This is a genomic window from Xanthomonas codiaei (genome assembly GCF_002939785.1).
GTDB classification, from domain to species: Bacteria; Pseudomonadota; Gammaproteobacteria; order Xanthomonadales; family Xanthomonadaceae; genus Xanthomonas; species Xanthomonas codiaei.
The window spans coordinates 1-56,375 of the sequence record NZ_MDEC01000015.1; the positions used below are offsets into that span (position 1 = coordinate 1).

Here is a 56,375-nt window from a genome sequence, read left to right on the forward strand (position 1 = left end):
GCGCAAGCTGCTGGTCATCCTCAACGCCAAGATGCGAGATCAACTGGCGGCTGACGCCGCCGGTTGATCAAGACAGTTGCTCTCCCGCCCGCGCGCTCGAGCTCCTCTCCCGCTCGCGCGCTTGAGCCCCTATCCCGCTCGCGTGCTTGAGCCCCTCCCCCGCCCGCGTGCTTGAGCCCCTCTCCCGCTCGCGGGAGAGGGGTTGGGGTGAGGGACGCTTGCGCGGATGTCCAGCGGACTGAGTGGACGTCTCGATCTCCGAACCAGGCACGCCACATCACGCAGGCTGCATGACCCCCAACCCCGCCATCTCCCACCCGAACAACGCACACGCCTTGGAAAATTCCACATCCAGCGGTGCGGTGACGCTGATACGCCTGCCGTCGGCCGGGTGCGGAAATTCCAGGCGTTCGGCATGCAGCAGCATGCGGTGGATGCCGAGCATGCGGAAGCTGCGGTTGTGGCGGCCATCGCCATGGCTGGTGTCGCCGATCATGTGATGCGACAGGTGCTTCATGTGGCGGCGGATCTGCCGGAAGCGGCCGGTCTGTGGCTGGCAGCGCAGCAACGCATAGCGCGAAGTGGCAAACCCGGTGGACGGGATGTCCAGCTCACCGGTGGCAAGACGTTGGAAATGGGTCACCGCCGGCTTTTTCACCGGTTTGCCCGGGCCGCCATCCAGGTCGTGGTCGACGACGAACTGCGCCTCGGCCGGCCAGCCGCGGCATACGGTCAGGTAGTACTTGTCCACCTCGCCGGCCATCAGCGCCTTGCCCAGCGCACTGGCGCTGTCGCGGTCGAAGGCCAGCAGCAGGCAGCCGCTGGTAGCGCGGTCGAGCCGGTGCACCAGGAAGATCGGCCGGCCCAGCTGTTCGCGCAGGCGGTCGGCCAGGAAGTCGTCCTCCCCGCGCGCCAGTTTGCTGTCGTGGACCATCAGGCCCGCGGGTTTGTCGACGACGGCCAGGACCTCGTCCTGGTAGAGAATCTGCAGGTGCTTGGGGGATGTGCTCACCGGCGGATTATCCGCATCGCTGACACCGCGTGCCACTGCGTCGGCACTGCCCCGCGCTTGCGCATGCCGCTCTCCGGCAGCGCACTGGCGCCGCACACCGCATGGGCAGCAATGCGCCGCCTAGCGGCGCAGCCAGGCCACCAGCAATGCGGCCGAGCCGGCGCCGCCGCTGATCCAGCTCCACACCGGCACCGTGCCCAGGTACCAGCCGTCCGGATGCAGGCCGTACAGCACCGCGGCGACCACCAACAGCCCGCTGCCGGTGATGGCGGTGACCACGCGGGTCTGCAGCTTGCGCAGACTCAGTTCCAGCGCGCGCAGTTCGGTGGAGCGGATCTCCAGCTGATGGCGGCCTTCCACCTGCTGTTTCAGCCAGCTGTGCACCAGGCGCGGCATGTCCGGCGCATGGGTCATGATCTCCGGTAGCCGTTTGCCCAGCTCGCCGAGCACGCGGCGCGGGCTGTAGCGCTCGCGCAGGATGCGTTCGAGCACCGGACGCGCCACCGCCCAGATGTCCAGCTTGGGGTCGAGCTGGCGGCCCACCCCTTCGATGTTGAGCAAGGTCTTCTGCAGCAGGATCAGCTGCGGCTGCAAGGTCAGCTCGTAGCGCTGCGCCACGCGGAACAGCTTGATCAATACCTGCGCCAGCGAGATTTCCGACAGCGGCCGAGTGAAGTACGGCTCGCACACCGAGCGCGCGGCCGCTTCCAGCTCGTCGATGCGCACGTTCGAGGGCATCCAGCCCGCTTCCACGTGCAGCTCGGCCATGCGGCGGTAATCCTTGTGGAAGATCGCCATGAAGTTCTCGGCCAGGTAGTACTGATCTTCCTGCGAGAGCTGGCCCATGATGCCGAAATCCAGCGCGATGAAGCGCGGATTGAGGCGGCGCTCCGGGTCCGCATCGACCCAGATGTTGCCGGCGTGCGCATCGGCGTGGAAGAAGTTGTCGCGGAACACCTGGGTGTAGAACACGCGCACGCCCTTGGCCGCCAGCGCCTTGCGATCGATGCCGGCCGCATCGAGCTTGGCGATGTCGTCGGAGGGAATGCCGTACACGCGCTCCAGCGTGAGCGCGCGCTCGGCGGTGTGCGACCAGATCACTTCCGGCACGTACAGATCGTCCGAGCCTTCCCAGAACCGGCGCAGCACGCTGGCGTTGGCGCCTTCGCGCTGCAGGTCCAGTTCAGCGGCCAGGGTGCCTTCGATCTCGGCCACCACTTCACGCGGGCGGATCTTCTCGGCGCGCGGGTGGGTGCGTTCGACCAGCGTGGCCAGCGAGTGCAGCAGCGCGATATCGGCATCGATCTGGCGCTCGATGTCCGGGCGCAGCACCTTGACCACCACCGCGCGGCGCACGCCGTTGGCGTCGGGCGGCAGCGTGGCCGCATGCACCTGCGCGATGGAGGCAGATGCCAGCGGCACGGTGTCGAAGGAAGCGAACGCCACGCTGACCGGCAGGCCCAGCGCAGCTTCGACGATCAGTCGGGCGGCCTCGCCGTCGAACGGCTTGACCCGGTCCTGCAGCAAGGTGAGTTCTTCGGCCACGTCGGCCGGAATCAGGTCGCGCCGGGTCGACAGGATCTGCCCGAACTTGACGAAGATCGGCCCAAGCTCCTGCAAGGCCAGCCGCAGCCGCGCACCGCGCGATTGCGCGGCGATTTCGGCGCTGGCACGCGGCACGAACGGTTTGGCCAGGCGCAACCAGCGCTCGGCCGGGGTGCCTTCGAGCAAGGCATCCAACCGGTAGCGCAGGATCACCCGGCCGATGCGGCTGGCCCGCAGGATCGCCTTCATGCCGCGCCTCCGGCGGCGCGCAGGCGGGCGACGCGTGCAGCCAGGCGTTCGACAGCGTCGCGCAACTCGTCCACGTCATCGTGGAAGGCCTCAAGCTCGGCACGCGGCACCACATCGCGCGATTCTTCGGTGACGAATTCGGCCGCGCTGTGCGCCAGATCCACCGCGCTGCGCCGTACCTGCTGCAAGGCGGCACGCACCGCGCCGGCGATCTGCACGCCCAGGATTTCGCCGAACACCGCCACGAACGGCAGCTGCCAATCCGGATCGAAGCGCCCGGCCAGCTGCTGCAGCTGACGCGCCAGCTCCGCATCGCCGGAGACCTTGAGCCGCCCCGCCGGCGCACCGCTGCGGCGCGCATTGGCCAGCAACGGCAATTGCCCAAGCAGGCCGGCCAGGCTGCTGCGCACCGCCAGGTCCGGTTCCTGCGCCGGGTCCACCGGCCCCACCAGCAGCCGACGTTCGTGCACGCGGATCTGCAGCGCCAGGGCGGGCACGTCCAGGGTCAGCGCGATGCGCTGGCCTTCCAGCGGCAGCAGGGCGTCGCGGGTATCCGGGTCCAGTGCCAGCGCGCGGTTGAGCGCTGCCTGCAGGGCCTGGCCGGCGAGGGGCTTGAATGAGTCGAAGAATGATCCGGGCATGGCGGCATTCTACCGCCACCGCATGTCGCAGCCGCTTGACGGCGGTCTGCCTGCCGCTGCCGCAGCGTGCCAGGTACGAAGGCACGACCATGGTATCGACGTCTCAAGCCTGCTGTGGCCGGTGCCAACTTCGGCTGGCTGGCCGAACGCTTGCGCACTTGGTCCATGTCGACCGGATCGTGAGGCACGCGCATGCGCAGCGGCGCCTGGCGATCCGGCCGTAGGACGCTCTCATCCGTGACGTGCGCCAAGCAGCAACCGCGCGCAGTGTGCGAGGTGAAGCGTGTGCGGCCCAATCCCACATCGCTCGCTCTGATCGGCAGCTTGGACGTATCGCCATCGGCGAGGCATCGCTGGCGGGCGGCGAAGCGGGCGCGCTCTGTGGAAAACGCCTGTAGCGCGCATCCAGGCTTGGCGGAGCGCCATAACGCAGATGGCCCGCCTCCTTGCGGAAGCGGGCCATCGCGCGCCGATCGGCAGCGCCGCTGCCGGGACGTAGCGTGCGTGAGGCGTTATACCTTGCCGCGACGGAACATCGAGATCACTGCCAGGATCAGGAACACCACGAACAGGATCCAGGCGATGTTGGTCGCCGCACCGGCGATGCCGCTGAAGCCCAGCACAGCGGCGATGATGGCGATGACGAAGAAGATGATGGCGTAATGCAGCATGGCAATGATTCCAAAAGTTGTCGTGCCGAATCGGCGCAGACGTATCTTGTGGATGCAGCGGTCTTTATCGGGTGATGGCAATGTCGTTGGAAGATGAGGATCGCAAGCGGTTGAGTCCCTCTTCGATGCTGATGCGCGGTACATAACCGAAGTCGCGGCGCGCCGGCTCCATGCTGTACCAGTGCGGCGTGCACAGTTGCTCTACCAGAAATCGTGTCAGCGGCACTTCGCCTGGCAGACGCAACAATGGCCACAAGGTCTCGCATACCGCGCCGATCCGGTAGGCGGTCTTGAACGACAGCGAACGCGTCACCGCCGGCGCGTCCACCGCAGCCAGCAGGCGGTTGAGCAACTCGCGCATCGGCAGCGGCTCGCCGTTGGAAATGAAGTACGCCTTGCCGGCGCAAGCCGCGCCCGGCGCAAGATGTTCGAACGCATCGAAGTGGGCCTGCGCAGCGTTGTCGATGTAGGTGCTGTCCACCAGATTGCTGCCATCACCCACCATGCGTAACCGCCCGGCACGTGCGCGCGCCGCCAGACGCGGCAGCAGATGATTGTCGCCCGGCCCCCAGATCAGGCGCGGGCGCAATGCCACCGTCGCCAGCTGCGCGTCGTTGGCCGCCAGCACCGCGCGTTCGGCGATCGCCTTGGTGGCGGCATACGCGGCGCGCAGGTCTTGCCCATACGGCACTTCGTCGGCGCCCAGTCCTTCCACCGGGTTGGTGGCGCGATGGGTGACGCTGGGCGTGGAGGTGTAGATCAACCGCGGCACGCCGTTGGCGCGGCAGGCATCGAGCACGTTCTGCGTGCCCACTACGTTGGCCTGGTGGTAGCTGTCGTAGCTGCCCCACGCACCGGCCTTGGCCGCGTTGTGGAACACCGCATCGATACCGGCGAATGCATGCCGCACTGCCTGTGGGTCGGCCAGATCGCCGCGGATCTGGCCCACGCCCAGCGTCTGCAATACCGGGTAATCGCCACGCTGGAAGCTCACCACCTCATGCCCGCGCGCACGCAGGCCGCGGCACAGCGCCTGGCCCAGGAAGCCGCCACCGCCAGTCACCAATACCTTCATCGCGCCATACCGTTCATTGGAGGGAGCACACCATAGCCGGCCGCCATCGCCTTGGCGAATGGCCCGCCGACACGCCGCCAGTGGGTTTGCTGCAGACCGTTATCCACGCTGTTGCGCCGCCCACACCGCCAAGGTCTCGCGGCCGATCTTGGCGTTGTGGCGGATATCCACCGGAAAGCCCGGATGGCGCAGGAAGCGCGTGATGCCGGCGGTGTGCGCCTGCGCCGCGCCCAGCGAGCGCAAGGCGGTTTCCACCTGCGCAAATGCCGAGGCCGGCACGCCCGGCTGCAACTCCACGCACAGCACCGGCTGCTGTTGTCCAACCGCACCGACGCCGACCAAGGCGGTGCGACGCACCTGTGGGTGCACGTTGAACACCGGCTCCACCTGTTCGGTGTACAGCGGACCGGTGGCGGTTTCCACGCGGTGGGTCTTGCGGCCGCAGAACCACAATTGGCCTTGCGCATCGAAATAGCCGACATCGCCCATGCGATGCACGACCCGCTCGCTGCCGTCGCTGCAGCGCTCGCGAATCTTGGCGATACGGGTGGCCGCATCGCGGTTGAAATAGGTATCGGTGGCAGTGGGCCCGGCGACGGTGATCTCGCCCACCTCGCCCGCCGCCAGGACGCGTGCGCGGCTCCACTCGGCGATCGGCGCATCGTCGATGGCGATGATGCGCACCTGGTTGGGCGCGACCACCTGGCCGACACAGGTGCCGGCACCGGCCTCGGTGGCCGCACGCGTGGCATCCAGGGTGCGGCCCTCGATCGCCGCCACCGGCAGGCATTCGGTCGCACCGTATGGCGTCCAGAATTGCGCATCGGCAGGCAGCAGCGCGCGGATCTTCGCCACCACATCCGGCGGCACGGGCGCACCAGCGGAGGTGGCCAGGCGCACGTTGGGCAGCGGCTGTCCGTAGTCCGCGAGTACGCGCATCAGCGCCGGCGAGCCGAACAGCTGGGTCACACCGAAGCGTGCGATTGCGTCGTGCAACTTGCGCGGGTCGGCCGTGGCCGGGCGGGTCGGATCCATGTCCGGAATCACCGAGGTCAGCCCCAGCGCCGGGTCGAACAAGGCGAACGGCGGAAAGGTCGGCAGATCCACGCCGCCAGGCTGCATGCCGAAGGCGTTGCGCAGCAATTCGATCTGTCCGACGAAATGCCGGTGCCGGTACACCACGCCCTTGGGCACGCCGGTCGAGCCGCTGGTGAACAGGATCGCCGCCACATCATCGGCCGCGGTCTCGGCCAGCTGCGCCGCGGCGCCAGCCCCATCGCGCTCCACCCGCGCCAGGGTCACCCCGCCCCAGCCGTAACGGCCGCCGACGGTGACGATCCGCTGCGCGGACCGCGCCCAGCGCAACAATCGCCGCGCCAGCTGCGCCAGCGCAATGCCGATGAAGGCCTGCGGCTGCGCTTCATCCAGGCATTGCTTGAGCGCGCGCTTGTCGATACCCGGGTCCACCAGCACCGGTACCGCACCGGCCTTGAACAACGCGAACATCAGCAGGAAGAACTCCGGCGACGGCCGCACCATCACCACCGTGCGCATGCCGCGGCCGATGCCGTGCACCGCCAGCCCGGCCGCAATCGCATCGCTGCGCGCGTCCAGTTCGGCATAGCTCAAGGTCACATCGTAGGCCGCAAACCCGTTGGCGCCGCGGCGCCCCGGGCAACGGATGGCGATCTGGTCGGGGCGCTCGCGCGCCAGCTGCGGCAGCGTGGCCGCGATATTGCAGGGACTGGTCATCACGTGATTATCGCGGATAACGCGGCAGTTACGGGCCTGCGTACGAAGAACTTGCACAGCCTTTTCTGCCTGCGCTTGGGCGATCGCCCTGTGCGACGGGCAAGCCGCACCACAGGTAGGGACGTCGCTGGCATGCCAGGAGCGTGGCGGTACTCATGCACGAGGCCTGGATGTAGACGCGTCGCACGGCTCTCGGCTACCCCAACACGTGACCGCAGCTGCGCAAGCAGGGCGTGTCGTTGGACATCGGTAATTCATTTGCACGCTCTCCATGCGCACCCATGGGAGCAGGCGCTCGGCGCACGGCGTGTGCGTCGCTCCGGGCTGGCCACGTGCTGCAATCAGCGATGCTGCAACGACGATGGCACCATTGCAGAGCATGTCGCCGTCCACACTGCTGGCGAACGCGGCAAGGCGGCGCGGTGTCGCAGGGCAAGCGGCAGATCGGCGCTGCCCGACCGCCGCCGCGGATGGCGGCCCAGCCGAACCCCGTTCTGGTCCTGCCCTCGGCAGGCAGGCCCTTGCCACGCCGCCGCCCAATGAACCGCTAATGGGGCCACGCAGGCGCCCCTTGTGTCAGCGCGCAATTCGGTCAGAATGCCGCGCTCTCCACGTTTGTTTTGCCGCGCAAGGCCCGGCATGCCATGGCACATCCCTGCCTTACCTGCGGCGCCTGCTGCGCCTATTTCCGCGTCAGTTTCCACTGGAGCGAAGCCGATCCCGCGCTGGGCGGCAGGGTGCCGATCGAATTGACCGATGCGCTACGCACCCACGAACGGGTGATGCGCGGCACCTCGCAGTCGCAGCCGCGCTGTATCGCGCTGGATGCCGACATCGGCCGCTACAGCCGCTGCAGCATCCACGACCGCCGCCCGTCCTCCTGCGCAGCCGTGCCGGCCTCGCTGGAATTCGGCCAGCGCAGCGCGCAGTGCGACAAATCGCGCCTGGCGCATGGCCTGCATGCGTTGACCGAAGCCGACTGGGTCGGTGTGGACGACGCGCAGCGCAACGCATTACCGGAGGCGTAGCGGCTAAGGTTTAAGCTACTAAGCTGCCAAGCCTATCTATTGTTCGTGAAAGGCTCGGAGACACTTTTGCAGCCTCTAGTGGTCGCCAATGCTGAGCTGCGAAGTCGCAGAGATGCATGTTATACCCCACCCCGGGTTTGGAACTGTCTCGATTGGAAACCATTTCTTGCCGAAGTAAGCGCTTGGATGATCGTGATGCCAGATTTATGATTATTTGCTTTGGATTATCTACCTCATCGGGCAATCTCGGTATCTGCGATTGAGGAACGCGAAGGAACTCCGCAAACGCTTCAGCATCTGCTAATAACCAGCTTTCTGCCTCCCTGACAGCAAACCTCAATAAAAATCCGGAAGGAATTCCACGAGGAGTCCAGCGCCGGATTATATCAACTACGCACCTTCCATCTGTGTCAGCGATACACAAAACCGGAGATATATTTGTAAGTCCTAAGTATCTCTTTAATGCAGCTTGCAACTTTGTAACGCCATGCGTGTTTATAACAGGCACCGTGGGAACCCGCTTAGCAACGTCCGTGACTAGCTTGACACCCAATGCGCAAGCAAGAGCGTCTTCGCCTATTATGTACATTCCTCCCATCAGAACAGGCCCATCTGCTCAATGCGTTCCGGCCTTGTCTTAGGTAATAACACCTCGGCTGGGTTCAATCCATTTTCCATAGCCACAAATTCTTCGGCATTAGGCTCTCGTATAGTAGTGCCATTCTCGCCGAGTTCAAGGAGAAGTACCCAGCCGGGATCACTGACTGCTGCTATTAAGTTATCGCTATGGGTAGTTACAATTACTTGGCGAGCAGCTTTTTTTCGACTACGCAGAACTCTGTCGATCATCAGCGGGATATATTCAACAATCGCATCATTCAGTGATAGCTCTGGCTCTTCTAGAAGAAGCATGCCGTCGCCCTCTTGCAATGCCCAAAGTAACCCAATTAGACGTAGCGTCCCATCAGAAAACTGTTCTTCGCGCTGCCAAGCGCCATTGACACGCCAATGATCGAAGCGCGCTTCCAAATGCGGGGCACCCGTAACCTCATCTTTTCTGAATTGCAGTTGCGAGAACTGAGGAACTGCCACCTTCAACGCCTCAGCAATACGCTTCAAACGAGCAGTTTGCGTTTTTTGAGGGGTTCTGGCTATCCGTTGCAGCAGTCCTTGGCCGAAAGGATCACTTTCTACCATTCTGCCACTTATTTCCTCCCCAAATTTCAAAAGTTGAGGAACCAGATGAAGATATGTAGTAGATCCAAAGAATTCGGCAAGTTCGCGAAACTTTGCGTTGTTGTTGATTTGTTCCATGTGCGTTTGCGTTAAACGCACCTCATCGGATAGATCGTTAGAATCTGGGCGTAGAATTATTTCCCGATCATTACACGTGACCACTTCTTTTGTAATGAATACTCTCTGTGCTCCTTTGCCCTCCGCCTTGAATGCAAGCACGTAGGTCCAACGCTTCGCTTCAGGATCAAGTGACTCCAGCAATTCGACTTCGATACTAACTTCCGGGTCCCGTCTTGCATGGAGACTGCGCAGCTTAGACATAAAACCGCGCTCCTTGAGTGCTTTTTGCAGTCCGCCACCTTCAACTTGCGCAATCGTTCTTAAAAATCGGAAAACGTCTAAGAGATTAGATTTTCCCGAAGCGTTTGCACCAATTAAAAATGCGCGCGAAGAAAGGCCAACGTCCGCCTCACGGAAGTTTCGCCAATTCTTTAGCTTAAGTCTCGAAATAAGCACTATTCTCTCCAGGTGTGCTCGATCAGAGCAGTCGGCCTATGACTGTCATCTTGTATCCACTTAGATAAAACTTTCAATCACTTTGATAAATTACAACGAATTGCGCTCAAGGAACGCCCGGATCGCCGGCACCAGCACCTCGTGCTTGTCTTCCAGCACGTAGTGATTGGCATCGTCGAACGCGGTGACCTCGGCCTGCGGCAGCGCACGGCGGAAACCGTCCAGAAAGTGCTTGTCGAAGCAGATGTCGCGCAGGCCCCAGGCAATGAACGCAGGGCGGTCGGCGAACGAGGGCAATGCCTGCGCCGAGCGTTCCAGCAACGACCAGCCCTTGTCGGCCGGCGACAGCGGGATGTCCTGCATGAAGCGGATGGTGGAAATGCGATTGCGCCAGCTGTTGTACGGCGCCACGTAGGCGCGGCGCACGGCCGATGGCATGCGTCGCGACACGCCCAGCCAGGAGGCGCCGGACGAGAACGCGTTGAAGGTGCGGATGAACCATTCGCCCGGCCGCCAATGGCGTCCCATCGCGATCTGCCAGGGCATCGGCTTTTCCGGCGGCAGCGGAAAGGCCGCCGTGTTGGTGATCACCAGCCGCTTGACCTGCGCATGGTGCGACAACGCCCAACCGAAGCCGATCATGCCGCCCCAGTCGTGCACCGCCAACGTGATCGGGCCGGTGATGCCCAGGTGCCGCAACAGCGTGTCCAGGTCGTCCACGCGCGATTGCAGGGTGTAGTCGTAACGCGGCTGCGCGTCAGGCGCATCGTCGGGCTTGTCGGACAGGCCCATGCCGATGTGGTCGGGCACGATGCAGCGGTAGCGATCGGACAAGCCGCTCACCAGATGTCGCCACAGATAGCTCCACGACGGATTGCCGTGCAGCATGACAATCACCTCTGCAGACGCCACCTCGCCATCGCGCGGGCCTTCGTCCAGGTACGACATCGCAATGCCGGGACGCACCTCAAGGCGCTTGGGGGTGAAGGGATAGCCGGGGTAGTTCATGCCAAAAGGATCCGATTTATTTCGAGAAGAGCCAGATCGCGCTGGCGTTGGCCCGGGCGATGCGGATAAAGACTCCTGCAGCGATCACGTGTCCCTCCACATCAAACGGCAGCGATTGGCATACATCTGCAGGAATCGTAGAGATCATTGTGCTTCTTGCGGGCTTGCTCGGTAAGGCGGCAGTTGATGACTGTCGGCAGAGAGTAATTGCAGGAAGGCAGGATGCAGGAACAACTTCTCCTTGCCCAAGCGCTGCTCCTTGAGCACGCCGATATCCACCAACTCCTTGAGATGACGCGCTGCTGTCTGACGCGTCACCCTGAGCGCATCCACCACGTTCTGAATGCGGCAATAGGGTTGATTGAAAATCACATCGACAAGCTCGCGGCTATATGCCCTGGGTGCAAGAAGGCGAACGTGATCGCGCGCCTGTGCCTCCAGGCCGCGGATCGCCTGAATTTTCGCAGTTGTCCAGGCAGCGGTCTCCGCGACGGCAGCAAGCATGTAATCAATCCACTCGGCCCAGTGCCCATGCCGCGTCACGTCCAGCAGCAGGCGGTAGTAATCGCTGCGGTGGCGGAGGATGTAGCGCGACAGATACAGCACCGGAACATCGAGCAACCCCTGTTCGATCAGCATCAGCAGATTCAATACTCGCCCGGTGCGACCGTTGCCATCGGTAAATGGGTGGATTGCTTCGAATTGGTAATGCGCCACTGCCATCCGGATCAGGGGATCAACCTCGGTGTGGTCGTGGATGAAGCGCTCCCAGTTCGCGAGTTTGTCGCGCAGCAGCGTTTCGCCCACCGGCGGGGTATAGATGATCTGCTGAATCTGGTCGTTGGCCAGCGCAGTACCCGGTACCCGACGAATCTGCATTTGCACCGCCTTGATGCGGCTGCATACCACTACTGCAGTGTCAGTACATAGCGGCCGCTGCTGAAGCGATTGAAATCCTTCGTGCAGCGCACTGCGGTAACGCAGTGCTTCTTTGGTCGCGGGATTTTGGGCGCGCTCCTGATCGTCTGCGTACCGAAATAAATCGTCAGTGGTCGTGACGATGTTTTCGATCTCCGAACTTGCTTGCGCTTCCAGGACCGGAATCGTGTTGATCAACACCGCTGGGTTAGGCAACAACGCCGTGGCTTGTTTCAACTCGGCCAGGGCGGTGCGGGCAACAATGCAAGCCTTGAGCAGGCTGCGGGTTTCGATGTCTCCCGCCGGCGGCAGCGGCGGAAGCGCATTGTGGGGCTTGGTCGGATCGAAAGCGGATGTGTCGTCCATGTCACCTGCTCATGTTGCGGGAACGAACATGATGCAGAGACGAGTTCTAAAAATCCATTTTTTTTAACACGTCCCCACAGCATTTACCAAACCACTTCCGCCATCGAGCAGTTCAGTCCAGAACCAATCCCCATCAGGGCGATACGGTCGCCCTTCTTCAGGCGGCCCAGCTCCTTGAGCTTGCTCAACACGATCGGCACCGAGGCCGGCCCGATGTTGCCGTGCTCGCCGAAGATGGTCATGACCTTGGCCGGGTCGATGCCGAACGACTTCACGAACGAGGCGGTGTGCGGGCGGCTGACCTGGTGGATGACGAACTGGTCCACCTCGTCCACCGCCCAGCCCAGCACCTGCTTGGCGGCCAGGAAGGTCTTCTGCGCCAGCTTGATGCCTTCGATCAGCAGCAGGCGGGTGTCGGTGACCATGCGGTCCAGGTTGCCCCGGCACAGCTTGTTCCACTCGGTGGCCGAGCGGGTCACCCCGCCCTTGTAGCGCGGTGCGTCCGGCACCAGCTCCGAGCGCGCCATCACCATGGCGGCGGCGCCGCAGCCCAGGGTCAACGCGGCCAGCTCGTTGCGGAACTCCTCTTCGGTGACGTCCGGCGAAGTCATGCGCTCCAGGGTCTTTTCATAGACCAGGTTGGCGGTCTCGCCATCGACGACCAGCGCGTAGTCGATCTCCCCGCGCTCGAGCATGCGCGCGGCGATGTCCATGCCGTTGATAAAGGCCAGGCAGGCGTTGGCGACATCGAACGTCATGCAGTGGTCGCCCACGCCCAGGTTGCCGGACACGATGGAGGCCGTGGACGGCTCCAGGTAGTCGCGGCTGACCGAGGTGTTGACCAGCAGGCCGATCTTCTCGATCCCGATCCCGGCATCGACCAGCGCCTTGCGCGCGGCCTGGGTGGCGGCGTCGGAGGCCTGGACATCCTGATCCCACAGCCGCCGTGCATGGATGCCGGCAACGTCGCCCAACACGTCGGTCTTGATCCCGAGACGGTCGTAGGTCGGTTGCAGGCGCTCGTTGATTTCCTTGGAAGTCAGCGTGTGCGGCGCATCAATGTGCGCCAGTCCCGCGATGGAGACATTCTGGAAGAGCATCGAAGTAGCGCCATGGCGTCAGGCGAGGGGGCGCTAGTCTAGCTGCTGGCCGGTTTTACCGCATCTTTACAATTGAATCGCCCCCGCCCCAGCCCAACGGTTCAGCGCGGCGGGCAGCGGAAAGCGGTGAAGCGCTGGCTTCCGTCGGCCGGCTGACCCTGCGCCTGGACCGCATTGGCATTGGCGCCCGGGGCCTCGTTGCGCGCCAGCGTTTCCAGTTCTTCCTGCACGCGCAGGGGGTTGCGGTTGTAGAAGCCGACCTTGCTCTTGACCGACACCACCACCTCGCCCTGCTGCTGGCAGCCTGCCGGGACCGGCCCTGCGGGCAGCACCTGCACGCCTTTGCCGCTCTGCTCGATCGGCACCCAGGTGCATGCCGCAGCGGTGGTGGCAAGCAGAACAGACAGCATCAGCACGCGCATAAGTCGTCACACCTGAGGGCAAAACCGGATTGTGCCGCAGTTGCCCGGTCGCCAAGCGCGCGGCCGGGCGCAGGCCGTAAGCCGCATTCAGCACGTTCGAACACGCCGGCCTGCTTCGCGCGCCACCACCGTGGCGCCATCGGTTGCCGGACGCCGCGTCCGGGTGTCCGGACACGGACACCATCGCCTCTCAAGAAACTCATTGAAAACAAATACATAAAGCTGGCACGCCGTTTGCTTCGGTTATCGGGCAACCGCGCCATCGGCTGAAAAATGAATTTCTACTGAATGTCGGGAAAAGAAACGCGAAAGTTCTTGCGCCTACCGAAACGGTGTACTACCTTACTACCACACCACTGATCACCCACACCAAGAGACCCCGCCATGAACGCTCAGACCCTGCGCATCGCCCTCTCCGCCGCCCTGCTTGCCGGTACCTCCCTGGCCGGTTTCGCCCAGGCCGCCACCGTCACCACGCTGGACACCGTGCAGGTGCGCCCGGCTGCCGACCAGATCGCCCAGCAGACGCTGGAACGCAACAGCGACATCCGCACCCTGGCCGCCGTGCAGGTGCGCCCCTCGGCCGAACAGCGTGCCGAACTGGTCGTGCGCAGCAGCGCAGCGACCGCCCAGGCCGCCTCCAGCCAGGCTGCTGCCGCGATCGGCGCGCTGATGGGCCAGGTCATCGTCAACCTGCCGGTGCCGCAGCTGCAGCCCTCGCCGGCCGAACTGGAAGCACTGGTCGGCGCCGCCATCAGCCTCTGAGCACGCGCGCGGCTACACTTGCGCGCATGCCAACACCTGTCCTCGATGTCATCCTGTTTCAACCGGAAATTCCGCCCAACACGGGCAATGTGATCCGCTTGTGCGCCAATACCGGCGCGCGCCTGCACCTGATCGAGCCGTTGGGCTTCGACCTCAGCGACAAGCAGCTCAAGCGCGCCGGCCTGGACTATCACGAATATGCGCCGCTCAAGGTGCATGCCGATCTGCCGACGGCCCTGGCGGCCATCGCGCCCCGGCGCGTCTTTGCGCTGAGCACGCGCAGCACCGTGCGTTACGACACCCCGCAATTTGCCGATGGCGATGCGTTCCTGTTCGGCCCGGAAACCCGCGGCCTGCCGGCCGAGGTGCTGGAGTCGATCCCGCCGCAGCAGCGGCTACGGCTGCCGATGCGCCCGGACAACCGCAGTTTGAACCTGTCCAACACCGTGGCGGTGATGGTGTTCGAAGCCTGGCGGCAATGGAACTTTGCCGGCGGTCAGTAACCACACGCGGCAACAGCGACCAGCACGCAGCGGCTGGCATCGGCATCCATTACGCCCCCGCGCCGTTTCCAATGTACCGCGCATGCTGCGCCGACCATTGCAGACCACGCGTGCAAGGGCACCCGCAATGTTGCCCCTGCATGTCTCAGCATTTCCTGGCCCTTCGCGAGTTTCCTGCGCGAATGCATGCTTGTTGTCTGTCGCCGCCAGCACCGGATCGACGCTGGCCAGCGTTGGCGTCGCATCGCCTTGAACAAGCGCTGGCCGCCGCGCACCTTCCTCCAGCGTTGCGCCCTGCGTGAGCGCACGCGCGCATCACGCTGCCGGCTGCAGACCGGTGGCCGCCTGCACCATGCCGCGGCAGCCGGCCCATAGCGCCACCGCCAGCAACGCGATCGCGCCCAGGGTCAGGAACGCGATGCGATACCCGAAGGCATGCGCCAGCCAGCCACCGAACGCTGGGCTCAGTGCTGCGCCAATCCCCTGCACCGTCATCACCGCACCCTGGCCGACATTGACCCTGCCGGTGCCTTGCAGCAGGCGCGCCACCAGGGCCGGCACCACCACGCTCTGCAGCCCGGCGCCCAGACCATCGAGCACCTGTACCGGGAACACGCCCAAGCCATGGATCACCGAGGCGGCCACCAGCGCGCGCAGCGGCAAGGCCAGGAAGGCAACCAACAGCACCCACCAGTGCCCGTGCACCCGGATCCAGCGCATCGCCAGCAAGGCCACTACCACCATCGTGGCCTGCGCCACCACAATCGTGGTGGCGGTCAGCGCGCTCGGGTCGCCGGCGTGCGCCGCCACGATCGCCATGCCGTACAGCGGCAGCATCGCGGCGTTGCCGAGATGGAACAGCCCCAGCGTGACGGCCAGCAGCGCCAACGGGCGGCAGGTCAGCAAGACCCGCCAGCCGCCCAGCGTGTCTGCGCCGTCGGCATGGCGCAGGCCACGTGCGGCACGGTGATCGATGGCATCGGCCGGAATCGCCAGCACTGCCGCCAGTGCCAGCACACCGAACACCGCGGTCAGCGCAAACACCGCGCCAAACCCGTAGCGCCACCCCAACCATCCGGCCAGCACCGCGGCCAGCATGTTGCCGGTATGGTTGGCGACCTGGTTGCGTGCCAGCTGATGGTCGAAGCCGCGCGCGTGCACCAACCCCAGGGTGATCCCGGTCAATGCCGGGCCGATGCCGGCCGCCGCAAGCGCCGAGGCGATCTGTGCGGCGACCACACCGGATGAGGTGGGCCGCAGCCAGATCAGCGCGGTGGCCAGCAGGATCGCCACGCAGCCGATCACCACCACCGCGCGCTTGCGCCGGGTGGCATCGACCAGCGCGCCGGCCGGCGTGGTGGCGAGCATGCCGGCGATGCCACCCACGCTCATCACCGTGCCGATCGCCGCCACCGACCATCCCCTGGACTGCAAAAACACGCTGAGAAACGGCCCCAGCCCGTCCTGCACATCGGCCACGCTGAAATGCAGCGCTTCCAGTGCGCGCGTACCGCGCGGCCTGGCCTTGGTCATCGGCATGGCAGTGCTCGGCCATGCGATGCAACGCCGGCACACAGGCCGGCGTGCGTGACAGACCGGAGGGCAACCCTCTCGACGGAACACGGTGGCTGCATGTCCGGCTCCTAATGCTTGGGCTTGGGTTTGTGTGCAGGGCCGTGCGGCGGATGCGCGATTTGCTTCAGCGTCGCCGCCTTGCCGCCCAAGGCATGGGCATGGATCAGCAGGCCGTGCGGGGTTGCCTTGGTATCGCCTTCGGCAACCAACGGTTTGCCGACCACCAATTGCCTGGCGAACTGCGCGCCGGCGTGCGGCGGAAACCGCACCGTCACCTCGTCGTCGAGCAACACGCCATGCACCTGCCCGTGCGAGCCGTGCAACAGCCGCGCGATGGTGCCGGCGTGCTGGGTGAGCTGCGGCTTGGGCGGCTTGCCGGCCGGCGGCTTGGGCGTGGGTTTGGCATGCGGCCCGTGCGGGCCCTCATCGACGATACGCTTGCCACCCTGCGGGTCGATCGCCAGCGCCACCAGCATGTCGACATCGCGCGGCTTGAGGCCACGCACGGTCAATGCGCTGCCCGGCTTGAGCGCCTTGAGCAGGGCCGCCGACAGGTGCGGCGGGGTGTGTACCTCGGTGCCGTCGGTCAGCAGCAGGCCATCGATATCGGCCTTGGGATTGAGCAGGAAACGCGCCAGGGTGCCGCGGGTTTCGGGAAGGAAATCAAGATCGACCCAATGCATGGAGGACTCCGAAAAAAGCGACCGGCACGGCCGGTCGAACCGCTGGCCGCGCAGGTGCGTAGCCAGCGGAGTTACGAACGAGGAACCTGCCGGCTCAGCGACCGGCCGGCGGCACCGGAGCGCCAGGCGGCGGCAGCGGGCCGTCCGGACGCGGCGTGGTGAACAACGCGCGCAGCGAGGCGCGGTCACGCCCCAGCTGGGTGGCCTCGATGGCGCGGCCGTCCGCGGTGGCCACACCGAAACCGTTGGCGCTCAGCGGCGCGCCCACGCGCAGCAGGTCGGTGAACTGCAGCGCCAGGTGCGGCGGCATCCGGACCACGGTGCCATCGCTGACCAGCGCGCCATGGACCTCGCCGGCAGGCCCGTACACCAGGCGCTGGATGGTGCCGTCGGACCGCAGCGGCGTCAGTTGGCCGGGAGTCGGCGGCGGCGGTGGCGGCGCGCCGAAGGTAGGCGGGCGATCGACCACTTCGCGGCCGCTGCGGCTGGAGCGGATCGAGCTGGCCTGCAGCACTGGCAAGTTACCCAGCCGGAAGCCCTGCACCACGACGCTGTCGCCGGCACGTACGGCAGTCTTCACCTCGCTGGACAGGTGCGGCGGAAAACCCACCTGGGTGCCATCGCGCAGCCACAGGCCGTCGATATCGCCATTGGGATTGAGCATGAAGCGCTCGACGCTGCCGCTCACGCTTACCGGCGCGGCGGCGACGGGGGGCGGCGGGGCTGGTGGGGCTGGCGGGCCACCAATCGGGTCGTTGGGAGCCGGCGGCGGCGGGGGTGGCGCACCAACCTGGGCGGCAGCGGCGCCGATGGTGCAGGCCAGGGCGAGTGCAAGAACGGTCTGACGCATCATGGGATGTCTCCGGCGCGGCGGAAAGGGGCCGCGTGCCAATACCAAAGCAGCAATCGTGCCAACCGGTAATTGACTGTTTTATAAGGAAATTTCCGCACAAGTCAGCGAACGCAGACGTCTTGATTTCATCCACCTTGTCCGTTTTGGGGACACCCCTGGACCGATGGAGGAGCGTGCGCAGGCGTCACAACCCGTATTCCTCCAGCTTGCGATACAACAGCTGCCGGTGGATGCCCAGCCGCCGCGCCGCCTCGGCCCGGTTGCCCAGGCTCTGTGCCAGCGCCGCCTGGATCATCTCCCGCTCCAGGCGCGCCACCGCCTCGGGCAGGCTCCCGACCGGCGCCGGGGTCGACGGTGGCGATGGTTCGCCGGCGTCGGCCAGCGCCTCGTCCAGGTCGGGCGCATCGATGCTGGTACCGCGCACCAGCACCTGGCTGCGCTGCATGACATTGCGCAACTCGCGCACGTTGCCCGGCCAGCGGTGCGCCAGCAGCCGTTCCTGCGCCGCCGACGACATCCCCTGCCCCCGCCTCGTGCCGCCGCGCAGGAAGTGCCGCGCCAGCAGCAGGATGTCCTGGCCCCGCTCGCGCAACGGCGGCAGTTCGATCGGCACCACGTTCAGGCGATAGCGCAGGTCGCTGCGAAACCGCCCGTAGGCCACGCAGGCCGCCAGATCGCGGTGGGTGGCGGCCAACACCCGCACGTCCACCTTCTGCGGGCCACTGCCCCCCAACGGCGTCACCTCGCCCTCCTGCAGGAAGCGCAGCAGCTTGGCCTGCATCGGCAGCGGCATGTCGCCGATTTCATCGAGGAATAACGTGCCACCGTCGGCTTCGCGAATCAGCCCGCGCCGGTCGCTGCCGGCGCCGGAGAACGCGCCCTTGCGGTGGCCGAACAACTCGCTTTCCATCAACTCCAGCGGGATGGCCGCGCAATTGACCGCAACGAACGGCGCATTGGCACGCGCACTGGCGCGATGCAGCGCACGCGCGGCCAACTCCTTGCCGGTACCGGTTTCGCCGGTGATCAGTACCGGCAGGTCGGAGGCGGCCGCCAGCCCGATGCGCTTGTGCACGGTGCGCATCGCCGGGCTGTGCCCGACCAGGGCATCGTCTTCCTCGGCCGGCTCGCGCGTCTCATCGATCTCGGCTGCCGTGTCGTGCGCACGGCTCAGCAGCGCGCGCTGTACCACCTCGACGATGTCCGCGCGCCCCACCGGCTTGACCAGATGGTCGAAGGCGCCCAGCGTCATCGCCTCGATGGTGTTGCCGCTGGACGCATGCGCGGTGAGCATCACCAGCGGCACCTGGCGCGCCTGTGCATCGCCCAGGCGCGCACGCAGGACCTCGATGCCATCCATGCCGGGCATGCGGAAATCCACGAACGCCATGTCGATACCGCCTTCGCTCAGTCGCGCCAGCCCGTCCGGCCCATTGTCGGCGGCGACCACGGTGTGGCCGAGCGAGCGCAAGGTGGCCTGCAAGGTCGTGCGGAACGCCGCATCGTCGTCGATGATCAGGATGCGCGCCATGGCAGCTCCACGATGAAATCGGTCAGCCCGTCGGTGTGTGCGTAGCGCACCTGCCCGCCGTGCGCGCGCACGATCTCGCGCACCAGCGCCAGCCCGAGCCCGTTGCCGTCGCTGCGCCCGCTGACGAACGGCTCGAACAGCTGCGCGGCGATCGGCTCGGCGATCGCCGCGCCACGGTTGGAGACCCGCAGCTGCAGCACGCCATCGGCTTCTGCCGCCTGCAGCGTCACCTCGCTGCCCGGCTCGGCGTGCTGTACGGCATTGCGCAACAGGTTGTGCACCGCGCGCCCGAGTTGCTGCCGATCCAGTGTCCAGCGCAGCGGCGCCGCCGGCACCTGCAGGCGGGGCGGTGGCATGTCCGGTGGCAACAGGTCCGGGGCCAGCAGCGCACCCAACCAGGCCTGCACGTCCACCGTCTCCAGTTGCAGACGGATCGGCTGCACCATGCCGAGCAGGCTCTCGACCACTCCATCCAGGCGTTGGATCTGCGCCAGCATGATCTCGGCGTGGGCGGCCGCGTCGGGCGTGGCATCGCGCTGGGCGATCTCGTTCTCCACCGCCAGCCGCATCGTGGCGATCGGGTTGCGGATCTCGTGCGCCACCGTGGCCGTCATCCGGCCAAGCGCGGCCAGGCGTTCATGCCGCGATAGCTCGTCGGCCAGGCGGCGCGTCTGTGCCAGCGCCTGTGCGTTGCGTTGTGCGTACTGGTTGACCGCCGCGCCCAGCCGATCCAGCTCCGGCGCGCCGGTCGGCGGTATGTGCGGCGTCTGCGCATCGGCCGCCAGTGCCTGCTCGATACGCTGCAAGCGCTGGCTCCAGCGCCGCACCACCACCCCCAGCGCAATCGCCGAGACCGCCACCATCGCGAAGATCAACAGCATGCCGACGACCAACGGGCGCCAGGCATCGGCCTTGCTGGCCGGTACCCGCGTCATCGTCCATGCCGCACTGCCCGACACCAGCGGACAGGCGCTGATCAGCAGCACTTCGCGGCGACCAGCCCGACGGTACTGAACGGCAGTCCTGTCCTTCACCGCCTGCTGCGCGGTGCCCACGATGGTGGTCCATTCGGCCGCGGGAATATCGGTCTTGTGGTCGCTCCCATCGTAGGTGGGGTACGCGTAGGCGATGAAGCCCCGGTGCAGGTCCCACACGCCACCTTCGACACCCGGCGCGTCGGCCAACACCAGCTGCACCACCACGGCGGCCAGGCCGATTCCATCGTCGCCGGTGCGCGCCGCCTCGCTCGCCCCGGCATACCGTTGCACGATGCGCGCGCATTGCGCGCTCACTTGCTGGCGCGCTTCCTCCAGCCGCACGCCCTCGGTCTGCCGGTACAAGCCGTACAACATCGTGGCCACGCCCACACAGGCGGCCACGATGACCGCCCAGATCAACAGCAATTGCCGCAGCAGCGAACGAGGCATCGAACGACCCCAGGAAGATCAGGCAGTAATGTGCAGGGCGGCCGCTATCTCAACGCAGATTGGTCTTGACCAGCTGCAACACCTCGTCACCACGCCCGCTCATCACCGCCTTGAGCATGTACAGGCCCATGCCCTTGGCCTGTTCGAGCTTGATAGCCGGCGGCACCGCCAGCTCCTGGCTGGCGATACGCACATCCACCAGCGCCGGCCCGGAATGCGCAAATGCCTGCCGCAACGCGCGCTCCAGCTGCGAGGACTCATCGACACGAATGCCCAGGATGCCCATCGCATTGCTCATTGCGGCAAAGTCCGGATTACGCAACTCGGTGCCGGTATCCAGATAACCGGCCGCCTTCATCTCCATCGCCACGAAGCCCAGCGAGGCATTGTTGAACACCACCACCTTCACCGGCAGATTCAGTTGCGCCAGCGAGATGAAGTCGCCCATCAGCATCGCAAAGCCACCATCGCCAGACAGCGAAATCACCTGACGCCCGGGAAACGCCGCCTGTGCGCCCAGCGCCTGCGGCATCGCATTGGCCATCGAGCCATGATTGAAGGACCCGAGCAGCCGGCGCTTGCCATTCATGCGCAGATAACGCGCTGCCCACACGGTGGGCGTACCGACATCGCAGGTGAACACCGCGTCCTGATCTGCGATCTGGCTGATCAGCCGGGTGACGAACTGCGGATGCAGCGGTTCGCCCGGGTCGGCGGGCACTGCCAGGTCATCCAGTCCGTCGCGCGCGCTGCGATAGTGCTTCAGCGATTTTTCAAGAAAGCGACGATCGTCCCGGCGCTGCAACTGCGGCAACAAGGCCGCGATGGTTTCGCCCACATCCGCCGCAATGCCTAATTGAAGCGGCGTGCGCCGCCCCAGCGCGCCCGGGTCGCGGTCCACTTGCACGACGGTGGCATCCTTGGGATAGAACTGCCGATACGGAAAATCCGTGCCCAACATGAGCAAGGTGTCGCAGTTGAGCATGGCGTGATAGCCGGAGCTGAAACCGATCAAGCCGGTCATGCCCACATCGAATGGATTTTCCCACTCCACATGTTCCTTGCCGCGCAGCGCATGCACGATCGGCGCGCCCAGCGTATCGGCCAGCGCCACGACCGCGTCGTGCGCACCGGCACACCCGCTGCCGCACAACAGGGTGACCGCCTTGCTCTGCTGCAGCAGCTCGGCCAGCTGCTGTACATCCTCGGCAGCCGGCAGCACGCGCGGCGCACGCAGCGCCGGCCACGTGCTGGACACGTGCTTGTCCACCTCCAGCAACGCGATATCGCCGGGAATCACCACCACCGCCACACCCTGCTTCAGAATGGCCGTACGCATCGCCCGGTGCAGCACTTCCGGCAGCTGCGCCGGGTTGGTGACCAGCTCGACGAAGTGGCTGCACTCGCCGAACAATTCCTGCGGATGGGTTTCCTGAAAGTAACTCAGGCCGATTTCGGACGAGGGGATATGCGCGGCGATCGCCAGCACCGGCTGGCGGCTGCGATGGCAATCGAACAGCCCGTTGATCAGATGCAGATTGCCCGGCCCGCAGCTGCCCGCGCACACCGCCAGTTTGCCCGTCACCGCCGCCTCGGCGCCTGCGGCGAAGGCGGCCACTTCCTCGTGGCGCACATGCATCCACTCGATCGTCTGCATCTCGCGCAAGGCATCGGTCAACCCATTGAGGCTGTCGCCGGTCACGCCCCAGATCCGCTCCACGCCCGCGCTCTCCAGCGTCTCGGCCAGCAACCGCGCCAACGTCTTCTTCTTGCCCACGATGCAGCTCCGCTGTTGGTTCAACGAACTGCAATGCTCCCAGCGACCATGTCACTGCAATGTGCTGGTGGACCGATGACGTGCAGACATTGCCATTTCTGGCGGTTTTTCAGCCTTCTGCCGATCCATGGTCACATAAGCACCAGCACGTCACGCTTTGCCTGGGCGCTACGCGCATCGATCAGCCACCACAAGAAAGCGCAGCTGAATCTGGCGCGATGATTCATCAACTGCTCAGTCCAGAATTCATGTCGCGTTCCATCGAATAACGGAGAATTTACATCTCGGCAGCGAACGGCATCCGCCTCAGCGCCGGCCCAAACCATAAGTACAGGTATCTCGATCATGAAGACTTCTCTGCTGGCCCTCGGCCTTCTTGCAGCCCTGCCGTTTGCGGCCTCCGCTGCTGAAAACCTCTCCTACAATTTCGTCGAAGGCGACTACGTGCGCACCCCGACCGAAGGTCGCGATGCAGACGGTTGGGGCCTGAAGGCTTCGTACGCCGTCGCTCCGAACTTCCACGTGTTCGGCGACTACAGCAAGCAGAACGCCGACGACAACGACAACGTGTTCGAAAGCTCCAACTCCGACTTCCAGCAGTGGGGCGTGGGTGTGGGCTACAACCACGAGATCGCCACCAGCACCGACTTCGTTGCACGCGTTGCGTACCGCAAGCTGGACCTGGACACCCCGAACATCAGCTTCGACGGCTACAGCGTGGAAGCCGGCCTGCGTAACGCCTTCGGCGAACACTTCGAAGTCTATGCCCTGGCTGGCTACGAAGATTTCTCCAAGAAGCGTGACATCGACATCGGCGACAACTTCTACGGCCGCCTTGGCGCCCAGGTGAAGTTGAACCAGAACTGGGGCATCAACGGCGACATCCGCATGGATGGCGACGGCAACAAGGAATGGTCGGTCGGCCCGCGCTTCAGCTGGTAAGCCGCACGTTTGACTGCAGCGCGACTCTCTCTCCCGCGCTGCATCGGAAGCCCGGTCCCCCGACCGGGCTTCTTTCTTTTGGGCGATCGGTGGCGGTGCGCCTTGGCGCGACGGTCGGCCATCGCTGGCATTGCCGGTCGATCAGCGATTGGCCACCCGCTGGCATGTCGCATGTCGGCCATATCGATGCGCCAGGACGATCGTGGCGACACCGCAAGGTGCAGTGCGGGAACACCTCGGCGCACAGGCATCATGGATGCGCGATCACCACCAAGGCAATGCGGTACTGCGCCAAGGCGCACTCCTGCTGCCCTTGCGGGTTCGACGCAGCGGCGAACGACGCTCCCCCTCCAACCAAAACGCCCGGCAATGCCGGGCGTTTTGGCTGCTTCAATCACATTGCCGCCATCGGCATGCGAACGCTCAGGTAAACAAGGTCTGCGGATACTCGGGCTTGCGCTCGCGTGCCAGCAGGCCCTGCAAACCGGCCTCCGGCGTGATCTCGCCATGCAGGACCGCGCGCACGGCGTTGGAGATCGGCAGTTCGATGCCGTGCTGCTCGGCCTGGCGCATGACTTCGTCGGCCGTCTGCACCGACTCGACTACCTGGCCGATCTCGCGGATCGCATCGTTCAAGCTCTGCCCGCGCCCCAACGCCAGGCCCAGCCGTCGGTTGCGCGACAGATCGCCGGTGCAGGTGAGCACAAGATCGCCCAACCCGGCCAGCCCCATCAGGGTTTCCGGGCGGGCACCGATCACCGCGGCCAGGCGCAGCATCTCGTTCAAACCTCGCGTGATCAGCCCGGCACGGGCATTGAGACCAAGCTGCATGCCGTCGGCCACACCGGTGGCCACGGCCAGCACGTTCTTCATCGCGCCACCCAGTTCGGCACCCACCATGTCATCGCCGGTGTAGGCGCGGAACGTGGGGCCATGCATCGCATCGGCCACGACCTGCGCGAACGCAGCATCGTCGCCGTGCACGGTGATGGCGGTCGGCAATCCGAGCGTGACCTCCTTGGCGAAGGATGGCCCGGTGACCACGGCCAGCGGAACCGCCGGGCCGAGCAGATCGCGCGCCACTTCATGCAGGAAGCGTCCGGAACCGGGTTCAAACCCCTTGGTCGCCCATGCCACGCCGGCGTTGGCCGGACGCAACGGGGCGATCAGCCGGATCGTTTCGGTGAAGGCATGCGAGGGCACCACCGCCAGAATCCAGGCGGCGTCGGCGACGGCCGCCTGCAGGTCGGTGGTGGCGCGCAGACTGTCGGGCAGCGCAATGCCGGGCAGGTAACGCACGTTCTCGTGGGTGCGGTCGATGGCATCCACCATCGCCGCATCGCGCCCCCACAGCACGGTCGGGTGACCGTGCCTGGCCAGGAGCGCGGCCAGGGCCGTGCCCCAGGAACCGGCGCCGAGAACGGCGATCTTGTGGGTCGAATCGCTCATCGGCGCAACCGCAGCTTAGGCGTTGCCGGCCGGCTCGGAATCGGCCAGCGAGGTGCCTTCGCCCTGCGACCGCTGACGCAGGGTCTCGGCGTACAGGGCTTCGAAGTTGATCGGCTGCAGGTAGAACGGCGGGAAGCCACCGGCCTGGATCAGGTCGCTGACCAGGGTGCGCACATACGGGAACAGGATGTTCGGGCACTGGGTACCGAGCAGCACGTCGATCGCCTGCGGCTCCAGGCCGACCAGGCCGAACACGCCGGCCTGCTGCACTTCGGCCACATAGGCGGTCTTGCCACCGGCGGTGCAGGTCAGGGTCACGGCCAGCACCACTTCGAACGCGTTGTCATTGAGGCGCTGCACCTTCTGGTTGAGGTTCAACTGCAGCTCGGGCTGGTTGGCGTCGTTGAACACCGCCGGGGCGTTGGGCGATTCGAAGGACACGTCCTTGACGTAAATCTTTTCGATGGTGAAGGCGGGACCAGCAGCGGCGGCGTCGGCCGGCGCAGCGGCGCCGTTGAGGATTTCGTCGGACATTCCTAACTCCAGAAACGGTTCGGTGGATGCAGCGTTGAGTGATGCAAACGTGAAAGCACGAGTATCTCATGCAAGCAATGGGGGCTTGCCAGGTGCCGCACAAGGCGGATCAGCGGCCCTTGATCAGAGGCAGCTCGGCCATTTGCCAGGCGGCGATGCCGCCTTCGAGCCAGTAGACCTTCTCGAAGCCGGCTTTCTTCAGCGTCTTGGCCGCACCGGCAGAGGTGTTGCCGCTACGGCAGACCACCACCACCGGCGATGCCTTGGCGTTGGCCAGCAGCTTGCTGGCCGGGTCGAACTTGGCCAGCGTCACGTTGCGGCTGCCGGCGATATGGCCTTTTTCGAAATCGGCGGCGGGCGACAGGTCGATCACCAGCGCATCTTCGCTGTTGATCAGGCGGGTCAACTCGGCCGGCTTGAGTGCGCGGTAGCCGCGGAACAGGCGCGCAACCTCGGTGACGATCAGGGCGATGGTCAGGCCCACCAGGGCCAGCGACAGCATGGGGTTGCGGCCGACAAAGGCCTGCAGCTCTTCGAAATTCACGGGGTCAGGGTCAGTCGAGCGGGCGGGAATTGTCGCACGCACGACGGCCAGCGCACACCGGCCTGGCTATTGGCCCTGCCACAGGTCGGGCAGACCGCTGGCCAGCCACCAGCGTTTGCGCTCGGCATCCCAGCGCCAGATCTCGATGCTGCGCACCAGCCGTTCGGCCTGGGTATTGCGGTTGATCACCCGCAACTCCACCTCGCGGCGCAGGTCGCCGTTGGCGTCATCGCCGGTGCGCAGCTCGCGGTAGCCGGAAATCTGCACCTGCTCGTAGCGCGAGCGTTCCAGGTCGCTGACCGGGTGGGCCTGGGCATGGGCCGGCTCGACAAACCCCTGCGCGGCGTCGAAATCGCTCCAGCGCACCGCGGCCGCATAGGCCGCCTGGGTGGTTTCCAGCGCACGCGCCTGCGCCCGGCTGCCGGCCGAGGCCACCCCGCTCAGCAGCGCCAACCCCAGCACGAGCACCGCTCCAATGACTGCACGCATCCGCATTCCCCCCGATCCAGCCCGCATCCTACCGTTTCGGGAACGCCACGAAACGCCCGCTCAAGGTGGCTGCGGCCGTTCCCGAACCTAGCGCGATCTGCGCGCGCATGCCGATCCGCGCCTTGCCGCGCTGTCGGAAGGTGGCCAGAAACGCTTCCCAGCCGCCCAGCTCGGAGGGCGCCGCGTCGGCCACCAGTTCTTCGTACACCGGCGCCACGTAACGCAGCTGGCTATCGGCCACATAGACGTCGGCGTCGTGCCCGGCCAGTTGCAGTTGCAGCGTCAGCCAGCCCCAGCCGGCCAGCGTCATCAGCGATGCCAGGCTGCCACCGAACGCATTGGCCTTGTCGTTGACATTGGCCTGCAGCGGCGCACGCAGGCGCAAGGCGCCGTCGTGCAGTCCATCGACGGCGATGCCCATCGACAGCACCGGCGGCATGGCGATGAATTGCTGCTGCAGCGACTGCAGGGCGGATGCGAGCGTGTACGAAGGAGTCATCGACGAAGGCTGGAAGACGGCGAAGGGCGGCATCATGCCGCAATGTCCGGCGAGCGTCTTGTGCATGGACATGACATGCGGTACCGCATGGTGAACGCATGCGGTATCGGCATCGCCACTGGTGGTGCCGATACCGCAGCACACCGGCGCGCTGGTCGCTGGCCAATCGCAGGTCAGGCACCGCCGACCGCGTGTGCGCGTGTGGCCTGCCTGCGCGCTGCCGGCGCGGGCGCGAGGACTTCGGCGTTGGCAGCGCGCAGGCGCTGCGTCGGCGTTTTCAGGGGGCAAAGACCACCTTGCGGTAGCCCTGCGCCACCCGCAGCAGTGCGGTGGCCTTGGCCTTCCACTGCGCGCTGCGCTGCTGCTTCTGTGCCTGGGTCAGCGGCGCGTCGATGGTGCTGGTGAACACGATCTGCTCCGGTGCTGCATGGAAGAACTTGTCCTGGATGCAGGCCGCCGGGGAGAGCTGGTAGGTGGCCAGCCGGTGCGCCACAGGCGACTCGTTCCAACCGAACAGAAAGATATCGGCCATGGTGTGCCAGCGCGCATCGGCGGCAAGCAGCACCCGCGCCGCCTCGCGGCTGATGATCAGCGCGCCGGCACAGACCGGCCAGCAATGCTGGTGGCGCGATGGCCGTACCAGGCGCAATTGACGGCCGGCAATCTCGGTCACCTTGGCATCGAGCTTGATCCGGTTATAGGACGGTTCCAGCCGCACGATGCTGGTGCCGAGCGGGAGCCAGTCGGTGCTGCGCAACAGCGCCGGCAATGCATCGGACAGATGCATGTCGTCTTCGAAGATGGCGGCATAGGCATCGTCGGACTCGGCGGCGATGCGCCAGGCCGCCTGGTGGCTCAGGAAGCAGCCGATGTTGGAGGCGGTCCAGCGACGCGGGCCGCTGCTATAGCCATCGCCGGATCCTTGCAGCGGGCGCTCTCGCACGAACGCGGCGATCTGCTCCGGCGTCAAGGTCGCGCCATCGACCGCGGGCAGCCGTTCGAACGCCAAACCCAGCGCCTGGAACCGCGCCGACATCGCCTGCAGCCGGTCACCGCTGCGCTGCATGTTGATGAGGTAGGACTTGATCACGGCGCCACTCCAGCTCGGTTGTCGTGGCGGATCGTGGCGCGATCGGGCGGATTTGCAAGAGGGGAGGAAATGAGATGCTGGTCTCACAAGTGATTCGCACTGCGCTGGACCGCTGTGCACACCTCGTGCGCCTGTGCCGGCCCGGCTGGTGGCCACCCGAATGCCCAGCGCCCAGGCGCGCACGACAGCGATGCTCTCGCATAATCGCGGCATGACCCGTACGTCCACCGCCAGCTGGACCCTGATTTCGCTGCGCCCCAGCGGCGAGCATGCGCCGCTGCGACGGGCCGCCGCACGTCACGGCGGGCGCGTGCTCGCGCTGTCGCCATGGAGGCTGCAGACCAACGACACCGCGCCGGCGCGCAGCGCGTTGCAGCAGGCCTTGCAGGCACCTGTCGTGGTGTTCACCAGCCCCGCCTCGGTGCAGGCGGCGCAGCGGCTCGCACCCTTGCGCCGGCCGCCGCAGGCGCACTGGGTCAGCGTGGGCGAAGGCACCGCACGCGCGCTGCATGCCTGCGGCGTCGAGGCGGTGATACGCCCGGCCCGCATGGACAGCGAAGGCCTGCTCGCGCTGCCGCTGTTGCAGCCGCCACTGCACACGGTGGGGCTGATCACCGCACCCGGGGGCCGCGGCATGCTCGCGCCGGCGCTGGAGCAGCGCGGCGCCCGCATCCTGCGCGCGGAGGTGTATCAGCGTGTTGCGTTGCCTCTGCGCCGCACGGCGGTGCAGGCGCTGGCGGCGGCACTGCCGCGCAGCGTGCTGGCGCTGAGCAGTGGCGAGGCGCTGGCGCTGGTCCTGCAGCAACTGCCAAGCGCGCTGGTGGAGACATGGCGGCAACGTCCGGTGGTCGCCTCCAGCGAGCGCATGTGCGCGTCCGCGCTGGCAGCTGGATTCGATCATGTGGTGCGTGCCGACGGCCCCCTGCCAGCGCAGTTGGCCGAAGCCGCCGCTGCAGTCATGACATCGCCGCGACCTTGCTGAACTGCGAACTCGAGCGCGGCTTGCAGGCGTCCGCCGACGCACGCCATGCTGTGGCCGATGACTGCGGCGCCCGCGCCTGTGGCGACCATCCGAGGATGTGCGAATGACCGAAATGCCCGCTCCCGCGCGACGCGTTCCCTGGGCCTGGCTGCTGCTGGCGATCGCCGTGCTGGCCGTGGGCGTGGCGCTGTTCCTCGGCTGGCGTGCATGGCAGGGCTATCACGCCGCGCAGGTGCAGGCGGCACAGGCGCAGCAACAGCGCTGGGACGGTACGCAGCAGCTGCTGGAGACGCTGCGGCGCGATCAACGGCTGGCCAACGAGCGCCTGCAGGACGCGGCTGCCACCAATCGCGTGCTGCGCGACGAAATGCTGGGCCTGAGCCAGCGCAGCGCGCTGCTCGAAGAGACCGTACAGAAGCTGGCCGACCCCAACCGCCACGGCGCCCAGGCACTGCGGCTGGATGAAGTGGAACTGCTGCTGCGGCTGGGCCAGCAGCGGCTCAGCATTGCCGGCGACGCCGATGGCGCACGCCGCGCGTACGCGCTGGCCAACGGCGCGCTCAACGGCATCGACGATCCGGGCTATCTCAATCTGCGCCAGGCGCTGGTGCAGGAACGCGACGCGCTGGATCGCTTGGGTGCCGGCCCGCAGGCGCAGGTGGGGCAGAGCCTGGACCGCATCGCTGCCGATCTGCAGCGCCTGCCCGAGCAGACCGCGCAGGCCAGCGACGCGGGGCGTCCGTGGTGGCAGAAAGTGCTGGCGCCGCTGGTGGAAATCCGTCCCAGCCGCGGCGATGCGCTGCTGACCGGAGGCGAGCGCCATGCGGCCGGCGACGCGCTGCAGATCGAACTCAGCCTGGCCCGCGCGGCCGCCGAGCGTGGCGATGCGCAGGGCCTTGCCCAGGCGCTGCGCCGGGTGGACACCTGGGCCACCCGGCTGTGGCCGGATTCACCGCAACGCAGTCAGGTGCGCTCGCGCCTGCGCGCCTTGCAACAAGCGCCGCTGCGTCCGCAATTGCCGGAACTGGGCACCACCCTGCTGCAACTGCAGGCCATGCGTGAAGGGAGATCCACCCAATGAAAGTGTTGCGTACCGTGCTGATCCTGTTGGTTGCCGTGGCGCTGGGCGTGCTCGGCGCGCAATGGCTGTCGCACCAGACCAGCTACGACCTGGGCAATGTGGTGGTCAGCGTCGGCGGTAACGACTACCGCGCCGCGATGCCGCAGGCGGCATTGATCCTGATCATCGCGTTGCTGGTGCTATGGCTGCTGTGGACCTTGATCAGCCTGCCGTTCCGTGTGTGGGGCAAATATCGTCGCAAGAAGGGCCGCGCGCGCCTGATCGAAGGCCTGCGCGCCGCCGATCACGGCCAGTGGCAGCGCGCCGAGCGGCTATTGGTCAATGCCAGCGAAGACGAGGAAGTCAGCGGCATTGCGTTGGCCAGTGCGGTACGGGTGGCCGATGCACGCGGCGATGAGGCGGCAGCCAATGCACTGGCCCAACAGTTGGCCGAGCGCGATCCCACCGCGCATGCCCTGCTGCAGGGCGAGCGCCATCTGGCACGACAGCACCCGATCGAGGCAATCAATGCGCTGGATGCCGCCGGTGCCCAGCCATTGCCGGCGCGCGGCCTGCTGCTGCGCACCCATGCGCTGACCCAGATCGGGCGCGCCGACGAGGCCTACGGCCAGCTGGGCGCGCTGCGCCAGCAAGCGGTGCTCGCGCCGGAGGCCTACAGCGCGCTGGAGGCCACGCTGGCCGAACAGACCCTGCTGCAGGCCGGCGATGCCAACGCGCTGGCCGAACGCTGGGAAGCGTTGCCCAAGCCGCTGCGCACCCAGCCGGCGGTGGTCGGCGCCTATGCGCAGCGCGCCGCCGTGCTGCATTGGGACGACGCCGCCGTGCACAGCCTGGAACAGGCGCTGGAGACGCAGTGGGACGAATCGCTGGTGCGCCTGTACGGGGTGCTGCCGCTGGAGAAATATGATTCGCGCCGTGCCAGTGCGCAGCGTTGGCTGACCCAGTATCCGGACAGCCCGGGCCTGCTGTTGACGCTGGCACGTCTTGCCCGCCACCAGCAGCAGTGGTCGCAGGCCGAAGAGTTCCTGCATCGCGCGCTCGCCAATGGTGCCGGCAGCGACGCCTGGGAAGAGCTGGGACACGGGTTTGCCGCTGCCGGCGATCTGCTGTCGGCCCAGCATTGCTACGCCAATGCGTTGCGCGCGGCGCGCGGCGAGCCGGTGATCGAGGGCATGCCGCAGCAGTCGCCGCGCGGGCCGCTCGTCGCGGTCGGCACCACGCCTGCGGCCGATCCGCTCGCACCGGACGATCGCCTGCCTTGACCGGCGTACGCCGCTCCCGGCCGGGAGCGGCGTAAGACAGCGTTAGCGGGTTGGTATTGGCTGGTTGGCGGACTGTTACGCCGACGCATAGGATCGTCTGGCCGCTGCCATAGCTGCCTGCACAAGCACTCACGCAGCCGGTGCTGCACGCATGTTGGGGAACGGCTTGGCACGTGCAACCCTCCATGGGTGTGGGGTGCCTGACGCCAGATCCGATCAGGCGCCGCGCCAGGCCGCGGGCGGTGGCGGCGGCAGTTCCTGTAGAAACGCATCGCAGGCCCCGAGATAGCGGGCCTGCCGATGACCGATCGATCGCGGCGACAACACCCGCGACCCCAGCCTGCCCACCAGCAGCATCGCTGCCATCGCCGCGCTGCCGATCACCCAGCGGAACTCGCTATGCAGCGACAGGCCGCACACCAGCAGCGCCAACACCGAGGCCAGCGCCACAGCGACATAGCGCACCCGGCGGCGCTCATGCAGGCTGCACAAGGTCAGCACATGCCCGCTGCGCTTGCGCAGCGCGATCGCCAGGATCAGATACGGCAGCACGCCCAGCAGCAGCGCGGCATAGATCACCGGGTGGTGCCAATGAAAGATGTAGCGGCGCGGGGGCATATCCGCCGGCGCATTGCACTTCACGCAGCGCGGCGGCAGGTTGGCCCCTGGCGTGCACACCAGCTCATCGCCCTCGCGCCACACATCGCCCTGCACCGGCGTCAGGTACAGGCTGGGTGGCTCGTGCGGGGTATCGTTCGACATCCATGCGTCCTTGCAGGTTGGGGATTCGGGATTCGGGAGTGGGGATTCGCTAGAGCGGGTTCGCGTTTGCGAATCCCCACTCCCGAATGCCCAATCCCGCTGCGCAGCAGCCTAGCGCTCGACGATCGCCACCACGCCCATGCCGCCGGCGGTGCAGATCGAAATCAACGCACGGCCGCCGCCGCGTTCTTCCAGCTGCTTGGCGGCAGTGGCCACCACGCGGGCGCCGGTGGCGGCGAACGGGTGGCCAGTGGCCAGCGAGGAGCCCAGCGGGTTGATCTTGTCCGGATCGATCCGGCCCAGCGGCGCCTCCAGGCCCAGCCGGTTTCGGCAGTAATCCTCGCTTTCCCAGGCGCGCAGCGTGCACAGCACCTGCGCGGCAAAGGCCTCGTGGATTTCGTAGATGTCGAAGTCCTGCAGGGTCAGGCCCTGGCGCGCCAGCATCTGCGGCACCGCGATGGTCGGGGCCATCAGCAGGCCTTCGCCGTGCACGAAATCCACGGCCGCCACCTGCGCATCGCGCAGGTAGGCCATCGGCGTATGGCCATGCGCCAGCGCCCAGGCCTCGCTGGACAGCAGCACCGCGGCCGCGCCATCGGTCAGCGGGGTGGAATTGGCCGCGGTCAAGGTGCCGCGGCCGGAGCTCTTGTCGAAGGCCGGGCGCAGCGTGGCGAGTTTTTCCAGCGAGGTGTCCGCGCGCAGGATGTTGTCGCGCGACACGCCGCGGAACGGGGCGATCAACGAATCGAAGAAGCCGCGCTCATACGCCGCCGCCAGCTTGTGGTGCGAGGCCACCGCCCATTCGTCCTGCGAATCGCGCGAGATGTTCCATTCCTTGGCCATGTCCTCGCAGTGGTCGCCCATGCTCTTGCCGGTGCGCGGCTCAGCCACGCCGGGAAACTCGGGCTTGAGCTCGCTCAGCTTGAAGCCGCGCAGCAGCGCCTTGAGCTTGTCGCCGGTGGCCTTGGCGCGGTTGGCGGCCATCAGGCGCGCGCGCAATTTCTTGCCATATACGATCGGCACTTCGGAAGTGGTGTCCGAACCGCCGCCGATGCCCGAATCGATCTGCCCCAGCGCGATCTTGTTGGCGATGGTGATCACCGAATCCAGGCTGGTACCGCAGGCGCGCTGCAGGGTGATGCCCGGGGTCAGCGGCGACAGGCCCGACGACAGCGCGGCCTCGCGGGCCAGGTTCCAGTCGGAGGAGTGCTTGATCACCGCGCCCATCGCCACTTCGCCCAGCTGCTGGCCGTGCAGCCCGAAGCGCTCGACCAGCGCGCCCAGCGTGCGCACCGACATGCCCAGGTTGCCCACGTCCGCGTATGCGGTGTTCTGACGACAGAACGGGATACGGACGCCGCCGAGGATGGCGACGGGACGGGCTGCGGGTATCGGTTGACCTGGCATGAAGGACTCGGGGACATGGCCTGCACAGGGCCGGCAGGCATAATAGAGGCAGTGTAGCTTCGACCCCGTGATGGGCCAACCGCGAATCATGAGCAAGACCGAACACGGCGTGACCGCCATGGGTGTGCTGGCGCTGGAACTGACCGGCGGCACCGCCCCCGAGCGCGGCGCCCTGCCGCCCGAGCAGGCCGGCATGCTGGCCGAGCGGATCGGCCGCGACCTGGCGCAATGGATCCCCGAAGTGCGCGAGCTCGAGCTCAGCGTGGCCATGGCGCACTTCGACCCGGCTGAAGTGCTGCGCCCGGGCTGGCCGCTGCACCGCCGGCTGGAAGAACTGCATGCCCGCGCCCCGGGCCGCGAGCAGGGCCCGCGGGTGCTGGCCTTCGGCGCCGATGCGCAGGGCGAGGTTCCGCTGCCGTTCCAGGCCGACGCGCAACTCACCGGCGGCGGGCTGCGCGTGTTGCCGTTCCTGCTCACCGGCGATGCGCAGATCGTGGCCACCGTGGCCGAGGCGATGGAAGAGGTGCTGCTGGCCCAGGGCATGGCCCAGGCCGACACCGCGCTGCTGGCGCAGGAGAGCTTCGGCGCGCGCATCGAGCATGCGCGCTACCTCACCGCCCACGATCTGGCGGCGATGATCTCGATGCAGTACGACAACCAGGGCCTGGCACCGCTGTGGCCGTTGATCGAGGCAGCCCTGCTCGCGCCCACCAGCGAAGAATGGCTGGAGCAGGCGCCGGAGCCGGTACTGCGCTACGTCGATGGCGAAGTGCGCATTGCCCTGTTCGATCCGGCAGGCTGGTGCGACTACTACGCGCACGACCGCGAACACTGCGAGCGCCTGCGTGGGGTCTACGAACAATTCCTCTCGCGCCAGCGGCAGATGGCCGCGGTGCTGGAGGCGCACGGCCTGCCGGTGCTGTATGTGCATGTGGAGCCGGACCAGGATCCGCGGCAGGCGCTGGCTGCGTAAGCCCGACGACCCGCTCTATCGCTCCCGCATTGCGTGATTCTGGAGGCGGGATTTACGTGGCCGATGCAGCATGAAGCACGCATGGCCGCCTTCGCGGCTGGGTCTGGCAAGGTGTTGCAGCTTTCGTGCAGGCCGGCAACGCTGCCATCGTCACTTCGCGCGGCGGCACGATTCCGCCACAGGATCAGCCAGGACGTACGCGGCACCGGCGGGGCGGCGTCCACCGATGCTTCGCCTGCACGGGAAGCGCGTTCGCAGGCCCGCAAAGTACCTATCGGAGCCCGCATACGGTAACCCGGTGGCGGCGATGGCGTGTATTTCCGATACCCAGTCGGCACCTGGTCGCATCGGCGACGCCAGGCGCGGACCAAACAGCTGAGCGTTCGCGCGAACGATGACGCTGACATTGCGCGTTGCAACGCTAGCTGCATCTGTTGATGACGTCATGGAAGCATGGGTAGGATCGCCCGCCGACATGGCTGCGCGGGGATCGCAACGCGTAGCACGTGCAGTTGCAGACAGGCGTTGCAAACCACGCTCTGCAACTCTTTGCACCTGGAGCGCCCGCGCGCATTGCGACGAGCTGCGCAGCGCACTGCGACGCTTGCCATCTCCAGCACGGCTCCTGCCCCATCAGCAAGCAGTCGTCAGTGCTGGGGCGGACGGCGCGCAGGAATCGAAGTGGACGCGTGGCACATGCCGGTTCCGAGCACCGGCACGCCCTTCTGGCGACTGCAAAGTAGTTGTTGGCTGCTCTTAGCCGTCGAACGATTCCAGATGGGGCGATACCCATCCTGATCATCAATCTCCCTACCTGCATGTCTTGGTCGATATCACGCATGCATGGCCATGCCGGGCCGCGGTGGATCGCTCGACCGGGTGCGGCAGATGCCCCTCAGCGCACCTGCTCGTTTACGACATCACGTCTTCGCGGTGGAAATGGATGCGCGCCTAAGCATCAGGCACAGTCGTTACGCGATTCGACGGAAGCAGCCCGCATGGCGCCACGCTCAGATTTCCGATGCTGTGATCACCACTGCGCGCATCATCGACATTGCCGGCCGACATATCGAAGCGGCTTCAGCACTCCGCAACGACGCGCGCGACAACCCAAACCATGACGTAACTGCACGCTGATTGGCGGCCGTTCTCTGCTGATGACCCAGCGCGAATCAACGTTACCGGGAACACGCAACCGCACATCGCGACACTTAGCTACTCGACCAACGGCCCTTTCGCCGCGACGCTTCGCCGAGTCTCGACTCAACCAGTACAGCTGGTCTCTATTCTGCATCGAGAGGACACATCATGCGCACCAAGACCACACAAACATTGACCACCCTTCAACGGCATCTTGCCCCCACCTCCCCGCCAACGCAGCACCCGCCTGCAGCGTCACTCACATCGCCGGGCCCCAACGATGCGACCGGTTTGCTGGGGGCCCTACCCGCCCGAAAAGCCAGGCAAGCAGCGCAAGAAGGCCCACACCAGGAAAACGGCGGACGCGTTAGAAGCTGGACCTCTCGGGCCGCCAAATATGCGCTGGGAATCGCGGGCGCCAGTTATGTTGTAGACAACTTTTTCTTGTCCACGACCGCACTGGTCGATGGCAAAGCCGGGTTTACCAGCAATGAGCGCCTGGAAAAAGCATGTGCAAAAGCGGAGAAATATTACGCTCGGTACCACAGCGCCACCGAGGAAGAACGCGTATCTCATGGCAATCCTTTCGTACCGATCAAGACATGCGGTTCCAACCAGTTCGCCACCATGAGCGACTACCGCGCGGCAACCAAGGTCCATGTCAGCCATCTGTTCGACACCAAGAATGCACGGGAATCGCTGCTGACCAACCTCAGCTGTCTCAAGGGCGAGCGGATCAAGCAGGAGTGCATCGCCAAATATGCGCCTGCGCAGGTGCCGGCCGACCCGGACCTGAGCAAGAGCCAGATTTACGACAAGAAGAACAAGTATTCGCTGACCGGCGTAGCCAATGCCGAAACCGGAGCGAGTGGATATACCTCGCGCTCCATCACCCACCCCTTCATCAACCGCGGCATGCAGCACTTCAAGCAGGCTTCCAATAGCGATAAGGCGCTGTCTCTCAAGCAATGCATGGAGTCGCTTCAACGCGCATTGGATGGTAATGACACGCTCGGCGCGCAGGCGCAGCATGCCGCCGGCCAGGCAATCCTGAATTTTCGGCAAGTCTATGCGGCCGACGAGCATTGGGGCCACCCCGAAAAAGTGATCATGAAGACCCTGATCGCAAACGGGCTGCTGTCTCAGGAGCAGACCGACAGGATCGATGCGACCCTGATGTTCGAAGATCCCTCCACCAGTATCCTGAAGAGAAACACCAGCATCGCCGGGCCGTTTCTTCAAAAACTGGACACGAAGATTCAGTCCAGGCGCCTGCAGGATCAGCCCGAAGCGCTTGCGGACTTCATGGAGATGGCAAAGCAGAAGAACATGGAAGGCCTGCCGATCGCGCACTTCAAACTCAACGCCGAAGGCACCGGCTTTGAAGACTGCTCCGGCTTGGGCGACTCGTTCACCAGTGCAAACGCCGTTGCGTGCATCAACCATGCACGCTTGATGAGCGGCGAGCCACGCCTTTCGAAACAGGATGTCGCGGTGGTGGTTGCCTGCCTGAATGCCGTATACGACGACGCCAGCAGCATCCGGCATTCGTTGCATGAAATCGCACGCGGATGCTTCGTGGGCGCTGGCTACTCCACCGAGGACGCCGATACGTTTTATGAGCAGATTTGCAAGGATGCTGCGCAGGCTTTCTACGCAGGAAAATCGATGATCAGCAGCGACTAGAGCTATTTGACCAAGCTCTGCCCACGCATCCGCACTGGATGCAACACAACGCCGGGTGAGCATTCCACAGTCGCGATGGTGTGCCACTGACGCATTGCGCCGCGGCGTGAACCGCCGCGCAATGCGTGCGCGCTTACTTGGTGGCAGCCTGCGCGTTGTCGGTGGTGATCACGCCACAGGCCAGGCGGCCGCCGGCGTTGCCGGTGGGCTGGGTCTTGTAGTCGTCGGCATCGGCATGCACGATCACCGCGTGGCCTGCAATGTCGAACTGGTCGGCCTTACCCAGGTTGACGTTGCTCGATACCGGTCCGTCGATGCTGGCATTGCCCTGTGCGTCGGCCTTGATGTTGGGCATGTCGCCGCCGTGATGCGGATCGGCCGTGACGTTGCCATGGTCGGACTGGCCCGGATTGAAGTGGCCACCGGCGCTGCTGCCGTCCGGCGCGCTGCAGTCGCCTTTTTCATGGATGTGGAAGCCGTGTTCGCTGTCGGGCTTGAGTCCGCTCAGCTGGCCGGTGACACGCAGTGCGCCGTCGACGGTCTTGAAGGTGACCGTGCCGGTGACCTGGCTGTCCTTGGTCGGCTTGAGCTCGGCGGTGGCGGTAGTAGTGGCCGCCGCTTCGGTGACCATGGCCGCGGCATGCTCGCCACCGTGCGCCGCTTCGGCCGGCGTGCCTGCCTGCGGCGCGGGAGCGGGATCGGCCGGTGCGGGCTCCTCGCGCTTGCATGCGGTCAATGCCAAGGCAGTGGCCAGAAACAACGTGGTGGGAAGAATGCGCATGGAAAGCTCCTGTAGGGACCGCGAATGCGGCCATGGATGCCCCGACTCAGGGCTGCGAAGGGGATGAGCGCCACTGGGTGACGCGAATAACGCCGCAGGCCAGCCGCGCGCCGGCGTTGCCGCTGGGCTGGCTGCGGTAATCGTCCGGATCGGCATGCACGACCAGTGCCTTGCCGACCACGTCGCCGGGCGCACCGTCACCCAGACTGATGCCGGAGAGAATCATGTCCAGATGCGCGACGCCCTCGGCATCGGCGCGCAGGTTGTCCATGTCGCCCAGATGGTGCGCGCCGTTGCCGGCCCGTCCATGCGGGGCATTGGCGGGATTGAAATGCGCACCGGCGCTGCTGGCATCGGCAGCACTGCAATCGCCGCGCTCATGCACGTGGAAGCCGGCCACCGCACCGGCACGCAGCCCACCGACGGTGCCGGTGATGCGGATGCCCTGCAAGGCAGGCACCAGCACCACACGGCCGCTGACCAGGCTACCCGAGGCCGACGCGAGCGCGGCTTCGGCCTGCTGCACCGGGCGGACAGGCACCACGCGCGCTGCCGGCGGCGGCGGCGGGGGCGGTGGGGGCGTGCTGCTGCAGGCGGCGAGCGCCAGGGCGGTGAGAGCAACGATCGTGGACGACCGATAACGCATCGAGCTGTTCTCCTGATCAGGCTGGAAACCTATGCGGGCGCATGTTCACGTGTCATGAAATGCGCTTGGGCAGCCCAGGAGTTTACGGGGCTGGTGTCGCGAGCCGGCATATGTGCAAAAAGCGCCCCTCACCCCAACCCCTCTCCCGCAGGCGGGAGAGGGGCTCGACTGCGAAGTTTCATGCCTGCCTTGCCTGCCTTGCCTGCCTTGCCTGCCTTGCCCGCCTTGCCTTCCTTGGCCTGTCTTGCTCGCCTTGCCTCTCTTGCCTTCCCCCGCGTGCGGGGGAACGTGCCCGAAGGGCGGATGGGGGCGTCGTGCGACGCCAGATAATCGAGACCGTGGCGCGTGCGAGCACACGGCCAGCCCATGCACGCTTGCCGTCGTGATGCTCGTCAAACCCACCGGTTCACTGCATGGTTCCAACACCTGCGCGCAGTACAGCTCTTCGCAGGCGCCCCGCACCCCCAACCCCTTTCCCACAGGCGGGAGAGGGGCTCGACTCCGCGTGCGGGCTGATCAACGACGCTTGCGTCCTGGCCCGAGCTTGCGGGTGACGGTGTTGCGGCCCAGGCCCAGGCGGGCGGCGGCTTCGGCGCGACGGCCCTGGGTCAGTTGCAGGGCAGCTTCCAGAAGCGTCTTGTCCAGGCGTTCGCGCGCTTCGGCATGCAGGCCCTGCGCGCCTTCGCTCAGGCGTTGCGCGGCCCAGCTGGACAGCATGTCGTCCCATTGCCCGACGCTGCTACGGCCGGCACGCTGGCGGCCGCGCGCCAGGGCGGCGTCCACGTCGACCACGTCGATGATGTCGGCCGTGGCCAGCGCGGCCAGGCGCCAGCAGACGTTTTCCAGTTCGCGCACATTGCCGGGCCAGTCGTACTGGCGCAGCGCTTCCAGCGCCGGTGAAGACAGCCGCTTGGGCAGCATGTCGAGCTTGCGCCCGGCCATGGCCAGGAAGTTTTCCGCCAGTTGCGCGATGTCGCCGCGGCGTTCGCGCAGCGGCGGCAACTGCAGGCGCACCACGTCCAGCCGATGCAACAGGTCGGCGCGGAAGCGGCCCTGCTCGACCAGCGCTTCCAGGTCCTGGTGGGTGGCGGCGATCACGCGCACATCGACGCGGATCAACTCGCGGCCGCCGACGCGGAAGAATTCGTTCTCTGCCAGCACACGCAGCAGGCGCGTCTGCAACGGCAACGGCATGTCGCCGATTTCGTCCAGGAACAAGGTGCCGCCATCGGCCTGTTCGAAGCGACCGATATGGCGCTTGGTGGCGCCGGTGAAGGCGCCGGTTTCGTGGCCGAACAGCTCGCTTTCCAGCAATTCGGCCGGGATGGCGGCGGTATTGAGCGCCACGAACGGTTTGCGCGCGCGCGGCGATTCGTTATGCAACGCGCGTGCGACCAGCTCCTTGCCGGTGCCGGTTTCGCCGTTGATCAATACCGACAATGGCGCCTGCGCCAGCCGGCCGATGGCACGGAACAGCGCGCGCATTGCCGGGGTGTCGCCGATCAGCGCGGCCGAGCCTTCGGCCAGTGGAACGACGCTGTCCTCGACCGCCGCATCGGCATCGGGCAGGGCGCGGGCGGCCAGCGCCACCGCATCGTCCAGGTCGAAGGGCTTGGACAGGAATTCGTGCGCACCGCCGCGGAAGGCGCCGGCGGTGCTGGCGACATCGGTGTAGGCCGACATCACGATCACCGGCAGCTGCGGGTGCCTGGACTTGAGCTTGTCCAGCAGGGTCAGGCCGTCTTCGCCGGGCATGCGCACATCGGTGAATAGCAAGTCCGGCGTGGGCCGCATCGCCAGCGCCTGCAGCGCGGCGGCGGCGCTGTCGAAACCGTCGACGGCGTAGCCGGCATCGCGCAGCGCGGTGGACAGCACGAAGCGCACCGAACGGTCGTCGTCGACCACCCAGATATGGTGGGATGCGGCGGCGGCCTCAGCCATGCAGGTGCTCCTTGTCGTGATCGCCGGCCAGTTCGGGCAGCAGCAGGGTGAAGACGGTATGGCCCGGACGCGAGCGGTAGGTCAGCGTGCCGTGGTGTTCGCGCGAGACCTGCTGGGCCAGTGCCAGCCCCAGGCCGCTGCCTTCGGCGCGGCCGCTGACCAGCGGCAGGAACAGGTGCTCGGCCAGCTCTTCGGGCACGCCGCCGCCGTCGTCGATGATCTCCAGCCGCAGCGACATCGCATGCACGCGGTCGCGGATGCGCTGGCCGTGTTCGACGCGGGTGCGCAGCGTGACCCGGGTGGCGCCGGCCTGGAAGGCATTGCGCACCAGGTTCCACACCGCCTGGGTCAGGCGGTCCACGTCGCCGAGGATGTCGGGAATGCTGGGATCGTAGTCGCGCTGCACCTGCACCGACCAGCCGCCTTCGGCTTCGGCGAGGCGCAGCACGCGTTCGAGTACCACGTGGATGTTGAGGCCCTCGTGCGGGCGCAACGGCGAGGGCGAGAGCAGGCGTTCGAGCAGGGTGTTGAGGCGTTCGATCTCGGTGCCGATCAATTCGATCAGCTCGCGCTCGTCCTCGTCGCGGCCGCCCGAGCGGCGCGCCAGCAGTTGGGCGGCCCCCTTCAGGCCAGCCAGCGGGTTACGCAGTTCGTGCGCCAGGCCCTTGAGCGCAGCGCTCAGGGCGTTGGGCAGGGCATGGGTGGGATCGAGCGCGGGAAATTCGTCGACCGGATGGGTCTCCAGCAACCAGCCACCGTCGTCCAGCCGCGACAGCCAGCCTTCGGCAAAGCGCGGGGCATCGTTGGGCAGGCCCAGTGCCAGCCGATGCAGGCGCAGCACGTCGCGCTCGTCGTTGAGCAGGAAGCGCGCCAGCGCATCGCCCTGCACTTCCAGGGCCGCCAACGGCTGGTCGACCAGCCGCCGGGCGCTGACCCCGAGCCAGCGCGCAAAGGCCGGATTGACGCCCAGCACGCGGCCCTCGCGATCGGCCCAGGCCACCGGGGTGCCCAGGCTGTCGAGCGACGGGGTAGAGGTCGTCATCAGCATTGCACCAATTTAGTGCAAGCAGCATCGGCGTGCGCGAATGGCCCGCCGAACGATGCTTGCGTTGAAGACGGTGGCCGGGCTGGCCGGCGGTGGGCTGCTCCGACCCGGCGTGCATCCGCGCCAACCGTGACGGGCGAGAAGCTGGTCATGCAGGCACCTTTTCAGTGGATCCGCAGCCCCACCGGCCGCGGGAGACACCGACCCGGCACAGGCCGCGCCGGCCGGGTCGTCACGCCACCCGCGGCAACGTCGCCGCGGGCGCTCATGCTCAGGACTCGTACGCGGCTTCGCCGTGCGAGGTGATGTCCAACCCCTCGCGCTCGGCCTCTTCGGTCACGCGCAGGCCGAACACCAGCTTGGCCACCAGGAACCCGACCACCGACACCACGCCGATCCAGCCCACGGTGATGCCCACGCCCAGGGCCTGGATACCGACCTGGTGCACGATGTCGTAGTCGCCGCCCTTCTGGCCGCCCAGCGAGGCCGCCGAGAACACGCCGGTGAGGATCGCGCCGACGATGCCGCCCAGGCCATGCACGCCGAACACGTCCAGGCTGTCGTCGGCACCCAGCAGGCGCTTCAGACCGGTGACGCCCCAGACGCACAGTACGCCGGCCGCCAGGCCGATGACGATCGCACCGAACGGACCCACCGTCCCGCAGGCCGGGGTGATGCCGACCAGGCCGGCGACCATGCCCGAGGCCACGCCCAGCGCGGAGGACTTGCCCTTGATGATCTTCTCGGTCAACGACCAGCCCAGGATGGCGGCCGCGGTGGCCAGCAACGTATTGAGGAAGGCCAGCGCCGCACCGGCATTGGCTTCCAGGTTGGAGCCGGCGTTGAAGCCGAACCAGCCCACCCACAGCAGCGAGGCGCCCACGAAGGTCAGGGTCAGGTTGTGCGGCTTGATCGCCTCACGCCCGAGGCCGGCGCGCTTGCCGACGAAGTAGGCGCCGATCAGGCCGGCGATACCGGCGTTGATGTGCACCACCGTGCCGCCGGCGAAATCCAGCGCACCCAGCCCGAACAGGTAACCGCCGGTGGCCCAGACCATGTGCGCCAGCGGCAGGTAGCCAAAGGTGAACCAGATCACCGAGAACAGCAGCACCGCGGCGAACTTCACCCGCTCGGCGAAGGCGCCAACGATCAGCGCGCCGGTGATGCCGGCAAAGGTGGCCTGGAAGGCGACGAACACGTACTCCGGCAGGCTCACGCCCTTGGTGAAGGTCGCTGCCAGGGTCTCGATGGTGACGCCCTTGAGCAAGGCCTTGTCCAGATTGCCGATCCACGCGCCTTCGCCCGAGAACGCCAGGCTGTAGCCGTAGACCACCCACAGGATGGTCAGCAGCGAAAAGACCGTCGCGATCTGGATCAGCACCGACAGCACGTTCTTGGCGCGCACCATGCCGCCGTAGAACAACGCCAGGCCTGGCACCACCATCATCAGCACCAGCAGGGTGGAGGTGAGCATCCAGGCGACATCGCCCTTGTCGACCACCGGTGCGGCCTCGGCGGCCGCCGTCGGCGCCGGCGGTTGCGCGGACGGCAGCGGTTCGGTGGTGACCGGCTCGGTCGGCAGCGGGGTGATCTGCGCACCGGACTGCGCCTGCGCGCTGCCCATGCCGCCCACCATCAGCGCGCTGAACAGCATCAGCATGCACACGCTGTAGAACCGGGCTTTCCACCCGGCAAAAAGAGCTGTCTTCATACGAACTCCGGGAGGGGTGGACTCAGAGCGCATCGGCGCCGATCTCGCCGGTGCGGATCCGCACCACTTGCTCGATCGCGGTCACGAAGATCTTGCCGTCGCCGATCTTGCCGGTGCCGGCGGCGTTCTGGATCGCCTCGACCACCGCGTCCAGCCGGTCGTCGGTCACCACCGTTTCGATCTTGATCTTGGGCAGGAAATCCACGACGTATTCGGCGCCGCGATACAGTTCGGTGTGGCCCTTCTGGCGTCCGAAGCCCTTGACCTCGGTGACGGTGATGCCCGACACGCCAGCGGCGGACAGGGCCTCGCGGACCTCGTCGAGCTTGAACGGCCGGATGATGGCGGTGATCAATTTCATGCGCATACCCCGAAAGGTGGAAGGAACCGGCCGGCATTGCGCCGACCGGCGGTGTCATTCACCTGGATGCCAACCCCGGCATCCAATCGTTCGCAGAGCGCGCAGACCTCGGCCGATGCCATGCATCGGCCACGTGGGAGAGGTCAGGCCCGCGCGGTGCGAACGGTGTGCTCTCTCGTACCCCTGGACTCCCCGGCGGTGCCAGGGAGCCATCGAACATGAGCGGCGATGGCGGAGGTGGGAGGGGGGCCTCCGCCATCACCGCGGTGGAACTCAGTTGCCGTAGTACAGCTGGTATTCCAGCGGATGCGTTGCCGCACGGAACTTGGTCACTTCCTGCATCTTCAGCGCGATGTAGCCATCGATGAAGTCGTCGCTCATCACGCCGCCGGCCTTGAGGAACTCGCGGTCCTGGTCCAGCGCTTCCAGTGCCTGGTCCAGGCTGGAGCAGACCTGCGGGATCAGCTTCTCTTCTTCCGGCGGCAGGTCGTACAGGTCCTTGTCGCTGGGAGCGCCCGGGTCGATCTGGTTCTTGATGCCGTCCAGGCCGGCCATCATCAGCGCGGTGAAGGTCAGGTAGCCGGACTGCAACGGATCGGGGAAGCGCATTTCGATGCGACGCGCCTTTGGATTGGTAACCCACGGAATGCGGCACGAGGCCGAACGGTTACGCGCCGAGTAGGCCAGCATCACCGGTGCTTCGAAGCCCGGCACCAGGCGCTTGTAGCTGTTGGTGCCGGAGTTGGCGAAGGCGTTGATGGCGCGGGCGTGCTTGAAGATGCCACCGATGTACCACAGCGCCAGCTGCGACAGGCCACCGTAGCCGTCGCCGGAGAACAGGTTGGTGCCGCCCTTGGTCAGCGACTGGTGCACGTGCATGCCGCTGCCGTTGTCGCCGACGATCGGCTTGGGCATGAAGGTGGCGGTCTTGCCGTTGCGGTAGGCGACGTTCTTGATGATGTACTTCATCGTCAGCAGCTCGTCGGCCTTCTGCACCAGCGAGGAGAACTTGGTGCCGATCTCGCACTGGCCGGCGGTGGCCACCTCGTGGTGGTGCACTTCGGTCTCGATGCCGACCTGCTCCAGGGTCTTGATCATTTCCGCACGCAGGTCGTGCAGGGTGTCGGTCGGCGGGACCGGGAAGTAGCCGCCCTTCACGCCGGGGCGGTAGCCGCTGTTGCCGCCGTCGTACTTGGCGCCGGTGTTCCAGGCTGCCTCTTCCGACCCCACCTGGAAGAAGGTGTGGCCCATGTCGTTGGCGAAGCGGACCGAATCGAAGATGAAGAATTCCGGTTCCGGACCGAAGAAGGCTTGGTCGGCGATGCCGGAGGACTTCAGGTAGGCCTCGGCGCGTTTTGCAATCCCGCGCGGATCGCGCGTGTAGGCCTGCATGGTCGCCGGGTCCAGGATGTCGCAGGTCAGCACCACGGTCGGATCGGCGAAGAACGGATCCAGGTAGGCGGTGCCGGCGTCCGGCAGCAGCACCATGTCCGACTCGTTGATGCCCTTCCAACCCGCGATCGAGCTGCCATCGAACATCTTGCCTTCTTCGAACAACGCCGGCTCGATGATGTTGGCCGGAAAGGTCACGTGCTGCTGCACGCCACGCATATCGACGAAGCGCAGGTCGACGAACTCGACCTTGTTGTCCTTGATCAGCTTTTCAACATTTTCCACGGACATCGGAAGAAACCTCGGATTGGAGTGAAGTGGCTCGTGGGCGGTAGTACAGCAGGGACCATGCCAAGCGGTAGGGCTTCACAAGTCGTTGATTTTGCTACCCTCGGTCGAGATCGCTGGCGGGGCGAAAACACCGAATTGGTGCAAATCACCGCCATCGTGCACCGATATGGTGCATGCCGCAATGCACTATCCTCTCGTCTCCCCCCGCACTCCTTTCCCGTCCGATGTCCGACCTCATTTCCGCCCTGTTGCTGGGCATTCTCGAAGGCCTTACCGAATTCCTGCCGATCTCCAGCACCGGCCACCTGCTGATCGCCGAACAATGGCTCGGACGCCGCTCGGACTTCTTCAATATCGTCATCCAGGCCGGTGCCATCCTGGCCATCTGCCTGGCACTGCGGCAGAAGCTGTGGACCCTGGCCACCGGCCTGGGCGAGCGCGCCAACCGCGACTACGTGCTCAAGATCGGCGTGGCCTTCCTGGTCACCGCGGTGGTGGGCCTGATCGTGCGCAAGGCCGGCTGGCAGCTGCCGGAAACCATCCAGCCGGTGGCCTGGGCGCTGCTGATCGGCGGGGTGTGGATGCTGGTGGCCGAGCATTTCGCCAGCAAGCTGCCCGAGCGCGACGTGGTGACCTGGAAAGTGGCCATCGCGGTGGGCCTGGCACAGGTGGTGGCGGGCGTGTTCCCGGGCACCTCGCGCTCGGCTTCGGCGATCTTCCTGGCCATGCTGCTGGGCCTGAGCAAGCGCTCGGCGGCGGCGGATTTCGTGTTCATGGTGGGCATCCCGACCATGTTCGCGGCCAGCGGCTACGCGCTGCTGGAGATGTACAAGGAGGGCGGCATCGGCAGCGAAAACTGGACCGACGTGGCAGTGGCCTTCGTGGCCGCCACCGTGACCGGCTTCGTGGTGGTGAAGTGGCTGCTGGGCTACATCAAGAAGCACCGCTTCACCGTGTTCGCGGTATACCGCATCCTGCTCGGCGCGGCCCTGCTGCTGTGGTTGCCGGCGGTGGCCTGAGGCATCACCGCCGCCTTGCCCCTGTCGGTTGCCGCGTGCGGCCGACAGGGCGCATGCGCGAGCAGTGACGCCGGTCATTGCCCTGGCCGCGGGCTGGCAGTATCACTGAGGCATCGACCACCGGGAGCCACCCATGCGTGCCGTGTTCTTCGCCCCGGCCCTGCTGGCGGCGGGCGTGACGGCCTGCGGCTCGGGCGCGCCGCCCGACGTTGCCAAGGCCGGCCATTCCGGACCGGACACCGCCGCCGCGCCGGCGGCCGTGGACGCAGCGGTTGCCGAGGCCGCCCCGTTGCGCGCGGCGCTGCAGGCCCGCCACTGGCAACTGCTGCAGGCCAGCGATGCGCACGGCACCGCGCTGGCCAGCCTGTTCGTGGCCGGCAGCGCGCCGCTGCAACTGGATTTCGGCGATCAACGCATCCAGGTCAGCCAGACCTGCAACGCGCTGGGCGCCCACTACAGCGTGGCAGCCGCGCAGCTGCAGATCGGCCGGGTGGTGTCCAGCAAGCGGCTGTGTGCGCAGCCGCGGAAGATGGCGCAGGAACAGGCGGCCAGCGCGTTGCTGTCCGGCCGGTTTGCCGTGGCGCTGGACACCACCCAGGCCGCCCCGCAGCTGCGCCTGACCCGCAGCGATGGCACCCGCCTGTTGTTTGCCGGCATGCCCACGGCCGACACCCGCCACGGTGGCCCCGGGCAGACGCTGTTGCTGGAAGTGGCGGCCGACACCGTGCCCTGCCCCGCCGACCCGGCACGCGCGTGCCTGCAGGTGCGCGAGCAGACCCCGCAAGGCCAGCCGGCGACCGCGCAATGGGACGTGTTCGAGGGCAGCATCGAAGGCTTCGAGCACGAGACCGGCATCGGTACCCTGCTGCGCGTCACCCGTTACCCCGCCCCCCCGGGCTCGGGGGATGCGCCGGTGTATGTGCTGGATCAGATGATCGAGGCGAGGGGGTAGGTCGGGAGTCGGGAGTCGGGAGTCGGGAGTCGGGATTCGGGAGTCGGGAGTCGCAAGAGCAGATCGCGGGGCGCGTCCGGCGGCGAGAGGTTGTGTAGGTCAGGCACAGGCGCATCGGACGCGACTACGCAGCAGAAAACGAGGACGCGTCCAGCGATGCATCCGGGTCTTCGTAATCGACGATCACATAGCGAGAGCGACCGCGTAGTCGCTGCGCGGCCGCCCTACCGCTCAGAGCGGCTAACAGTCGTCAGGTTGCGCACGGCGCGGAGGAACCGGGTGTCGTGTGGTACACCTCGCACTGGGCACCGGCTGCGCCCGCCTGGCGGCAGCGCAGTCGTGTTGTCAGCTGCCTTGGCGCAGCGACGGATTCAGCGTGTAGGTGCCGTGCAACGCAGCCTCGGCCAGCACGTGGCCATGCATCGCCGACAGCAGGTCGGCGGCGGTGAACGGGGTCGGCAGCGGCAGCTGAGCCACATCCAGCGCGAACACGCGGAAGAAATAGCGGTGCACGCGCAGGTCGTTGAACGGCGGGTACGGGCCGTCGTAGCCCAGATAGTCGCCGGCCATGTCGGGGTTGCCGGCAAACCACTGCGTGTAGGAGTTCAGGCCCTGGCGGGCGCCCGCCGGGCCGGCCGGCTGCTGCTTGCCCTTGGCCACGAAGCCGTCGCTGCAGCTGCCTGCTGCAATGGCGTGCACACTGGCGGGGATATCGGCCATGGCCCAATGCACGAAATCGGTGCGTGGCTGCTCGACCGGAATCTGCACGTCCGCGCGCCCCACCGTCTCCGGCACCGTGGGCACATCCGGGTCCAGGCACAGCAGGGCGAATGACTGCGTGCCGGCCGGCACCTCGCTCCAGGCGAGCTGCGGATTACGGTTGGGGGCAAAGCCGTCCGGGGTGCCGGCGGCAAATTCCGCCGCGATCGGCTTGCCGTTTTCGATGCTGGTGCTGGTCAAGCGCATGCTCAAGTCTCCGTGGATCTAGGTGCCTCAGCGTGCCTGGATCGGCGTGGCAACGGAAGCCGCTACCGTGGAACCCTGTGTGGCGCGGAGCTGAGCGCATGCATTGCCAGACGCGCCAGCCGGGATAGCTGGACATCCGTAGGAGCGGACCTGGCCGCGACAGGCTTCACCGGCATCGGTCATGCTGCGTCGCGGCCGGGGCCGCTCCTACGACTGCCGTGCGCATCGCAATCGCCTGTTCCTACGACTGCCGCGTCGCTTGCGGAACGGCAAGCGACAGGCCGTGCGTCAGTCCTGCGGGTAGCCGAAGCGCACCGCGATCAGGGTGAGCAGGTCGAACTGGGCACCAAGCACGCTGCGGTAATCGCGCCAGCGCCCTGCGGCCAGGCGCGCCGGGCCGCGCGGTTCCACCAGCGGGAAGCGCAGCCCGAAGGCCTGCTCCAGCGCATCGGAAATGCCCTGCGGATCGCTTTCGATACCGTCCAGCCGGATGATCCGGTGCGGGTACAGATCGCGCTCATGCAGCACAGCCAGTTGTTCCAGCGCCGCCAGCAACCAGTCGGCGGCCTGCTGCGGCGATTGCAGCGCCAGCGGTGCCGGGGCACCGGCCGAGAGCCAGTCCAGCAGCATGTCGCGCGGGTCGCGCAATGCGATCGCCAGGCGCCCCTCGGGCAGGTGCGGGCGCAGCGCGGCGAGCAGGCTGTTGTCCCACCACAGCAGCCAGTCGATCACATTGCCGTCGTCGATGCCGCGACGCGGCAGCTGGGCCTTCCAGCCTTCCACCAGCGCCATCGGCGCGAGCTCGCCGGAGGCCAGCTGCTCGACGGTGCGGTAGCTCTGCAGCGCGTCCGACGGCGGGGTGGTGCCGTAGCGATCGCCGCGTACCAGCGGGGTGGCGGCGTCCATCACCGCGATCAGGCGTTCGACATGCGAGCCGGGCACGCCCCAGACGAACAACGGGCGCGCGGTGACGCTCTCGGGAATGGTCCCCAGCGCCGGCCACTGCATCGGCTGCCTGGCGGTCAGCGGCGGCAACGGCAGGCGGTGCGGGGCCTGTTCGCGCTGGAACTGCATCCAGGTGGCCAGGGCCGCATCGGGCTGGCCGGCGCGGTCCTGCACATTGCCCAGCCAGGGCCGCAACACGGTCTGCTGCGGGGCGGGCAGGGATTCGATCAGCGATTGCACGCAGGCGATCGCCGCCGGCGGGTCGCGCTCGAGCAGGGCTTCGACGATGCGCTGCTCGCCGCTGATGCGGCCCGGCTCCACCGCCACGATCTGGCGCGCCACCATTTCTGCGTCATCGGCATGGCCCTGCATGTCGTGCACGCGCATCAGCGCTTCCAGCGCCGGCAGGTGCTCGGGCATGGCCAGCAGCCAGCGCTCGATCACCGCCTGCGCCTGCGGCCCGCCGACCGGCTCCACCGCCAGGCGGGCCAGCCACAGGTCGTGCGCATTGGCCGAGGTGGCCAGCGCCGCGTCCAGGGTGTCGCGCGCATCGTCCACCGCGCCCAGCCGCTCCCAGGCGGTGAGCAGCGCATGCAGGGTGCGGCGGTCGGTCGGCCAGTGCGCCAGCGCCAGGCGCAGATGCGCCACGGCCTGGTCGGGGCGCCCGGCCTGCAATTCCATCTCGCCGGCGAGCCGGCGCATGGCCGGGATGTCGCCGCCGGGCTGGGCCAGCACGCCCTGCATCGCGGTCAGTGCGTCGTCCAGGCGCCCCTGGCGCTGGGCCAGCTGGGCGATGAAGGCGCGCAACGCGGTGCCCGGCGGGTTGAGCTCCACCACGCGCTCGAACGCGCGCTCGGCAAAGGCGAAATGCTCTTTCTGCAGGTAGGCAAAGCCCAGCGCGAACATCACCCGTGCATCGTCGGGCAACTGCTCGGCGGCGCGGGTGAGCAGCGCCAGCGCGCGGTCGGCCTGGCCGCGACGCATTTCCACCACGCCATCGACCGCCAGCAACTGCGGGTGCTCCGGCGCCAGCCGCGCAGCGGTGCGGCTCAGCCGCTCGGCTTCGTCCAGGTCGCCGCGCGCCACCGCCAGGTGCGCCTGCATCACGTAGGCGTTGAACTGGTTGGGGTCCAGCGCGGTGCTGCGCGACAGCGCGGCATCGGCGGCGGCCAGATCGCGTGCGGCCAGCAGCAGGCCGGCGCGCAGCAGGTGCAGGTCGGCGTCTTCCGGGGTCAGCGTCAGCGCGGTGTCGATGCTGTCCAGCGCCAGCGCCGGCTGACCTTGCTGCTGCAGGGCCAGCCCGAGCCAGCGGTGCGGCTGCGCATCGTCCGGCGCGCTGGTGGCCCATTCGCGGGCCAGCGCCACCGCATCGTCGGCCGCATTGCGGCGCAGGGCTTGAAGAATGGCGTCTTGCATGGCGGCGGTGTGTCCCGGGCAAACCACTATTGTAACGATGCGCGCCGCGGCGCCGACCTACCGGGCGGCGGTCAGCCGCTCGGCCACCCAGCGTTCGGCAAAGCCGTCGCCACGGGCGTTTTCCAGGAAGCCGCAATGGCCGCCCCAGCGCGCGATCTCCAGCTGCGCATGCGCCGGCAGGCGCCAGGCGGCGAAATCTTCGAACGGGATCACCGGGTCGTCTTCGGCCATCAGGATGTCCGAGGGCACCTGCAGCCCCGCCAGGCGCTCGCCGGCGATCGAGTAACTGTCGAAATAGGCCTCCAGCGAGCCATGCCCGGTGTGCTGCACCGCCAGCCAGGCCATCAGCTCGCGCATGTCCAGCGCCAGGGTGGCGTCGTCGTAGCCGTGCTGGTCCGGGAACAGGGCGCGCTTGCGCAACAGTGATTCGCGCCATTTGCGGCGGAAATACCAGTCGTAGAACTGCGGGCCCTTTTCCAGCCGGGTCATCGTCGCCGCCGGATCCAGCAACGGGCATACCGCCGCCACCCGTGCCAGCGGCAGGCCGGCGGCCGGCGCACGCAAGGCCAGCCGCAGCGCGAAATTGCCGCCCAGCGAATACCCGGCCGCCAGCAGTTGCGCCGACGGAAAGCGCTGCCACAGATCGCCCGCGGCGTTGACCACCTCGTCGATGCGGTCGGAGTGGAACAGGTCCACGTTGAGGTGATGGGTGCCGCCGTGGTCGCGGAAATTCAGCCGGAACACCTGATAGCCCAGGCCGAGCAGGCGCGCGGCGGTCAGCCGCATGTAGTTGGAGTCGGCGCTGCCTTCCCAGCCGTGCAGCAGCAACACGGTGCCGCGCACCGGCGCATCGCCGGGCGGCACGCTCATCCAGCCCTGCAGACGCACCCCGTCGCCGCCGTCGAGAATATGTTCGCTGGTGACCGCGCCACTGGCGGCCAGCAGCTGCCGGCTGCGCAGCCGGCGCAAGGCACTGCTGCCCAGCACCGATTGCACGTGTGGGTTACGCAGCCAGCGCGGCGGCTGGTAGTCGGAGGCGTTCATATGCGCGCCGGGCCGGACAGTGGCGTGGTGGCCATCGGGGCGATGCGCGCATGCATTGCCGGCTCAGGACTCCATCGCGGCGATGATGCGCTGCCGCGAGGTCTCGGCCAGACGGCGGCGGCCTTCGATATCGAACGCGCCGATCGGCTCCAGGAAGTGCACCTCCGCCAGCCGCGACGGCTCGCCCAGCAGGCGCACGATATTGGCGAAGAAGCTCTCGCGCTCGCCGAAGGCCACCACCGCCTGCGCATTGCCGCGCACGCCATAGCGCAGCGCCACCGGCTGCACCGGCACGCCAGCTTCCACCGCGGCCTGGAAGATGCGCGCATGGAACGGGCCCACCTCGGTGCCGCCGCGGGTGCGCCCTTCCGGAAACACGCCGACCGGCTTGCCGCTGCGCAGGCGCTGCAGCATTTCCTGCAGCACGCCGCCCAGCGATTCGGTGCTGCCACGCTGGTGGAAGATGGTCTGGCCCTTGGTCGCCAGCCAGCCCACCAGCGGCCAGCCGGCAATCTCGCGTTTGGCCACGAAGCCCATCACGCGCTGGCTGTGCAGCATGGAGATATCCACCCAGCTGACGTGATTGGCCACGAACAGCGTCGCGCCCGACAGCGGCGTGCCGAAGCGGCGCAGGCGGAAGCCGAAGATGCGCATCAGGTTGCCCTGCCACCAGCGGATCATCACCTCGTCCAGGCTGTCATCGCGCCCGGTACGGATGCGCGCCAGCGGCGGCGCCACCACGCACAGCATGGTGACCGGCAGGCAGAGGCACAGATGCAGCAGCAGCAACGGCACCCGGTACAGGTACCGGAACCAACGCAACGCGCCGCGAGCGTCGCGCGTGGCGTCCAGGGATGACTCGCTCATTCGACCAACGGGACCGGTAACAGGGGAAGAAGGCACAGCTATTGTGACAGCAGCTTGGCGACGGCGCAGTGCCGGCGACGGGTGGCGCTGTTCCACCCATGCCGTTGCCGGGCCTGCTCAGCCATGGGTGCGTGCCACCACCGCCAGGGTCAGCCGCGACACGCAGACCCGCTTGCCGGCCGGAGTTTCGATGACGATATCCCAGACCTGGGTGCTGCGCCCCACGTGCACCGCGCGCGCGGTGCCGATGACCAGGCCATCGGTGGCGGCGCGCAGATGATTGGCATTGATCTCCAGCCCCACACACATCTGGCTGGTCATATCCACGCACAGATTGCCGGCGCTGCTGCCCAGGGTTTCGGCCAGCACCACCGAAGCGCCGCCATGCAGCAGGCCGTACGGCTGTTTGGTGCGCGTATCCACCGGCATGGTGGCGCGCAGCCAATCGTCGCCGGCCTCGGTGAACACGATGCCCAGGTGTTCGATCAGGGTATTGCGACTGGAGGCGTTGAGGGCGGCAAGATCGACGGGTTCGCGAAAGGTCATGGGCTGGGAATCGGGAATCGGGAATCGGGAATCGGGAATCGGGAATCGGGAATCGCAACAGCATCTGCGGCGTCGGGGCCTGATGCAACGACCGCGACGGGTTGGCTCACGCGGTGACGGTAACAGGCCGGGAAGGTGGTTGCTTGTCGGACGCTGGCGGAATCGGCCCGACGCACGGTGGCCTCGGGTCCAGCGCCCGGCACTGGTGCTGCAAGCGGCGCCGGCATCGCGTTGCGGTACCGTGCCGCCCAGGCTCAGAGAATCGGCACCAGGCCGGCACCGAAGGCAGTGAGCATGCGCACCAGCAGCCACTTCGGTCCCACGTTGACCTCGGGGAAATCGCCGACCGCCACGTAGCACTGGCGAAACTGCGGGTCCTGCCGCTTGAGCGGGAATGGGCAATCCGGACCGGGCTGGAACTCGTAGTTGGTGGCATAGCGCCAGGGCCAGAAGTCCAGCACCGGCAATGCCTCGGAGACCTTGCCTACGCTGTAGTTCAAGCCGCTCAGCACCGGCGGTTTTTCGCGCGGGGCCACGGTCCAGGCGTTTTCCGGGCTGATATCGCGCTCGATGCTGGCCGCCAGGGCCTGCGCAAAGCGTGCATCGTCGATCACCACCGCCGCCTCGGTGTTGTAGTTCTCGCTGCGCGGGTCGAAGTTGTGCGTGCCGATCACGCCGATGCGGCGGTCCACCACCAGCGACTTGGCATGCAGGCCCATGCGCGCACCCACCCGCGTCACCGGCAGCGGCTTGTTGACCGCGCGCGTGCCCAGGAACGAGGGCCGGGTTTCGGTACGCAGCACGCGGCGATCGACCTCGCTGCCACCGCGCGCACGGCCGCCACCGCTGCTGCCGCGCAAAGTGCTCGCCGGCGCCCGCGCTGCGTCGCCGTCGCCACCGCCACTGCTGCCACGCATCGCATTGCCGGCGGCGCTGCCACCGATCAGGCGGTTGTCGCGGCTGTCTTCGTTGGTCTCCGATACCGGGTTGAGCGGGTCCGGCACCAGGTTGGCGTAGTCCACCGGCGCATCCAGCGGAAACGGCTTGAACTCGTAGACGTTGAAGCCCAGCTCGCGCATGTTGCGGCGTTTGAACTTGTAGGACAGCGCATACACGATAGGGTTGTCGGTGGCGGCCAGGCTGTTGGTGGACACCACGATGCGCGGCGGCTGCGGGCGGGCGCGCAAGCTGCGGAAGATCGCCTGGGCTTCGTCGGACAACACCAGATACGGTGTCTGCAGCAGCACCTCCCGCTGCGCACCGGCGATCAGGCCATCGAGCTCCGGCGCGGTGGACACCGCCTTGGAGGCGTGCTCGCGGCGATGCTTCTGCGGCAGGTCGGCCACGTACACCACACGTTGCACCGGCATGGCCGGGGTGACGAATACATCGCGCACGAACTGCGGATCGCTCGCCTCCTGGTCCACCCGCGCCACCCGGTCCGGGCGCCGGAACTGCGCCGGCGGCATCTGCGGGGCGCCCTGTTCCAGCAGCAGACGGCCCACATCGTTCAGGCGTTCGGCCGGCACGCTGCGTCGCGCGCGCCAGAACGCATCGAAGTTGGCGGCCATGGCGCGCACCTCCGGCCCGGCCAGGATCACGTCGCGGTCGCGGAAGTTGTACTCGCTGTCCCAGTCGTAATAGTCGTCCTGGTAATTGCGCCCGCCGACCACGCCCAGCACGTCGTCCACCACCAGCAGCTTGTTGTGCATGCGCTGGTTGAAGCGCCGGAAACAGCACAGCACGCTGCCGGCGTAGTCGAAGTAATTGAGCTTGACCTTGCCGAAGGTGGGGTTGTAGATGCGCAGCTGCAGGTTTTCATGGCTGCTGGCGAGCGCACCGAGAATCTGCAGGTCGGCGATCGCCGAGAGCTGGTCGATCAGGATGCGCACCTTGACCCCGCGCCTGGCGGCGTCGGTCAAGGCATCCAGCACCATCCGGGCGCTGTCGTCCTTGTCGAAGATGTAGGTCTGCAGGTCGATGCTGCGGGTGGCACTGCGGATCAGGTTGAGCCGCGCCACCAGCGATTGTTCGCCATGGTCGACGATGGTGGCGTAATGGCGCGGCAGCGTCGGCGTGGAGGCGGTGATGGCCTGCCCGCCCAGCGCGCGCAACGGCGAAGGCTGGGCGCAATGATTGGCCTGGGTGCACTCCACCACCGTGCTGCGTGCAGCGGCAGCGACACCGGCAGCGCGGTTGCGCTCGGTTTGCGACAGGCCGGCGCATCCGGTGCCGAGCAACAGCGTTGCCAGCACCAACCCCCTGGACAAAAACTTCACGGGCGCCGCGCCTCCTGCAACCGCCCACGCAGAATGAACGTCACCCTGTCGCCCAGGGCCATCTGCCACGCATTCATTCCGTAACGTCCACGCAGGACCGTACCTCGGCTGATCACGTCGCAATCATAGCCCGGTCGTGCGCATTCAGCCGGCGCCACATGCAGCGTCTCGATGTGGGTGATTCCGCGAATGGTCAGGTTGCCGGTGATGTCCCCACCGTCCTTGATCGCCTCTTCGGTGTACGGCAGCGACTCGAATTCCACCACCGGGTAGCGCGCGACATCGAAGAAATCCTCGCCGCGCATCCAGCCGGTGTAGCGATCCTTGCCCGGGATCTCCACCTGGGTGGCATCCAGCCGGAAGCGCACCTGCTGGCGCTTGTCCGGCAGCTCCACCACTTCACCGCGAAAGCGCGGGAAAAACCCCTCGATCTTCATCCCGAAGCGGGTCCTGATCTCGAACCCGAAGCGCGATTGCGCCGGATCGATGGTATGCACCTTTTGCTGCGCCAGGCAGGGAAGCGTGACCCAGAGCGCGAGCCAGGCGAACCAGCGCAGCGACGATGACACGGATCAAGGCCACCAGAAGGCGGTCAGGCGGGCGATGCCCGGCTCGATGGTGGCCTCCAGCGGCAACGCCAGCAATGCGATCGAGGCCGTCGGCATGCCGCGGTAATCGCC

General features: G+C 66.7%; 52 protein-coding genes (1 of these 52 running past the window's edge). 12 read left to right on the forward strand and 40 right to left on the reverse strand.

Going from position 1 to position 56,375, the window contains the following annotated elements; genetic code table 11:
• Nucleotides 1-277: 277 nt before the first annotated feature.
• The 6 genes from XcodCFBP4690_RS12000 to oleC form a co-directional block, all read right to left on the reverse strand.
• Nucleotides 278-1,048 (reverse strand): pseudouridine synthase, encoded by a 771-nt coding sequence (locus XcodCFBP4690_RS12000; protein WP_146091887.1) that lies wholly within the window; start codon nt 1,046-1,048, stop codon nt 278-280.
• An 84-nt stretch (nt 1,049-1,132) separates the two neighbouring features.
• Entirely contained in the window at nt 1,133-2,806 is a 1,674-nt protein-coding gene (ubiB, locus tag XcodCFBP4690_RS12005) for a ubiquinone biosynthesis regulatory protein kinase UbiB (protein ID WP_104541156.1), read from the reverse strand.
• Nucleotides 2,803-3,447 (reverse strand): ubiquinone biosynthesis accessory factor UbiJ, encoded by a 645-nt coding sequence (locus tag XcodCFBP4690_RS12010; protein WP_104541157.1) that lies wholly within the window; start codon nt 3,445-3,447, stop codon nt 2,803-2,805. Before XcodCFBP4690_RS12010 ends, ubiB begins: the two co-directional genes overlap by 4 nt.
• A 512-nt stretch (nt 3,448-3,959) precedes the next feature.
• Nucleotides 3,960-4,118 (reverse strand): DUF1328 domain-containing protein, encoded by a 159-nt coding sequence (locus tag XcodCFBP4690_RS12015; RefSeq protein ID WP_003468167.1) that lies wholly within the window; start codon nt 4,116-4,118, stop codon nt 3,960-3,962.
• Nucleotides 4,119-4,182: 64 nt separating this feature from the next.
• Entirely contained in the window at nt 4,183-5,193 is a 1,011-nt protein-coding gene (oleD, locus tag XcodCFBP4690_RS12020; protein WP_104541158.1) for a 2-alkyl-3-oxoalkanoate reductase, read from the reverse strand.
• A gap of 99 nt (nt 5,194-5,292) precedes the next feature.
• Nucleotides 5,293-6,945 (reverse strand): olefin beta-lactone synthetase, encoded by a 1,653-nt coding sequence (oleC, locus tag XcodCFBP4690_RS12025; RefSeq protein WP_104541159.1) that lies wholly within the window; start codon nt 6,943-6,945, stop codon nt 5,293-5,295.
• A gap of 644 nt (nt 6,946-7,589) precedes the next feature.
• Here oleC and XcodCFBP4690_RS12030 point away from each other — a divergent pair.
• Complete coding sequence (locus XcodCFBP4690_RS12030) at nt 7,590-7,973, forward strand: YkgJ family cysteine cluster protein (RefSeq protein ID WP_104541240.1); 384 nt, start codon at nt 7,590-7,592, stop codon at nt 7,971-7,973.
• Nucleotides 7,974-8,570: 597 nt separating this feature from the next.
• Here XcodCFBP4690_RS12030 and XcodCFBP4690_RS12035 read toward each other — a convergent pair.
• The 5 genes from XcodCFBP4690_RS12035 to XcodCFBP4690_RS12055 form a co-directional block, all read right to left on the reverse strand.
• Entirely contained in the window at nt 8,571-9,725 is a 1,155-nt protein-coding gene (locus XcodCFBP4690_RS12035) for an AAA family ATPase (protein WP_104541160.1), read from the reverse strand.
• A gap of 90 nt (nt 9,726-9,815) precedes the next feature.
• Nucleotides 9,816-10,733: an alpha/beta fold hydrolase gene (locus XcodCFBP4690_RS12040; protein ID WP_104541161.1), complete on the reverse strand. Its 918-nt coding sequence runs from the start codon at nt 10,731-10,733 to the stop codon at nt 9,816-9,818.
• A 144-nt stretch (nt 10,734-10,877) separates the two neighbouring features.
• The gene (fic, locus tag XcodCFBP4690_RS12045; RefSeq protein ID WP_104541162.1) at nt 10,878-12,017 is read right to left on the reverse strand and encodes a protein adenylyltransferase Fic; all 1,140 of its coding nucleotides are present in this window, start codon (nt 12,015-12,017) and stop codon (nt 10,878-10,880) included.
• Between the two features lie 83 nt (nt 12,018-12,100).
• A complete protein-coding gene (locus XcodCFBP4690_RS12050) occupies nt 12,101-13,117 on the reverse strand; it encodes a 3-oxoacyl-ACP synthase III (RefSeq protein ID WP_104541163.1) in 1,017 nt (338 codons plus the stop codon).
• 101 nt (nt 13,118-13,218) lie between these two features.
• A complete protein-coding gene (locus XcodCFBP4690_RS12055) occupies nt 13,219-13,539 on the reverse strand; it encodes a DUF4156 domain-containing protein (RefSeq protein WP_104541164.1) in 321 nt (106 codons plus the stop codon).
• Between the two features lie 384 nt (nt 13,540-13,923).
• On the opposite strand from XcodCFBP4690_RS12055, the gene XcodCFBP4690_RS12060 reads away from it, so the two are divergent.
• Both XcodCFBP4690_RS12060 and XcodCFBP4690_RS12065 read left to right on the forward strand, forming a co-directional pair.
• Nucleotides 13,924-14,304: a hypothetical protein gene (locus tag XcodCFBP4690_RS12060; protein WP_104541165.1), complete on the forward strand. Its 381-nt coding sequence runs from the start codon at nt 13,924-13,926 to the stop codon at nt 14,302-14,304.
• Between the two features lie 26 nt (nt 14,305-14,330).
• Nucleotides 14,331-14,807: a tRNA (cytidine(34)-2'-O)-methyltransferase gene (locus XcodCFBP4690_RS12065; protein ID WP_104541166.1), complete on the forward strand. Its 477-nt coding sequence runs from the start codon at nt 14,331-14,333 to the stop codon at nt 14,805-14,807.
• A 315-nt stretch (nt 14,808-15,122) separates the two neighbouring features.
• Here XcodCFBP4690_RS12065 and XcodCFBP4690_RS12070 read toward each other — a convergent pair whose 3' ends face one another.
• From XcodCFBP4690_RS12070 to poxB, 6 genes are all read right to left on the reverse strand, one after another.
• The gene (locus XcodCFBP4690_RS12070) at nt 15,123-16,346 is read right to left on the reverse strand and encodes an MFS transporter (RefSeq protein WP_104541167.1); all 1,224 of its coding nucleotides are present in this window, start codon (nt 16,344-16,346) and stop codon (nt 15,123-15,125) included.
• Nucleotides 16,347-16,450: 104 nt separating this feature from the next.
• Nucleotides 16,451-17,065: a hypothetical protein gene (locus tag XcodCFBP4690_RS12075; RefSeq protein ID WP_104541168.1), complete on the reverse strand. Its 615-nt coding sequence runs from the start codon at nt 17,063-17,065 to the stop codon at nt 16,451-16,453.
• Nucleotides 17,066-17,159: 94 nt separating this feature from the next.
• Nucleotides 17,160-17,918, reverse strand: coding sequence for a hypothetical protein (locus tag XcodCFBP4690_RS12080; RefSeq protein ID WP_104541169.1), 759 nt, complete (start codon nt 17,916-17,918; stop codon nt 17,160-17,162).
• A 184-nt stretch (nt 17,919-18,102) separates the two neighbouring features.
• Complete coding sequence (locus XcodCFBP4690_RS12085; RefSeq protein ID WP_104541170.1) at nt 18,103-19,449, reverse strand: sigma-54-dependent transcriptional regulator; 1,347 nt, start codon at nt 19,447-19,449, stop codon at nt 18,103-18,105.
• Nucleotides 19,434-20,876, reverse strand: coding sequence for a sensor histidine kinase (locus XcodCFBP4690_RS12090; RefSeq protein ID WP_104541171.1), 1,443 nt, complete (start codon nt 20,874-20,876; stop codon nt 19,434-19,436). The genes XcodCFBP4690_RS12085 and XcodCFBP4690_RS12090 overlap by 16 nt, the downstream gene beginning before the upstream one ends.
• A gap of 49 nt (nt 20,877-20,925) precedes the next feature.
• Nucleotides 20,926-22,635 (reverse strand): ubiquinone-dependent pyruvate dehydrogenase, encoded by a 1,710-nt coding sequence (gene poxB, locus XcodCFBP4690_RS12095; protein WP_208622738.1) that lies wholly within the window; start codon nt 22,633-22,635, stop codon nt 20,926-20,928.
• Nucleotides 22,636-22,998: 363 nt separating this feature from the next.
• On the opposite strand from poxB, the gene XcodCFBP4690_RS12105 reads away from it, so the two are divergent.
• The gene (locus XcodCFBP4690_RS12105) at nt 22,999-23,595 is read left to right on the forward strand and encodes an OmpO family porin (RefSeq protein ID WP_104541173.1); all 597 of its coding nucleotides are present in this window, start codon (nt 22,999-23,001) and stop codon (nt 23,593-23,595) included.
• Nucleotides 23,596-24,018: 423 nt separating this feature from the next.
• On the opposite strand, the gene XcodCFBP4690_RS12110 is transcribed toward XcodCFBP4690_RS12105, so the two are convergent.
• The 6 genes from XcodCFBP4690_RS12110 to XcodCFBP4690_RS12135 all read right to left on the reverse strand — a co-directional run bounded on the left by XcodCFBP4690_RS12110 (nt 24,019) and on the right by XcodCFBP4690_RS12135 (nt 28,200).
• Nucleotides 24,019-25,044, reverse strand: coding sequence for an NAD(P)H-dependent glycerol-3-phosphate dehydrogenase (locus XcodCFBP4690_RS12110; protein WP_104541174.1), 1,026 nt, complete (start codon nt 25,042-25,044; stop codon nt 24,019-24,021).
• Between the two features lie 15 nt (nt 25,045-25,059).
• Complete coding sequence (gene secB, locus XcodCFBP4690_RS12115; protein ID WP_104541175.1) at nt 25,060-25,578, reverse strand: protein-export chaperone SecB; 519 nt, start codon at nt 25,576-25,578, stop codon at nt 25,060-25,062.
• Between the two features lie 109 nt (nt 25,579-25,687).
• Complete coding sequence (locus XcodCFBP4690_RS12120) at nt 25,688-26,122, reverse strand: rhodanese-like domain-containing protein (protein WP_104541176.1); 435 nt, start codon at nt 26,120-26,122, stop codon at nt 25,688-25,690.
• 66 nt (nt 26,123-26,188) lie between these two features.
• Entirely contained in the window at nt 26,189-26,611 is a 423-nt protein-coding gene (locus tag XcodCFBP4690_RS12125; RefSeq protein ID WP_104541177.1) for a hypothetical protein, read from the reverse strand.
• Between the two features lie 28 nt (nt 26,612-26,639).
• On the reverse strand, nt 26,640-27,110 hold the full coding sequence (locus XcodCFBP4690_RS12130; protein ID WP_104541242.1) for a YiiD C-terminal domain-containing protein: 471 nt from the start codon (nt 27,108-27,110) through the stop codon (nt 26,640-26,642).
• Between the two features lie 277 nt (nt 27,111-27,387).
• The gene (locus tag XcodCFBP4690_RS12135; RefSeq protein ID WP_104541178.1) at nt 27,388-28,200 is read right to left on the reverse strand and encodes a glycosyltransferase family 25 protein; all 813 of its coding nucleotides are present in this window, start codon (nt 28,198-28,200) and stop codon (nt 27,388-27,390) included.
• Nucleotides 28,201-28,390: 190 nt separating this feature from the next.
• Here XcodCFBP4690_RS12135 and XcodCFBP4690_RS12140 point away from each other — a divergent pair, with 190 nt between their 5' ends.
• The 3 genes from XcodCFBP4690_RS12140 to XcodCFBP4690_RS12150 all read left to right on the forward strand — a co-directional run bounded on the left by XcodCFBP4690_RS12140 (nt 28,391) and on the right by XcodCFBP4690_RS12150 (nt 31,525).
• Nucleotides 28,391-29,182 (forward strand): uroporphyrinogen-III synthase, encoded by a 792-nt coding sequence (locus XcodCFBP4690_RS12140; RefSeq protein WP_104541179.1) that lies wholly within the window; start codon nt 28,391-28,393, stop codon nt 29,180-29,182.
• Nucleotides 29,183-29,285: 103 nt separating this feature from the next.
• Nucleotides 29,286-30,263 carry a uroporphyrinogen-III C-methyltransferase gene (locus XcodCFBP4690_RS12145; RefSeq protein WP_104541180.1) on the forward strand — a complete coding sequence of 326 codons (978 nt, stop codon included), beginning with the start codon at nt 29,286-29,288 and terminating at the stop codon, nt 30,261-30,263.
• On the forward strand, nt 30,260-31,525 hold the full coding sequence (locus XcodCFBP4690_RS12150; RefSeq protein WP_104541181.1) for a heme biosynthesis protein HemY: 1,266 nt from the start codon (nt 30,260-30,262) through the stop codon (nt 31,523-31,525). The genes XcodCFBP4690_RS12145 and XcodCFBP4690_RS12150 overlap by 4 nt, the downstream gene beginning before the upstream one ends.
• A gap of 216 nt (nt 31,526-31,741) precedes the next feature.
• Here XcodCFBP4690_RS12150 and XcodCFBP4690_RS12155 read toward each other — a convergent pair whose 3' ends face one another.
• Both XcodCFBP4690_RS12155 and XcodCFBP4690_RS12160 read right to left on the reverse strand, forming a co-directional pair.
• The gene (locus XcodCFBP4690_RS12155; RefSeq protein WP_104541182.1) at nt 31,742-32,287 is read right to left on the reverse strand and encodes a hypothetical protein; all 546 of its coding nucleotides are present in this window, start codon (nt 32,285-32,287) and stop codon (nt 31,742-31,744) included.
• Between the two features lie 111 nt (nt 32,288-32,398).
• The gene (locus XcodCFBP4690_RS12160) at nt 32,399-33,694 is read right to left on the reverse strand and encodes an acetyl-CoA C-acetyltransferase (RefSeq protein WP_104541183.1); all 1,296 of its coding nucleotides are present in this window, start codon (nt 33,692-33,694) and stop codon (nt 32,399-32,401) included.
• 88 nt (nt 33,695-33,782) lie between these two features.
• Here XcodCFBP4690_RS12160 and XcodCFBP4690_RS12165 point away from each other — a divergent pair, with 88 nt between their 5' ends.
• From XcodCFBP4690_RS12165 to xopAG, 3 genes are all read left to right on the forward strand, one after another.
• Entirely contained in the window at nt 33,783-34,667 is an 885-nt protein-coding gene (locus tag XcodCFBP4690_RS12165; protein ID WP_167394586.1) for a hypothetical protein, read from the forward strand.
• Nucleotides 34,668-35,510: 843 nt separating this feature from the next.
• Nucleotides 35,511-35,804, forward strand: a complete 294-nt coding sequence (locus XcodCFBP4690_RS22430; RefSeq protein WP_146091888.1) for a hypothetical protein — start codon at nt 35,511-35,513, stop codon at nt 35,802-35,804.
• Between the two features lie 171 nt (nt 35,805-35,975).
• Nucleotides 35,976-37,493 (forward strand): XopAG/AvrGf1 family type III secretion system effector, encoded by a 1,518-nt coding sequence (gene xopAG / locus XcodCFBP4690_RS23275; protein ID WP_279628106.1) that lies wholly within the window; start codon nt 35,976-35,978, stop codon nt 37,491-37,493.
• A gap of 133 nt (nt 37,494-37,626) precedes the next feature.
• Here the strand turns inward: xopAG and XcodCFBP4690_RS12175 are convergent, their stop codons facing one another.
• The 7 genes from XcodCFBP4690_RS12175 to glnA all read right to left on the reverse strand — a co-directional run bounded on the left by XcodCFBP4690_RS12175 (nt 37,627) and on the right by glnA (nt 45,661).
• Nucleotides 37,627-38,274 carry a superoxide dismutase family protein gene (locus XcodCFBP4690_RS12175; protein ID WP_104541185.1) on the reverse strand — a complete coding sequence of 216 codons (648 nt, stop codon included), beginning with the start codon at nt 38,272-38,274 and terminating at the stop codon, nt 37,627-37,629.
• Nucleotides 38,275-38,320: 46 nt separating this feature from the next.
• Entirely contained in the window at nt 38,321-38,920 is a 600-nt protein-coding gene (locus tag XcodCFBP4690_RS12180) for a superoxide dismutase family protein (RefSeq protein ID WP_167394588.1), read from the reverse strand.
• 516 nt (nt 38,921-39,436) lie between these two features.
• Nucleotides 39,437-40,861: a nitrogen regulation protein NR(I) gene (ntrC, locus tag XcodCFBP4690_RS12190; protein WP_104541186.1), complete on the reverse strand. Its 1,425-nt coding sequence runs from the start codon at nt 40,859-40,861 to the stop codon at nt 39,437-39,439.
• Nucleotides 40,854-41,909, reverse strand: a complete 1,056-nt coding sequence (locus tag XcodCFBP4690_RS12195) for a two-component system sensor histidine kinase NtrB (protein WP_167394589.1) — start codon at nt 41,907-41,909, stop codon at nt 40,854-40,856. Before XcodCFBP4690_RS12195 ends, ntrC begins: the two co-directional genes overlap by 8 nt.
• 268 nt (nt 41,910-42,177) lie before the next feature.
• Complete coding sequence (locus XcodCFBP4690_RS12200; RefSeq protein WP_167394590.1) at nt 42,178-43,617, reverse strand: ammonium transporter; 1,440 nt, start codon at nt 43,615-43,617, stop codon at nt 42,178-42,180.
• A 22-nt stretch (nt 43,618-43,639) separates the two neighbouring features.
• Nucleotides 43,640-43,978 (reverse strand): P-II family nitrogen regulator, encoded by a 339-nt coding sequence (locus XcodCFBP4690_RS12205; protein WP_002808480.1) that lies wholly within the window; start codon nt 43,976-43,978, stop codon nt 43,640-43,642.
• Between the two features lie 273 nt (nt 43,979-44,251).
• Nucleotides 44,252-45,661, reverse strand: coding sequence for a type I glutamate--ammonia ligase (gene glnA, locus XcodCFBP4690_RS12210; protein ID WP_104541188.1), 1,410 nt, complete (start codon nt 45,659-45,661; stop codon nt 44,252-44,254).
• Nucleotides 45,662-45,885: 224 nt separating this feature from the next.
• Here glnA and XcodCFBP4690_RS12220 point away from each other — a divergent pair, with 224 nt between their 5' ends.
• Together XcodCFBP4690_RS12220 and XcodCFBP4690_RS12225 are read left to right on the forward strand one after the other, a co-directional pair.
• Nucleotides 45,886-46,680, forward strand: coding sequence for an undecaprenyl-diphosphate phosphatase (locus tag XcodCFBP4690_RS12220; protein WP_104541189.1), 795 nt, complete (start codon nt 45,886-45,888; stop codon nt 46,678-46,680).
• Between the two features lie 133 nt (nt 46,681-46,813).
• Nucleotides 46,814-47,632: an META and DUF4377 domain-containing protein gene (locus tag XcodCFBP4690_RS12225; protein WP_104541190.1), complete on the forward strand. Its 819-nt coding sequence runs from the start codon at nt 46,814-46,816 to the stop codon at nt 47,630-47,632.
• Between the two features lie 345 nt (nt 47,633-47,977).
• Here the strand turns inward: XcodCFBP4690_RS12225 and XcodCFBP4690_RS12230 are convergent, their stop codons facing one another.
• The 8 genes from XcodCFBP4690_RS12230 to XcodCFBP4690_RS12265 all read right to left on the reverse strand — a co-directional run.
• Nucleotides 47,978-48,598, reverse strand: a complete 621-nt coding sequence (locus XcodCFBP4690_RS12230) for a YbhB/YbcL family Raf kinase inhibitor-like protein (RefSeq protein ID WP_104541191.1) — start codon at nt 48,596-48,598, stop codon at nt 47,978-47,980.
• Between the two features lie 288 nt (nt 48,599-48,886).
• Nucleotides 48,887-50,959, reverse strand: coding sequence for a tetratricopeptide repeat protein (locus XcodCFBP4690_RS12235; RefSeq protein WP_104541192.1), 2,073 nt, complete (start codon nt 50,957-50,959; stop codon nt 48,887-48,889).
• A gap of 57 nt (nt 50,960-51,016) precedes the next feature.
• Nucleotides 51,017-52,003 (reverse strand): YheT family hydrolase, encoded by a 987-nt coding sequence (locus XcodCFBP4690_RS12240; RefSeq protein ID WP_104541193.1) that lies wholly within the window; start codon nt 52,001-52,003, stop codon nt 51,017-51,019.
• 63 nt (nt 52,004-52,066) lie between these two features.
• Entirely contained in the window at nt 52,067-52,966 is a 900-nt protein-coding gene (locus tag XcodCFBP4690_RS12245; protein WP_208622734.1) for a lysophospholipid acyltransferase family protein, read from the reverse strand.
• Nucleotides 52,967-52,987: 21 nt separating this feature from the next.
• A complete protein-coding gene (locus XcodCFBP4690_RS12250) occupies nt 52,988-53,416 on the reverse strand; it encodes a hotdog fold thioesterase (RefSeq protein WP_104541195.1) in 429 nt (142 codons plus the stop codon).
• 254 nt (nt 53,417-53,670) lie between these two features.
• The gene (locus XcodCFBP4690_RS12255) at nt 53,671-55,695 is read right to left on the reverse strand and encodes a phospholipase D family protein (RefSeq protein WP_104541196.1); all 2,025 of its coding nucleotides are present in this window, start codon (nt 55,693-55,695) and stop codon (nt 53,671-53,673) included.
• Nucleotides 55,692-56,264, reverse strand: a complete 573-nt coding sequence (locus XcodCFBP4690_RS12260; RefSeq protein WP_104541197.1) for a YceI family protein — start codon at nt 56,262-56,264, stop codon at nt 55,692-55,694. Before XcodCFBP4690_RS12260 ends, XcodCFBP4690_RS12255 begins: the two co-directional genes overlap by 4 nt.
• Before the next feature lie 3 nt (nt 56,265-56,267).
• Nucleotides 56,268-56,375: the final stretch of a SixA phosphatase family protein gene (locus tag XcodCFBP4690_RS12265; RefSeq protein ID WP_042820960.1), read on the reverse strand. It continues 369 nt past the right edge of the window; the window shows 108 of its 477 coding nt (coding positions 370-477); its start codon lies off the right edge, out of view — the gene reads right to left on this strand; its stop codon occupies nt 56,268-56,270.

Coding starts and splice junctions, on each gene's coding strand:
- ubiB (WP_104541156.1), bottom strand. CDS start 2,806: ATGAAGGCGATCCTGCGGGCCAGCCGCATCGGCCGGGTGATCCTGCGC.
- XcodCFBP4690_RS12010 (WP_104541157.1), bottom strand. CDS start 3,447: ATGCCCGGATCATTCTTCGACTCATTCAAGCCCCTCGCCGGCCAGGCC.
- XcodCFBP4690_RS12015 (WP_003468167.1), bottom strand. CDS start 4,118: ATGCTGCATTACGCCATCATCTTCTTCGTCATCGCCATCATCGCCGCT.
- oleD (WP_104541158.1), bottom strand. CDS start 5,193: ATGAAGGTATTGGTGACTGGCGGTGGCGGCTTCCTGGGCCAGGCGCTG.
- oleC (WP_104541159.1), bottom strand. CDS start 6,945: ATGACCAGTCCCTGCAATATCGCGGCCACGCTGCCGCAGCTGGCGCGC.
- XcodCFBP4690_RS12030 (WP_104541240.1), top strand. CDS start 7,590: ATGGCACATCCCTGCCTTACCTGCGGCGCCTGCTGCGCCTATTTCCGC.
- XcodCFBP4690_RS12040 (WP_104541161.1), bottom strand. CDS start 10,733: ATGAACTACCCCGGCTATCCCTTCACCCCCAAGCGCCTTGAGGTGCGT.
- fic (WP_104541162.1), bottom strand. CDS start 12,017: ATGGACGACACATCCGCTTTCGATCCGACCAAGCCCCACAATGCGCTT.
- XcodCFBP4690_RS12050 (WP_104541163.1), bottom strand. CDS start 13,117: ATGCTCTTCCAGAATGTCTCCATCGCGGGACTGGCGCACATTGATGCG.
- XcodCFBP4690_RS12055 (WP_104541164.1), bottom strand. CDS start 13,539: ATGCGCGTGCTGATGCTGTCTGTTCTGCTTGCCACCACCGCTGCGGCA.
- XcodCFBP4690_RS12060 (WP_104541165.1), top strand. CDS start 13,924: ATGAACGCTCAGACCCTGCGCATCGCCCTCTCCGCCGCCCTGCTTGCC.
- XcodCFBP4690_RS12065 (WP_104541166.1), top strand. CDS start 14,331: ATGCCAACACCTGTCCTCGATGTCATCCTGTTTCAACCGGAAATTCCG.
- XcodCFBP4690_RS12070 (WP_104541167.1), bottom strand. CDS start 16,346: ATGCCGATGACCAAGGCCAGGCCGCGCGGTACGCGCGCACTGGAAGCG.
- XcodCFBP4690_RS12075 (WP_104541168.1), bottom strand. CDS start 17,065: ATGCATTGGGTCGATCTTGATTTCCTTCCCGAAACCCGCGGCACCCTG.
- XcodCFBP4690_RS12080 (WP_104541169.1), bottom strand. CDS start 17,918: ATGATGCGTCAGACCGTTCTTGCACTCGCCCTGGCCTGCACCATCGGC.
- XcodCFBP4690_RS12085 (WP_104541170.1), bottom strand. CDS start 19,449: ATGGCGCGCATCCTGATCATCGACGACGATGCGGCGTTCCGCACGACC.
- XcodCFBP4690_RS12090 (WP_104541171.1), bottom strand. CDS start 20,876: ATGCCTCGTTCGCTGCTGCGGCAATTGCTGTTGATCTGGGCGGTCATC.
- XcodCFBP4690_RS12105 (WP_104541173.1), top strand. CDS start 22,999: ATGAAGACTTCTCTGCTGGCCCTCGGCCTTCTTGCAGCCCTGCCGTTT.
- XcodCFBP4690_RS12110 (WP_104541174.1), bottom strand. CDS start 25,044: ATGAGCGATTCGACCCACAAGATCGCCGTTCTCGGCGCCGGTTCCTGG.
- secB (WP_104541175.1), bottom strand. CDS start 25,578: ATGTCCGACGAAATCCTCAACGGCGCCGCTGCGCCGGCCGACGCCGCC.
- XcodCFBP4690_RS12125 (WP_104541177.1), bottom strand. CDS start 26,611: ATGCGTGCAGTCATTGGAGCGGTGCTCGTGCTGGGGTTGGCGCTGCTG.
- XcodCFBP4690_RS12130 (WP_104541242.1), bottom strand. CDS start 27,110: ATGACTCCTTCGTACACGCTCGCATCCGCCCTGCAGTCGCTGCAGCAG.
- XcodCFBP4690_RS12140 (WP_104541179.1), top strand. CDS start 28,391: ATGCTCTCGCATAATCGCGGCATGACCCGTACGTCCACCGCCAGCTGG.
- XcodCFBP4690_RS12145 (WP_104541180.1), top strand. CDS start 29,286: ATGACCGAAATGCCCGCTCCCGCGCGACGCGTTCCCTGGGCCTGGCTG.
- XcodCFBP4690_RS12150 (WP_104541181.1), top strand. CDS start 30,260: ATGAAAGTGTTGCGTACCGTGCTGATCCTGTTGGTTGCCGTGGCGCTG.
- XcodCFBP4690_RS12155 (WP_104541182.1), bottom strand. CDS start 32,287: ATGTCGAACGATACCCCGCACGAGCCACCCAGCCTGTACCTGACGCCG.
- XcodCFBP4690_RS12160 (WP_104541183.1), bottom strand. CDS start 33,694: ATGCCAGGTCAACCGATACCCGCAGCCCGTCCCGTCGCCATCCTCGGC.
- XcodCFBP4690_RS12165 (WP_167394586.1), top strand. CDS start 33,783: ATGAGCAAGACCGAACACGGCGTGACCGCCATGGGTGTGCTGGCGCTG.
- XcodCFBP4690_RS22430 (WP_146091888.1), top strand. CDS start 35,511: ATGGCCATGCCGGGCCGCGGTGGATCGCTCGACCGGGTGCGGCAGATG.
- xopAG (WP_279628106.1), top strand. CDS start 35,976: ATGCGCACCAAGACCACACAAACATTGACCACCCTTCAACGGCATCTT.
- XcodCFBP4690_RS12175 (WP_104541185.1), bottom strand. CDS start 38,274: ATGCGCATTCTTCCCACCACGTTGTTTCTGGCCACTGCCTTGGCATTG.
- XcodCFBP4690_RS12180 (WP_167394588.1), bottom strand. CDS start 38,920: ATGCGTTATCGGTCGTCCACGATCGTTGCTCTCACCGCCCTGGCGCTC.
- ntrC (WP_104541186.1), bottom strand. CDS start 40,861: ATGGCTGAGGCCGCCGCCGCATCCCACCATATCTGGGTGGTCGACGAC.
- XcodCFBP4690_RS12195 (WP_167394589.1), bottom strand. CDS start 41,909: ATGCTGATGACGACCTCTACCCCGTCGCTCGACAGCCTGGGCACCCCG.
- XcodCFBP4690_RS12200 (WP_167394590.1), bottom strand. CDS start 43,617: ATGAAGACAGCTCTTTTTGCCGGGTGGAAAGCCCGGTTCTACAGCGTG.
- XcodCFBP4690_RS12205 (WP_002808480.1), bottom strand. CDS start 43,978: ATGAAATTGATCACCGCCATCATCCGGCCGTTCAAGCTCGACGAGGTC.
- glnA (WP_104541188.1), bottom strand. CDS start 45,661: ATGTCCGTGGAAAATGTTGAAAAGCTGATCAAGGACAACAAGGTCGAG.
- XcodCFBP4690_RS12220 (WP_104541189.1), top strand. CDS start 45,886: ATGTCCGACCTCATTTCCGCCCTGTTGCTGGGCATTCTCGAAGGCCTT.
- XcodCFBP4690_RS12225 (WP_104541190.1), top strand. CDS start 46,814: ATGCGTGCCGTGTTCTTCGCCCCGGCCCTGCTGGCGGCGGGCGTGACG.
- XcodCFBP4690_RS12230 (WP_104541191.1), bottom strand. CDS start 48,598: ATGCGCTTGACCAGCACCAGCATCGAAAACGGCAAGCCGATCGCGGCG.
- XcodCFBP4690_RS12235 (WP_104541192.1), bottom strand. CDS start 50,959: ATGCAAGACGCCATTCTTCAAGCCCTGCGCCGCAATGCGGCCGACGAT.
- XcodCFBP4690_RS12240 (WP_104541193.1), bottom strand. CDS start 52,003: ATGAACGCCTCCGACTACCAGCCGCCGCGCTGGCTGCGTAACCCACAC.
- XcodCFBP4690_RS12250 (WP_104541195.1), bottom strand. CDS start 53,416: ATGACCTTTCGCGAACCCGTCGATCTTGCCGCCCTCAACGCCTCCAGT.